The 46,078-nt window shown below is 70.2% G+C and carries 35 protein-coding genes and 3 pseudogenes; 20 read left to right on the plus strand and 18 right to left on the minus strand.

From position 1 onward, the window contains the following. Positions 1-164: 164 nt before the first annotated feature. The 3 genes from ACGF12_RS29880 to ACGF12_RS29890 are packed head-to-tail and all read right to left on the minus strand — an operon-like array spanning position 165 to position 13,483. Positions 165-4,229: an Eco57I restriction-modification methylase domain-containing protein gene (locus tag ACGF12_RS29880; protein ID WP_393036707.1), complete on the minus strand. Its 4,065-nt coding sequence runs from the start codon at positions 4,227-4,229 to the stop codon at positions 165-167. Further along, complete coding sequence (locus ACGF12_RS29885; protein ID WP_393036710.1) at positions 4,229-7,156, minus strand: DEAD/DEAH box helicase; 2,928 nt, start codon at positions 7,154-7,156, stop codon at positions 4,229-4,231. The genes ACGF12_RS29880 and ACGF12_RS29885 overlap by 1 nt, the downstream gene beginning before the upstream one ends. Before the next feature lie 39 nt (positions 7,157-7,195). Then, positions 7,196-13,483, minus strand: a complete 6,288-nt coding sequence (locus tag ACGF12_RS29890) for a protein kinase (RefSeq protein ID WP_393036801.1) — start codon at positions 13,481-13,483, stop codon at positions 7,196-7,198. A 321-nt stretch (positions 13,484-13,804) separates the two neighbouring features. On the opposite strand from ACGF12_RS29890, the gene ACGF12_RS29895 reads away from it, so the two are divergent. From ACGF12_RS29895 to ACGF12_RS29910, 4 genes are read left to right on the plus strand one after another with little or no spacing between them, the layout of a single operon-like run. Beyond that, positions 13,805-15,535, plus strand: a complete 1,731-nt coding sequence (locus tag ACGF12_RS29895; RefSeq protein WP_393036713.1) for a sigma-70 family RNA polymerase sigma factor — start codon at positions 13,805-13,807, stop codon at positions 15,533-15,535. A gap of 50 nt (positions 15,536-15,585) precedes the next feature. Beyond that, entirely contained in the window at positions 15,586-18,702 is a 3,117-nt protein-coding gene (locus ACGF12_RS29900; RefSeq protein WP_393036716.1) for a helicase-related protein, read from the plus strand. Then, positions 18,699-20,537 carry a DrmB family protein gene (gene drmB, locus ACGF12_RS29905; RefSeq protein WP_393036718.1) on the plus strand — a complete coding sequence of 613 codons (1,839 nt, stop codon included), beginning with the start codon at positions 18,699-18,701 and terminating at the stop codon, positions 20,535-20,537. Before ACGF12_RS29900 ends, drmB begins: the two co-directional genes overlap by 4 nt. Before the next feature lie 9 nt (positions 20,538-20,546). Then, positions 20,547-21,635 carry a DNA helicase gene (locus ACGF12_RS29910; RefSeq protein WP_393036721.1) on the plus strand — a complete coding sequence of 363 codons (1,089 nt, stop codon included), beginning with the start codon at positions 20,547-20,549 and terminating at the stop codon, positions 21,633-21,635. A 10-nt stretch (positions 21,636-21,645) separates the two neighbouring features. Here the strand turns inward: ACGF12_RS29910 and ACGF12_RS29915 are convergent, their stop codons facing one another. Next, positions 21,646-22,605 carry a pirin family protein gene (locus ACGF12_RS29915; protein WP_393036724.1) on the minus strand — a complete coding sequence of 320 codons (960 nt, stop codon included), beginning with the start codon at positions 22,603-22,605 and terminating at the stop codon, positions 21,646-21,648. Positions 22,606-22,769: 164 nt separating this feature from the next. Continuing rightward, positions 22,770-23,453: a ribulose-phosphate 3-epimerase gene (gene rpe, locus ACGF12_RS29920; RefSeq protein WP_393036727.1), complete on the minus strand. Its 684-nt coding sequence runs from the start codon at positions 23,451-23,453 to the stop codon at positions 22,770-22,772. A gap of 247 nt (positions 23,454-23,700) precedes the next feature. On the opposite strand from rpe, the gene ACGF12_RS29925 reads away from it, so the two are divergent. Both ACGF12_RS29925 and ACGF12_RS29930 read left to right on the plus strand, forming a co-directional pair. Then, on the plus strand, positions 23,701-24,555 hold the full coding sequence (locus tag ACGF12_RS29925; RefSeq protein WP_393036730.1) for a hypothetical protein: 855 nt from the start codon (positions 23,701-23,703) through the stop codon (positions 24,553-24,555). A 219-nt stretch (positions 24,556-24,774) separates the two neighbouring features. Beyond that, positions 24,775-25,626, plus strand: a complete 852-nt coding sequence (locus ACGF12_RS29930; RefSeq protein WP_393036733.1) for a hypothetical protein — start codon at positions 24,775-24,777, stop codon at positions 25,624-25,626. Here ACGF12_RS29930 and ACGF12_RS29935 read toward each other — a convergent pair. The 5 genes from ACGF12_RS29935 to ACGF12_RS29955 all read right to left on the minus strand — a co-directional run bounded on the left by ACGF12_RS29935 (position 25,596) and on the right by ACGF12_RS29955 (position 29,234). Continuing rightward, positions 25,596-26,282, minus strand: coding sequence for a C39 family peptidase (locus tag ACGF12_RS29935; protein ID WP_393036736.1), 687 nt, complete (start codon positions 26,280-26,282; stop codon positions 25,596-25,598). The genes ACGF12_RS29930 and ACGF12_RS29935 overlap by 31 nt on opposite strands. Positions 26,283-26,317: 35 nt before the next feature. Then, entirely contained in the window at positions 26,318-26,842 is a 525-nt protein-coding gene (locus ACGF12_RS29940) for a DUF4188 domain-containing protein (RefSeq protein WP_393036804.1), read from the minus strand. Between the two features lie 118 nt (positions 26,843-26,960). Continuing rightward, entirely contained in the window at positions 26,961-27,566 is a 606-nt protein-coding gene (locus tag ACGF12_RS29945) for a TetR/AcrR family transcriptional regulator (protein WP_393036739.1), read from the minus strand. A gap of 121 nt (positions 27,567-27,687) precedes the next feature. After that, a complete protein-coding gene (locus ACGF12_RS29950; protein WP_393036742.1) occupies positions 27,688-28,674 on the minus strand; it encodes an aldo/keto reductase in 987 nt (328 codons plus the stop codon). Between the two features lie 59 nt (positions 28,675-28,733). Beyond that, on the minus strand, positions 28,734-29,234 hold the full coding sequence (locus tag ACGF12_RS29955) for an ABC transporter permease (RefSeq protein ID WP_393036744.1): 501 nt from the start codon (positions 29,232-29,234) through the stop codon (positions 28,734-28,736). A gap of 83 nt (positions 29,235-29,317) precedes the next feature. Between ACGF12_RS29955 and ACGF12_RS29960 the strand changes: the two genes are divergently transcribed. Together ACGF12_RS29960 and ACGF12_RS29965 are read left to right on the plus strand one after the other, a co-directional pair. Next, entirely contained in the window at positions 29,318-29,464 is a 147-nt protein-coding gene (locus ACGF12_RS29960) for a hypothetical protein (protein ID WP_393036747.1), read from the plus strand. A 30-nt stretch (positions 29,465-29,494) separates the two neighbouring features. Then, positions 29,495-29,995 (plus strand): annotated as a pseudogene (locus ACGF12_RS29965) (TetR/AcrR family transcriptional regulator C-terminal domain-containing protein); the annotation flags it as partial. A 72-nt stretch (positions 29,996-30,067) separates the two neighbouring features. Here the strand turns inward: ACGF12_RS29965 and ACGF12_RS29970 are convergent. The 3 genes from ACGF12_RS29970 to ACGF12_RS29980 form a co-directional block, all read right to left on the minus strand. Further along, on the minus strand, positions 30,068-31,453 hold the full coding sequence (locus ACGF12_RS29970) for a pyridoxal-phosphate dependent enzyme (RefSeq protein ID WP_393036750.1): 1,386 nt from the start codon (positions 31,451-31,453) through the stop codon (positions 30,068-30,070). A gap of 114 nt (positions 31,454-31,567) precedes the next feature. Beyond that, positions 31,568-32,089: a hypothetical protein gene (locus ACGF12_RS29975; protein ID WP_393036753.1), complete on the minus strand. Its 522-nt coding sequence runs from the start codon at positions 32,087-32,089 to the stop codon at positions 31,568-31,570. Between the two features lie 29 nt (positions 32,090-32,118). Then, positions 32,119-32,691, minus strand: coding sequence for a hypothetical protein (locus tag ACGF12_RS29980; RefSeq protein ID WP_393036756.1), 573 nt, complete (start codon positions 32,689-32,691; stop codon positions 32,119-32,121). Positions 32,692-33,292: 601 nt separating this feature from the next. Between ACGF12_RS29980 and ACGF12_RS29985 the strand changes: the two are divergent. Beyond that, positions 33,293-33,520 (plus strand): annotated as a pseudogene (locus ACGF12_RS29985) (hypothetical protein); the annotation flags it as partial. Positions 33,521-33,530: 10 nt separating this feature from the next. Beyond that, entirely contained in the window at positions 33,531-33,857 is a 327-nt protein-coding gene (locus ACGF12_RS29990) for a hypothetical protein (protein WP_393036758.1), read from the plus strand. A gap of 13 nt (positions 33,858-33,870) precedes the next feature. Here ACGF12_RS29990 and ACGF12_RS29995 read toward each other — a convergent pair whose 3' ends face one another. Then, the gene (locus ACGF12_RS29995) at positions 33,871-34,431 is read right to left on the minus strand and encodes a hypothetical protein (protein ID WP_393036761.1); all 561 of its coding nucleotides are present in this window, start codon (positions 34,429-34,431) and stop codon (positions 33,871-33,873) included. Positions 34,432-34,583: 152 nt separating this feature from the next. On the opposite strand from ACGF12_RS29995, the gene ACGF12_RS30000 reads away from it, so the two are divergent. Beyond that, positions 34,584-35,726 carry a serine hydrolase domain-containing protein gene (locus ACGF12_RS30000; protein WP_393036764.1) on the plus strand — a complete coding sequence of 381 codons (1,143 nt, stop codon included), beginning with the start codon at positions 34,584-34,586 and terminating at the stop codon, positions 35,724-35,726. After that, positions 35,714-36,280 (plus strand): hypothetical protein, encoded by a 567-nt coding sequence (locus ACGF12_RS30005; RefSeq protein WP_393036767.1) that lies wholly within the window; start codon positions 35,714-35,716, stop codon positions 36,278-36,280. Before ACGF12_RS30000 ends, ACGF12_RS30005 begins: the two co-directional genes overlap by 13 nt. 61 nt (positions 36,281-36,341) lie before the next feature. On the opposite strand, the gene ACGF12_RS30010 is transcribed toward ACGF12_RS30005, so the two are convergent. Further along, positions 36,342-37,730 carry an alpha/beta fold hydrolase gene (locus ACGF12_RS30010; RefSeq protein WP_393036770.1) on the minus strand — a complete coding sequence of 463 codons (1,389 nt, stop codon included), beginning with the start codon at positions 37,728-37,730 and terminating at the stop codon, positions 36,342-36,344. 207 nt (positions 37,731-37,937) lie between these two features. On the opposite strand from ACGF12_RS30010, the gene ACGF12_RS30015 reads away from it, so the two are divergent. Next, positions 37,938-38,510, plus strand: coding sequence for a ricin-type beta-trefoil lectin domain protein (locus ACGF12_RS30015; protein WP_393036773.1), 573 nt, complete (start codon positions 37,938-37,940; stop codon positions 38,508-38,510). Positions 38,511-38,679: 169 nt separating this feature from the next. Here ACGF12_RS30015 and ACGF12_RS30020 read toward each other — a convergent pair whose 3' ends face one another. The 3 genes from ACGF12_RS30020 to ACGF12_RS30030 all read right to left on the minus strand — a co-directional run bounded on the left by ACGF12_RS30020 (position 38,680) and on the right by ACGF12_RS30030 (position 40,739). Beyond that, positions 38,680-39,489 carry an alpha/beta fold hydrolase gene (locus tag ACGF12_RS30020; RefSeq protein WP_393036775.1) on the minus strand — a complete coding sequence of 270 codons (810 nt, stop codon included), beginning with the start codon at positions 39,487-39,489 and terminating at the stop codon, positions 38,680-38,682. 61 nt (positions 39,490-39,550) lie between these two features. After that, a complete protein-coding gene (locus tag ACGF12_RS30025; protein ID WP_393036778.1) occupies positions 39,551-40,276 on the minus strand; it encodes a hypothetical protein in 726 nt (241 codons plus the stop codon). A 49-nt stretch (positions 40,277-40,325) separates the two neighbouring features. Then, positions 40,326-40,739, minus strand: a complete 414-nt coding sequence (locus tag ACGF12_RS30030) for an ATP-binding protein (RefSeq protein WP_393036781.1) — start codon at positions 40,737-40,739, stop codon at positions 40,326-40,328. Between the two features lie 186 nt (positions 40,740-40,925). On the opposite strand from ACGF12_RS30030, the gene ACGF12_RS30035 reads away from it, so the two are divergent. From ACGF12_RS30035 to ACGF12_RS30065, 7 genes and pseudogenes are all read left to right on the plus strand, one after another. Beyond that, a complete protein-coding gene (locus ACGF12_RS30035; RefSeq protein ID WP_393036784.1) occupies positions 40,926-41,786 on the plus strand; it encodes a helix-turn-helix domain-containing protein in 861 nt (286 codons plus the stop codon). Then, positions 41,783-42,016, plus strand: a complete 234-nt coding sequence (locus ACGF12_RS30040) for a DUF397 domain-containing protein (RefSeq protein ID WP_393036787.1) — start codon at positions 41,783-41,785, stop codon at positions 42,014-42,016. The genes ACGF12_RS30035 and ACGF12_RS30040 overlap by 4 nt, the downstream gene beginning before the upstream one ends. Before the next feature lie 224 nt (positions 42,017-42,240). Continuing rightward, positions 42,241-42,504, plus strand: coding sequence for a hypothetical protein (locus ACGF12_RS30045; RefSeq protein ID WP_393036790.1), 264 nt, complete (start codon positions 42,241-42,243; stop codon positions 42,502-42,504). After that, positions 42,476-43,000 (plus strand): DUF6879 family protein, encoded by a 525-nt coding sequence (locus ACGF12_RS30050; RefSeq protein ID WP_393036792.1) that lies wholly within the window; start codon positions 42,476-42,478, stop codon positions 42,998-43,000. The genes ACGF12_RS30045 and ACGF12_RS30050 overlap by 29 nt, the downstream gene beginning before the upstream one ends. Before the next feature lie 25 nt (positions 43,001-43,025). After that, entirely contained in the window at positions 43,026-43,874 is an 849-nt protein-coding gene (locus ACGF12_RS30055; RefSeq protein ID WP_393036795.1) for a DUF5753 domain-containing protein, read from the plus strand. 448 nt (positions 43,875-44,322) lie between these two features. After that, on the plus strand, positions 44,323-45,777 hold the full coding sequence (locus ACGF12_RS30060; protein ID WP_393036798.1) for an ASCH domain-containing protein: 1,455 nt from the start codon (positions 44,323-44,325) through the stop codon (positions 45,775-45,777). Further along, positions 45,774-46,078 (plus strand): annotated as a pseudogene (locus ACGF12_RS30065) (hypothetical protein); the annotation flags it as partial. The gene ACGF12_RS30060 and the pseudogene ACGF12_RS30065, both read left to right, overlap by 4 nt.

Genomic DNA, 46,078 nt, shown 5'->3' on the forward strand with positions numbered 1-46,078 from the left:
GCCCGAGCTCTCTCGATCCCAACCCTCCCACTCTTAGTGTGTGTGGGTGGTTTGTTATTTTTATTGGTCTTCGACTCCCCCCCCCCCCCCCCCCCCGCGCCCCCCCGGCGGCCCCCCGCCCCCCCCCCCCCCCCCCCCCCCCCCCCACCGCAGTGGTGCTGTCGTTAGTGCGGCCCCTCATCGGCGGCAGAGGGGTGGCGGGGGCCCTGACCGGGGGGCGGCGTGAGGGCGGATGTGAAGTTCTCGCCGTCGATGAGGGGGCTGGTGAGGCTGATGCCGGCGGCGGCCATGCGGTCGTAAATGGAAAGGATCAGTTCCTTGGTGCGGTAGATGCCGTACTTAGCCTCGTCCTTGCGCTTGACGATGGGGAAGGTATCGAGGATGTAATCGACGTCGCCCCGGGAGATGCCATAGAGATGGAAGAAGAGAGCGTCGAGCTCGGCGCGGATGACCGTACGGCGATCCTCGTCCCAGCAAAAAGGGGCGCCCGTGTCGCCAAAGTCTCGAGCAAATGGTGTCAGGTCATGTGCCGTATAAGTAAGCTCCAGGACCCGTCCTGCGATAGAGGTTGCATGGACGGCCAACTGCCCAGGACCCGGAACTGGAATCTGCTCCGAGGTACTCAGTGGAATACTAGGCTGACTGAAGCTATTACGCAGGAAGTAGTCATAGGCGAATGAATTGTAGACTGCCGCAAGAAGCGTGAGACCTTGCGCATCCGGACCGGCCGAAATAATCCACCCATAGGAGGCCGCCACCCAGGGAATGATGGCAGCAATGCATGTCCTCTCATCGTTGTTACGGGCGACTCGCCGATGACCCAACATTCCCGTCTGGCAATCGAACTGGCGCCTTTCCCGCCGCCTCTGCGTCTCCTCCAAAGAAACCCAATACTGCGGCTCGACGACGAATTCCTCTTGCTTAAGGTCATCAAGCGTTGACTCCCGCGAACCGCTCGAGTCACTGAACCGATGCGAGTACTGATGCCCCATTCGGCCCTCGTAGAGAGGGAGCATCACGGAGCCACCCTTTGAGAAGCTACTCCCCTCAAAGTGCCAGCCATCATCTTGAAGATCGTCACGAGTATGGAAGAGGGCAGTGTCATCCGTCATATTGAAGAGACCTTGCGCAAGCCTCACCCCCCAGGGATTCCCGCGAACTCCGCCAATCTCCACAAGGACGGGGATGCGACTGTAGACATCGATGGAAATCTCAGCGTCGCGGCGACTCCGAAACACAGGGCATGTTCCGGTATTGGGGCTCAGAATAGAAATCTCCCTCGGAGTCATGAAGAAGATCTTATCCGAGTCCTCAAGCTCCACTGGGTCGTTAAGAAAGAACGCAAATCCAGCCGCCTTCTCCCGCTGGGCGCGGCCCACGAGGGAGATGATGCTGAACTTAAATGACCGATGCACCGCAGGAAAAAGGGGGGCTCCGTTCTCAAAGTCATACAGAGCCACAAGCGACTCGCCCTCAACCATGTCCCGGAACAAGAACTGTGCCACCACGTCCGTGGCAATGCCGGTAGGAACAAGAAGCCCCAGTCGGCCGCGAGCAGAAACAACCTCCCTACTCGCCTCCACAAAGAGAGCATCAAGCTTATAACGATTAGCGCCCTTAACCTCGCGCATTCCCCTTGTGTATAGAGGATACAAGCCGGAGTTACTCACAAAATGAGGGATCGACTTGACCATGCGGAGGGCTTCGCGATATTCGGAAAAGGTGTCCGGATCGGATTCTTCAAGCCTTGAAATAAGGCCCTTCCTTCGGGCGCCAATAGCGCTTGAAATCGTCGGCGATCTCACCTCAAAGAATTCTTTTTCATTAAATTCAACATTCCCCCATGGGGGATTCCCAAGGACGCACGAGAAGCCGCCAGACCAACCTGTCGAGTTGCCTGTGTCAGCGCCAGACTCCGATACTGAGAAAACCTCTGGGAACTCCAGGTGCCAATGGAAGAAGCGATACTGGTCGCGAAGGGCGATAATCTCTTCGTGAGTGCTCTGAGAAACTCCGCCCAGCTCCGAGTCCTGAATGTTTCGGAAGACTTCCTCGGTCACGGCTGGCGGGGCATCGTTGTTCTTGCGCCACATGAAAGCCGCGCACCAGGAATCCGCTACATGCAGGGCACGCACATACTCCGCCGACGCCTCCCAGCCCCGGTAAGCGGCCTCCTGGCGGCGCACCTCTGTCAAAGTGTCAGACGAGGCCATGGTGATGCGATGCAGCTCCGTAGCGAACCTTGTGTTCGCGACCCGAGTCTCAGCGGTGAGGCTGAAAAGACCGCGCTGGCCGGTTCGTTCGATCCTATTCTGCTTTTCCAGCGACTTGGCGATCTTCTTGTCGTCGCCCTCGATCGGTTTGAAGGCTTCGTCCGGGATGCCGTTCCGCAGAACTGCGGGCGTCGCCCCGATTAGCGCGTTGCCGTGCTTCACGTGCGCGTCGAGGAAGCTCAGCGCCTTTCCCGGCTCCAGGGCCTCCAGCCACAGCGAAACCTTGGCCAGTTCAACAGCCATCGGGTTGAGGTCCACACCGTAGATGCAACGGGCGACGACCTCGTGAAGGGCGTGGCGGACGGCGCCAAGCGTCGGCTCGGGGTTGCGTTCCCGGACCGCCGCAACGCGCTTGGCGATGCGGCGGGCGGCGGCGACGAGAAAGTGGCCTGAGCCGCAGGCGGGATCGCAGACCGTCAGCGCGAGCAGCTCGGCAACGATGTCATCCGCCGGGTCAGGTCGGCCCGCGGCGGCGACAGCCTGCTCGCCGCGCTTGACGGCGCCGTCGATGACCGGGTCGAGCACCGAGTCGAGGAGACAGTCGATCAGCGAGGACGGGGTGTAGTAAGAGCCCGTGGTCTTGCGGGTATTGCCGGCCAGCTCGACCAGTTTGAAGGTGCGGTCCACCGCGCTGTGCTGCGGTACGAGTTCGAGCAGGGACTCGTAGATGGAGCCCAGTTCCTCCGCGTCCAGGTGACGGTAGTCGACGGCCCGCCAGCGGCTCGATCCTGTGTCCCGTACCTGGGCGAGGTGGCGAACCGCCGTCAGCAGGTACTCGTTCGACAGGGACAGACCGTTCAGCGGGGCGTCCGCATCGCTGTTCGTGAACAGGCCTCCAAGCCCCGGCAGTCCGAGCTCCGGGCGGCCGTTCTCGTCGCCCAGCGCGTCGAGGACGACCCGTAGGGCCTGCCACCGGTCACCGTGCGCCGTACCGCGCCGACGCCGCGCGTGGTCGCGGAGCCGGGCGGAGGAGAAGTACGTGGCGTACCGCTCGCGCTCCTGCTCCCCCACCTCGGGCGCGTGCAGTACGTCGCGATCCTCGGCAACAAAGAGGAACAGCAGTCGGTAGGCCAGGCGCAGCAGCGCGTTGTGCAGGTCCTGGGCCTTGAGGTTCTCGCGCAGAGCAGCGTTGTCGGGGTGGCGGAGGAAGCCGGTACCCAGAGTGGTGATGGCGTCCTGAACTCCCTTGCGGAGCTGGTCCAGGGCTCGTGTCCCAGAGGCGATGGCCTCTGTACGCCACTTCTCCAGCCGACACGCAGAGGCTGCCGCGCCCTCCGCCACCTCGAACCGCGAGACGTGCAGCAGCCGGTAGAGCAGCACGAACTCGCTGAAGAGCTCGCCGTCGAAGATCGCCTCAAGGTCGAACTCCACGTACGAGGCCGTCGCCAACGCGCTGGAGTCACGAAGGAGCCGCAACCGACGGCCGTTTGAGAGCACACCCCATAGGTGCGCCTCAGTGCGGTTGAGGCACTCCTGGAGCATCGACTGCGGCGGGACGGTGCCGTTCCCGCCAGGGCGCTTATCGAGGTCGGCGTTCCAGGGGGTGAGGTGGATCAACGTATGCTGCCAGCGGTGGCTGACGGCGAACAACTTCTCCGCGTCGCTGTCAGCGGGAATGCCAGCGGCCCCCACGGCCGTCAGCCGCCCGAAGCCCAGCTCGGCGAAAAGCGGCTCCAGCCACTGGGCGGTAGCGAGGCCCGTCGGGTCTGCGGCGGGATCCCCCGTGGCGGGATCCTCGGGAAGGCGAGTCCGAAGCTCTCGCCAGACGCCCTTGAGGTAGTCCCAGTGCCGTTCGGCGTCGTCGCGCACAGACCGCGAGCCGATGACGCCGTAGTCGGCGGGCTTGGCGCCGGAGACGTCCTTTCCCTCGGCGATCCGGACCAGTATGTCGGCAGGCAACAGCCCTCCCACCGTGTGGACGGCGGAGAAGACCTGGGTGCGAGTGGTGGCGGACATCAGGCGCCCTCTCCGGTCGAGGTGGTCGCGGGCAGGTAGACATAGGCACCGAGCACATCGGCGGGCTGCTGAGCGCGCACGCGCAGTCCTCGGACGATCTCGCCGGTGGCCTCACGGACACGGCGGTGGGACGCGTCGAGATCAGCGGCGAGCTGTTCGCCGTGCGACTCCAGGTAGCCCTGTACGTCCGGGAGTTGTCCCAGGATCCGGGTCATCGTCCGCTCGCCGAAGTGCACGTCGGTGTTGAGGGTGGCCTGAGCGCCGAGCAGAGCCAGCGCCTCCCCATCGGGCAGCCAGACGGCGTTCTTCGGCGCGCCCTGGAAAGCGAGCAGCCGGGCGTCCTCGGCCACGATCTCCTTGTCCTTCTCGCTCCGCGAGGGCAGCGTCAAGTGGAACCGGTAGCGGACGAGCAACAGTGTCGTCCGGACCGACACCGCGTCCGTCGTCACGACACCACAGCGCCGGGCCGGTCGGCTCCCTTCGGCCAGCGTGTCGAGGGCAGCGTTGAGGACATGGCCGGCCAGGGCACCCACTACCGGGTCGGTACGGACGAGCGCGGCCTCACCCCGGCCGACCGCCGGGTCTGCACGGAACGGGATCGGCCGGCCGGTCTCGACCGCATCACCGCCCACGACCGGGGCCAGGGCGTCGCGCAGGCCAGCGGGGACACCCGAAACCTCTGCGGTGAAATCCCCATCCCCGCTGTCCCGCAGAACTGCCCCGAGAGCGTTGAGCGAGTCCCGCACGAAGGTGCGGATCTCTCCCGCGCTGCCCAGGGCGTCACGGATCGCGGCGACCTCACGCGCCACGTCCTGCGGATGGATGGAGCGCTGGGCGAATCGGGAGCGGGAGGCAGTCTCCCGCTCGGCCGCCGAGTTCCAGTCCTTCTCCAGCTCAGCGGCCTTCGCATCGACCAGGTCGTCGACCGCGAACAGCCCCTCCTGCTGTCCCTCCCGCCCCCGCATCAGCAGCCACTCGACGATTGCGTCCGTGACACCCGCCGAGGTCTCGTCCGGAACGGACACCGAGATGCCCAGGTCCTTACGGATCTGCCGGTACTTCTTGATCAGGACCTCAAGCACCTTGCCGTCGATGCCGTTGTCGGCCCCGTACAGCGTTATGACGCGGACCTCGTCGCGCTTCTGCCCGTACCGGTCGACGCGCCCCTCGCGCTGGTCGTGCCGGGTCGGGTTCCAGGCGAGGTCGTAGTGGACGACCGCATCGAAGTGGTGCTGGAGGTTGACACCCTCCGACAGGCAGTCGGACGCGACCAACACCCGTCGCGCCGCCAGGCTTTCCCCCGCCTCCTCGGCGAGCCGCTCGATGCGTTCGATGCGCTGCTGCGGCGAGAGGGTGCCGGTGACCGCAGCAACCGTGGCCTTGATCCCGCCCTTCCCTTGGAGCGCCTCGGCGACGTACTCCGCCGTCGGGATGTAGCGGCAGAAGACGATCGGGTTGTAGCCATCGGCAAGCAGCGCCTTGAGGTGCTTGATCAGCGCCTTGAGCTTGAGGTCGTGCTCGGTGCCCTCCAGCCCTGCGGCCCGCTCGGCAAGGGCGGCCAGCCGGGCCCCCGCATCATCGGTCTCAGCTCCCGGCGCGACGTCCAGGCCCTCCAGGGTGTCGCTGTCCGCAGAGTCGCTGGTGAGCGGCGCACCGAGCCGGTCCGCCTCCTCCGCACTCGCGGCGACGGCGGTGGCGGACCGGGTGGTCAGCGTCTGGGAGGCGGCACGCGGCGAGGAGACCAGCGAGCGCAGCAGCGCGATCGCGGACCACCAGGCGATGCGGGCCTCGCGCTTGCCCTTCACCCCGGCCGCCTCGACGCGGTCGCTCGCGTAGGCGATGGCGTCGTCGAGGAGTGCGCGGTAGGCCGGGGAGAGCTTGTAGGTCTCGTCCTTGAAGTACCGGTCGGTAGGGAAGGCGGTCTTCTCGGCGAGGCTGTCGTCGCTGAGGCCGTCCTCCTTCGTCAGGTACTGGCGGATGTCGGCGCGCTTGCGCTGGACGAAGTGCTGGGCGAGCAGTTCACGCCCACGCTTGCTGTCCAGGTCGACGGCGGCCAGCTCGGGCTTGACCAGGCCGAGCAGGTTGCGGAACGCGGACTCCTTGCCGCTGTGCGGGGTGGCGGTCACCAGCAGCAGGTGCGTGTCGGCCTTCTCGGCGACCCGGCGCAGCAGTTCGTACCGCAGCTGGTTCTGCGAGGCCCGACCACCAGAACCCGCAGCGTCGTCGGCGGCGACACACGTGTGCGCCTCGTCGACGATGACCAGATCAGGGCAGTGGCGCACGAAGTCGTCGCGGTGGCGCGGGGACTTGATGAAGTCCGTCGACACCACGACGTTCGGGTACCGGTCGAAGATCGACTGGCCGAGGTCCAGTCCGCGCTCAAGACGCGAAACCGTGGAGGAGAGCACGAGTTCGGCATCGATGCCGAACTTCGTGCGCAGCTCGGCCTGCCACTGCTCCGCCAGGGCCGGCGAGCAGAGCACGGCCAAGCCCTTCGCCTCGCCCTGGGCGAGCAGTTCACTGGCAATCAGGCCCGCCTCGACGGTCTTGCCGATGCCCACGTCGTCGGAGATCAGCAGCCGGACGGTCTTCTGGCGTAGCGCCATCAGCAGCGGCACCAGCTGATACGCGCGCGGTTCGACGGCGATCCCGGCCAGCGCGCGGAACGGGCCGGCGCCGGAGCGGAAGCCGATCCGCAGGGCGGAGCGGAGCAGGCCGGCGGCGCGCTGGTCACCGAGGTCGTCGGGCGTGGGGGCGGCGAACTGGGCGCACTTGACGTCCTCGAAGGTGGGGAAGACGGCGGCGATGTCGTCGTCGGAGCCGCCGAGGGGGCGCAGCACGAGCATGTCGGATTCGCTCTCGGGCAGCACGACCCATTCGCGGCCGCGGGCGGTGACCAGGGAACCGGCGGAGTAGGCGGGTGTCATCAGGTGGGTCCTCGTCGAGTGGTTCGTCGGTTCCGTCGGTCAGCTGATCGGGTGGGCGGTGCCGAAGTAGCGGGGGCTCTCGGCCACGATCGCCTCCCAGTCTCCGTCGAGCGGGAAGCGGATCACGTCCCAGGTGGCGTCGAGAAGGCGTTCCTTGGCGTCTTCGTCGCGCAGCGCGGTGTGCTCGACCTCGGGGTCGTCCACGAAGATGGCCAGCTTCACCCCGGGCATCCGGTAGACGAAGTCCGCCATCGCGTTGGCCTCGGTGATCAGGGTCTGGGTCTCGTCGGGAAGACGCAGGCCGCGCTCCTTCAGCCACGTCACGAAGTCGCGCTCCACCGGGGTCTGAACGTCCACGAGCTCACCGAGCTCAGGCGCCTCGCCCGGCTGGGCACCCGGCTCCGGGCTCTGTTCGGCGAGCAGCCGGCGGAACTGCTCGCTGCGGGACTCGCCGCGCTGGTCGCGCTTGGCAACGCCAGCGGCGAACCGGAGCAGCAGGGCCCTGATCGTGCGGCGGTCGATGAGCGCGTGGTTGAGCTGGTTGCCGTAGGTCAGCAGGCACTCGTAGCAGCCGCGCTCGCACTTGCGGTCCGGGTGGGGACCGCCCTGGTCGACCCCGGTCTCGTCGAAGTGGCAGATCGCGAGCGCCTGGCGGGCGGCCTTGGCGAGCGCGTCCGACTCGGACTGGAGGCGGCGCAGCACGCCGGCCCCGCCCTCGGCGGCCTCCGTGAAGAGGAAGCGGTTGCGCGGGCCGTCGTTCGGCGGGAGGAGTTCGCTGTTGAGTTCGGAGTCCTCCAGTTCGAAGGCGGCCTCGATGCCGCGTTCCAGGGCGTACATGAGGGAGAGCGCGATCGGCTCGGGGAGCGGCTCGTCGAGGGTGAGGACGAGGATGTTGCGGCGGTCCTCGACGTAGGGGATGACGCGCTTCTTGCGGCGCTTCTCGTTGCCGTCGGCGTCGACGACCGGCAGCTCGGTGGAGTCGCCGGAGGCGTCGGCCGCGTCGCGGTCGTTCATCCAGCGGCCGTCGGCGGCGTCGAGCCAGTAGCCGGCCGGGTCGTCCTTCTTGGCGCGCAGCCGGCCGACGTTGGTGATCCGGACGGTCGCGGAGTCGCCGTAGGCCAGCGCCGCGAGCGGACGGGAGTCGTCGGTGACCCGGGCGTCCTGGCGGCCCTTGCGGGTGCCGCGGTTCTGGAAGGCGTAGGAGGTCTCCAGCTTGTAGCCGGCGCGGCGCCGTTCCTCCTCGTCGGAGGAGATGCGCTCACGGCGCTGGGTGTAGACGGTGTGCAGCTGGAGGAGGCCGTAGGTGGCCGCGCCGAGCGGCTCGTCGCACATCTGGCAGCGGTCGTCGCGCTCGCGCGGGTCGTGGTGGTAGCCGCAGTGGTCGCAGCGGCGGGCCTCGCTGGTGGTGATGTCTCCGGAGGCGTCCGGCGGGAGCTGGATGCGGGTGACCTGGTAGCGGGCGCCCTCGTGGTAGATCAGCGCCCCGGGGCCGAACTCGCGGATGGCGAGGAAGCGGGGGCGCTGGAGGTAGTCTCCGTCGCCATGGCGGCGGCCCGTGGTCGGGATGTACGCGGCGAGCGGCAGGCGGGGGAAGGAGTACCCCGGCAGGAAGCCCTCGGAGGCGAGGTAGCGGTAGGGGTTGAAGTCGGAGAGCACGGACTTGTTCTCCGCGCTCTCGTTCTTGAGGAGGTTGAGCTGGATCTCGGCCTCCCGGCGCCGGCCGACCGCGCGCCGGCGGTCGCCCTCGGTGAGGCTGTGGTCGAGGACGCGCTTGTTCTGGACGTACTGGTCGTCCAGCGCGGCCCGGTACAGGTCACGCCAGCGGTCGAAGGCATCGTCGAACCGCTCGGGGACGGTACGCACCCGGTCCTCGATCCACCGCTCGTCCCACCACGTGGTCCGGGCGAATTCGGGCACCAACGGGCCGAGCACCTGGTAGGCGGCGGCGATCGTACGGGTCTGGGCGGCGGCGTCCCGCGACGCGGCGTGGAGGTCGGGGTGCAGGTCGAGGGCCGGGTTGGGGCGGTCTCCGGTCTCGGGGTGGGAGATGTCGAGGACTTCGGTGATCGCGCGGCCGAGCTTGAGGCCGGCCTCGGCCAGCCAGATGCTCTGAACGTGGGAGAGGACGAGGTCCTCGTTGGCGAGGTCGAGGCGCGGCGGGGCGACGGCTCCGGCAACCATTCGCTCCGAGCGCCGGAAGTAGTACTGGTCGTGGCTGTTGCCGGTGGAGCAGTACGTGGTGACCAGGGCGGGCTGGCCGCTACGGCCCGCACGCCCCGAGCGCTGCGCGTAGTTGGCGGGCGTCGGCGGGACGTTGCGCATCATGACGGCGTTGAGCGAGGAGATGTCGACGCCCAGCTCCATCGTCGGCGAGCAGTAGAGAAGCTTCAACTCCGCTTCCCGGAAGGCCCTTTCGCGATTCTCGCGCTCGGTCGGGTCGACCTGGGCGGTGTGCTCGCGGGCGAACAGTCCGGCCAGCTCCGTAGCCGCGTTGCGATAGAGGTCGCGGAAGAAGGTGTTGACCCGGGGGCCGTCACCGCTGGCGTAGGTGCGGGTGAGCGGGTCGTGGGCGCCCCGCTCACCCTTGCCCGCGCGCCAGACCAGGGTCTGGGCGGCGACCCGGTAACCGGTGATGGCCGGCCCGGAGGGGCGGTGGAAGCGGCCGGCGCGCTGCGGGGTCTGCGAGATCTCCCGGACCAGGCCGGCCTTCGCCAGCACCTTCAGCAGCTGCTCGATGACAAGCTGGACGTCGGCCTTGTCAAGCTCGCGGAACGCACGGTCGGTCCGGCGAAGGTACTTGCCGAACTTGCCCGCGGCCGACAGGAACAGGCCGGAGCGGTCCAGCCCGGGGCGGGAGGGCTGGGGATAGGCGGTGCCGACCTTGGGGCTGTCCGACTTGGTCAGCACCCACGGGTCGATGAGGCGTTCCTCGCTGGCCCGCTGGAGGGAGTCGAAGTCGTCGCGGAAGTACTGGACGTCGATGGCGAGGGCGCGGCGCATCTCGTCGAGGAGCGCCTTGGTGATCTCGGCACGCAGGGCCGGGTCGGCGTCGCGCAGCGCCTGGTGGGTGCCTTCCCAGCGCTCCTGGTGCTCGGCGACCCACTGGAGGTCCTGGTAGTCGATCTCCAGCAGGCCGGTCTGTTCCAGGTTGGGCATGGTGATGCGCCAGCCGCGTTCGAGGTCCAGGTAGAGCCGGAAGGCGATGACGTCACGCAGGGTCTTCGCCGCGCTGCGGGCGAGGGCGGGCGGCAGGTCCGCCGCGTCGCCGGCGTAGTCGGCCGGGTTGAGCGCGAGGGCGTTGGCGACCGCGGAGGCCAGCTCCTCGTGGTGGATGCCGTCCTCTCCGGCCTCGACGACGGCCCGGTAGAGTGCGCCGCGCACCTGGGTGATCTGCACGAAGTCGTTGAAGTGGCCGGCTTGCAGGGAGGCGTCCTGCCGGTTGTCGACGAAGGTGAGGAGCTTGCGCGCCCGCTTGTCGAGGGCTTCCGCCGGCACCGACTTCAGCGAGCGGACCACGGACGCGGAGATCAGCGAGGTCGCCGAGGAGCGCCCTTCCTGGCCGAGGGTGGCGAGTTTGGCGAAGTCCCGGCCGCGGGTCTGCTCGTAGGAGACGCCGCAGTGCAGGCAGAACAGGAACGGGGACGGGATGAACGCGGCCGTCAACTCGCCGTATCCCTCGGTGCCGTACGGGTCCACGATGACGGTCCGCGGCACCCGGTCGCGGTGCGACTTCCGGATGACTTCCTGACCGCGGTCGTCGATCTCCAGCCAGGACTCGGGGAGTCGGCGGTCCGCGATCGCGGCCTCCGTGTCGCGGGGCCACGGGCGGTCGTGGTCGACGTAGAGGTATCCGTCGCCCTGACGACCGCCGGTCGCCGAGGTGTCGCGCCGCGCCTCGTACCGGACCTCGCCGTCCTTCTCCGTGCGCCACACCGTGAGGTACTCCTGACCGCACTCGCGGCAGAAGGCGAGCGGCATCAGCAGCTTGCCGCCGGATTCGGGCTGTTCGAGCTGGTAGCCGCGGGTGAGGTGACGGGAGAGCTTGTCCTCCAGGGTGGTGTAGACGGTGTCGCCCTTGGAGAGGAACTGGTGCAGGCGGAAGGCGAAGAGGGACCGCTCGGAAACCGGGTGCCGGGCCTGCGAGCCGGCTTCCAGGGTGGCCCTGATCGCGGCGGCGCACTGCTCCGCGGGCACGCCGCTCTGCTCCGCCAGCTCCGCCGCGGCCTCCTCGATCTTGGCGGGCCTCCGACGGACGAGACGGCCCTCGGCGGGGTCAGTGGCGAGCCCGAAGCGGGTCTCGATCCAACGGGCGAGCGGGTCCCGGACGAGGTCGGCGTAGGCCCGCGGCGCCGCCGGGGACTTGAGACGCTCGGGCGAGACGGTCGGCGGGGCGTCGTCGGTGGCCCGCACCAGGGTCTCGCCGATGACGTTCCCGGGCTCGACCTTCACTCCGAAGAGGGTCGAGGCAACGTTCGCAACGACCTTCCGCTGCTCCTCGGCCGTGCCCTCGGTCGACATGGTCGCTGAGGTTCCGACGCACTGGAGCCGGCCGGCCTGGCACGTCTCACGGACCCGTCGGATCAACAGGGCGACATCGGCGCCTTGGCGGCCACGGTAGGTGTGCAGTTCGTCGAAGACCAGGAACTCCAGACCCCTGGCCATCTTCATGAGGCTCTTGCGGTCATCGGGCCGCGTGAGCATCAGCTCCAACATCACGTAGTTGGTGAGCAGGATGTCCGGCGGGTTGTCGCGGATCTCCTTGCGGGCCGCGTCGTCCTCCTGGCCGGTGTACCGGCCGAAGGTGACGGGCTCCCGGCCCTTGCCGTAGCCGTCGCGAAGGTACTTCTCCAGCTCCTTGAGCTGGCTGTTGGCAAGGGCGTTCATCGGGTAGACGATGATCGCGCGGACCCTCCCCCGGCCTCCGGCCGGGGGGACCCCCACGGCAGCCGAGGGGCCTTCGGCCTTGCGGTCCTTCAGGACCTTGTCGACGATCGGCACGATGTATCCGAGTGACTTGCCGGAGCCGGTCCCGGTGGTCAGCACGTACGAGGCACCCGACTGCGCCGCTGCGAGTGCCTCGCGCTGGTGCTGGTGCAGGGTCAGCGGACGGCCGTCACAGACCGTGCCGCCCTCGGTCTTGTTCGCCTGGAAGATCCGCGCACACTCTTCGTCCAGCACATCCTGGCCTGCGAGCTCCAGGACGGTGCCACCGCCGGCGAAGAACGGGTTCAACGACAGCCAGGGGTCGGGCCACTGGGACTTGGCGTCCAGGTCGTCCTCGACGAATGCGGCGATCCGATCGTCGCGAATGACCGTCCCGCCCTCGGTGAAGGCGCGATAATCGTCGATCAGCTGGCGGTGGACGCCGAAGACGTCCATGCCCTTGGTGGCCGCGGTAGTTGCGGGCGCTTCGGCAGCGGACACCACCGGCTGTGCGGTCGGTGCGGGCCGCGTGGCAGGCAGGACCGGGACAGGGTCGAACGCGCCCCAGGCGGGGAGCTGCTGGGCACCGCCGTCCCGGTCGACGAGCGGGAGGAGGGCGTCGCGGACGGCAACGGCGTCGGCAGGGCGGTCAACGGGCTGCTTCGCAAGGAGGCGATCGACCAGGCGGGCCAGCTCCGCAGGCACGTCCTGCCGGATCAGGCGCACCGGGGTCGGGCTGTCCTCGATGTGCTTACGCGCCAGCTCGTAGGCCGCCTCGCCGACGAACGGCGCGACGCCGGTGAGCATTTCGAAGAGCAGACAGCCGAGGGCATAGAGGTCGGCGGCCTGGGTCACCGACTCGGCCTTGAACTGCTCGGGTGCCATGTACCGGGCGGTGCCGACCGCGACGCCGGTGCTGGTGAGCTTGGCCTCCTCGGGATCGTCGACGATCCGGCCCATGCCGAAGTCGAGGACCTTGACGACGCCGCCCCTGGTCAGCATCACGTTGGCGGGCTTGAGGTCGCGGTGCACGATGCCAGCCGCGTGCGCGGCGGAGAGTCCGTCGGCGATCTGGGCGCCGATCGCGGCGACCCAGGCGACGGGAAGCCGCCCCTCTTCCTCGATCAGGTCGCGCAGGACCTCTCCGTCGAGGTATTCCATCGCGAGGTAGGGCAGGCCGCCGCGGTCGTCATCCACGCCGCCGTCGATGAGGCGGCTGAGGTGAGGATGGTCCAGCCGGCGCATGATGCGCACCTCGCGGGCGAAGCGTTCGACCGCCTTGGTGTCCCCGTAGGTGTCGACGGCCGCACCGGAACGGCGGCGAAGGATCGTCTTGACGGCGACCACACGGTCCGGCCCGTCCGCGGACGACCTCAGGTCCTCGGCCTTGTGGACCTCCCCCATGTTGCCGGCACCGATCGCCCCCAGCAGCCGGAACCGGCCGCCGATCAGCTCAAGGCCCACTGTCACTCCTCCACACCCCTGATTCCGGACGCACACCACGCCGCGTGCCGCTCCCACATACCGACGACCGCCGCGGGGCGACGAGGCAGGGCGGCTACATGAGGAACCGTACACGATTCCCGGGGCAACGTACACTGAACAATTAATACGTTGACGGCGCTAACAGGCGATCGCTAGTCTACGTGTGTACATTGGGTTCGCAGCCCGCAGCGTACGCACTTCCGAGGCAGTCGTGCCTCGCCTCCGTGTGAAGGGGTGGGAATGTTGGACCACCAGGTCCCGAGCCTGAAGGCCGCCCTCGGCAGGCTGTACGCCGACCTTCAGACGAAACAGGTGCGCGGAGTCGTGCCCTACCAGGTCTTCCGCAGTGAGACCGAATCGCTGGGACTGAGTGAGAAGGCGCGCGGTCGGCTGGCCGATGCCCTCACCGCGCTGAAGCTCCGGATCGCCGACCCGCCCCGTCAGGAGGCCGAGCGGGAGCGAGTCAGATCCCCTCGCACGGACATGGCACGCCGACTGCTGGACCGCTTCGCCGACGACGCCGGGATGGTCGACGCGCGGGCCGTGGAGGGGGTCGCACGGCTGACCGGCCTCTCCCTCTCCGAGGCCGATGAGCTCCGATCGGGCGCCCGGATCGCTCCCCCGCCGGGTGCGTCCGTTCCCACACCGGCTCACTGCGGCGCTCCCCCGGAGGCCCCAGTGACGATCCCGGCGCAGGCGGCCCCGGTCACGTCGGGCCACCTGGAACGAGCCGTGACTGCGGCCCGCAACGTGCTGAGCGCAGACCGCTTCAACCTCCACCCGGCCAAGCGCATCCTCACCGCGGACGAGGAGATCGGCCTGGCCGTACTCCTGAGGGACGGGGTGGCGCAGGCGGGCATCGAACCGACCGACGAGGAACTGTCCGGCCTCCCGCCTGCGAACGAGCGGCGACGGGCACGGGACTGCCTGGTCGTCCACAACCTGGGGCTTGTCCACTCCCTCGCGCGGCAGTTCACCGACCAGGGACTGGAGTACGAGGACCTCGCGCAGAGCGGGATGCTGGGCCTGATGCGGGCTGCGCGGAAGTTCGACCCGCTCATGGGCAACAAGTTCTCCACCTACGCCACCACCTGGGTCCGCCAGATGATCGGCCGGACCCTCGCGGACGAGGGCAGCGCCATCCGCATCCCGGTGCACATGCACGAGGTCATGCAGAAGGTGGCCCGCGCCGAACGATCCCTGCTCTCCCAGGGCCTCCCGATCCGGGCCGCCGACGTAGCGGTGGCCTGCGACCTCCCGGTGGCCACGGTGGAGAAGGTCCGACGGCTCAGCCGCCGAACCGACTCGCTGGACCGGATCATCAATGACGGCGTCCATCTCGGCGACCTCATCGAAGCCCGTACCGCGATCCCGGGGGTGGAGGGCACAGTCATCGACGCCCTGACCGAAGCGGAGCTGCACGCGGCCATCGCCGCGCTGCCCGACCGGTACGCCCATATCGTCACCAGGCGGTACGGGCTGGACGGGCAGGACCCGGCCACCTTGGACGAGCTCGGGAAGGACCTCGGGATCACCCGGGAACGGGTCCGCCAGTTGGAGGTGAAGGTCCGGCCCGTCCTGGAACTCGCCTTCACGGACCCCGCCGGTGCGCCGTACCTCGCGCTGCGCCGGATATTGACCGACAAGCGGGTCACCGCCGCGTCGTCCAACGCGGTGCAAGCGATCACGAAGGACCGTGCCAAGCGGGACTGGTCAGCCGGCGTGAACGCCCTGCGAGCCTTCCGCGAGCGCGAAGGGGACCGACTTCCCGAGCCGGACCAATGGGAGGGGGACTTCCCACTGGGCCAGTGGGTCGACGAGCAGTACGAGATCGCAGGCTTCCACGGGACCGAGTTGCCCACTCATCGTCGGATCGTTCTGGAATCCCTGGGCATGTGGTGGCAGCCGCCACCCCGGCCCACCCGGAAACGGCCGGTGGCCCGTCCGGCGCCACCGGCCCCAGCACCGTGACCCGACCACCCCACAGCACGGCACAGCCGAACCCGAGAACGGACGACAGTGTGGAACCCAGGGACGAACTCATCGCCTACCTCCGGCGCCAGCTCGTCGGCCCCGCCCACGGGTTGGAGGAGATCATCGACACTCCACCTGACCGCCAGTACCTGATGGGGACGCTCTACGCGCAGGACGCCGACCTCCAGCAGCGGCTGACGGTCTCCGCCGAGGAGCTGGAAGGCCCCGGTACGGAATCGACCGCAAATGACACGAACCCCTCCTCCGACCCCGTCCCCGAATCCAACTCGTGGCTGCCGTCCTCCCTCGGGTTCAGCTTCTACACCGACGCCGCGACCATCGAGGTCCGGTGTTCCGGGGCCCGCTACGCCACGTTGCAGGGCGAACACGGTCGGCGGTGGAAGCGGATTCCCCTGCCGGAGGAATCCCACCTCATCGGACCGGAGCGGGAGCAGATCACCGTCCTCGACGGGCGCGCCGAGATCCGGGTGCGGCGGCGTGGCTTCGGCCCCGGACAGCTGATCACCATCGCCCTGGTCAACACGGCGCGCACCGGCCAGGCCGTCGGCCGCGTCGCGCAGTGGGACCGCATGCTGTTCCAGGTGGGGCTGACCGCACGACCGGTGGACGGCTCAGTCCTCCAGTACCCGAGCGTGCGACTCGCCAGCCGGGACCCGGAGGAGCAGGAACTCCGTCTCCAGTACCGGCACGTCCGCACGCACGCCGTCGGCCACGGCTGCGCGGTCGAGGAGGAGTCGGACGGGAGCGGGCGGATCGCCGCGCTGCGGGCGGCCGTGATGCCGGAGGCCGAAGTGCCGGCCACCCGCGCGGCAGGACTGGTCAACGCGCCGGTGCTGAACCTCCTGCACCTCGCGGACCCCGACGTGGCCGTGGACGAGCTCCGCTCCGAGCTCGCACTGTTCACCGCTGACTACCGTTCGTGGTACGAGGAGCAATGCCGGACGGAAATTCCCAGCTGGGGCCGAGAGGCCGCGGAACGCATCCTGGAACGCATCGGCTCGGCCGTCCGCCGGATGGAGTCCGGCGTCCGGACGCTCTGCGATCCGTCCCGCCCAGAGCTGCTCCAGGCGTTCCGCGCCGCCAACCACACCATGGCGCTCCAGATGCGGCACATCCGCGCCGACCAGGCCGGCGAGCGCCGCAGCCGCCACGAACCCGTGCTGCTCGACCCCGAGCCGGACGCCGGTTCGAGCTGGCGCCCCTTCCAGCTCGCCTTCTTCCTGCTCGCACTCGACGGAACGGCCGACCCCGGCCACCCCGACCGGGACGTGGTGGACCTGATCTGGTTCCCCACGGGTGGCGGCAAGACCGAGGCCTACCTCCTCCTCGCCTCCTTCGCGATGCTGCTGCGCCGCAGCGCGCCGAACGGCGGCGGAACCGCCGTGCTGAGCCGCTACACGCTCAGCCTCCTCACCACCCAGCAGTTCCAGCGTGCCGCCACCACCCTGTGCGCCCTGGAGACCCTGCGGCGCGCGAACCCGGGCGCCCTCGGAGCAGAACCGTTCTCGATCGGGCTCTGGGTGGGTGAGGCCACCTCGCCGAACTCCTACACCGCGGCCCGCGACCTCTTCGAGGAGGTCCGAGCCGCTGCCCGCCCCGAGGACGTGTTCATCCTCGACCGGTGCCCGTGGTGCGGCACCCGTATCCTCCCGTCCCACAAGTCACCCGACATCGGCGACTACGGGGTGCGCGCCACGGCGGACTCCTTCGCCTTCTTCTGTCCGCGCGAGGAATGCGCCTTCCACGACGAACTGCCGGTCGCCGTGGTGGACCAGCAGCTGTACGACCGGCCACCGACCTTCGTCCTCGGCACCGTCGACAAGTTCGCCCGGCTTGCCTGGGAACCGTGTGCCGGCAGGCTCTTCGGGTCCGGCACCGGCAACCTCCAGCCGTCACTCGTCATCCAGGACGAGTTGCACCTGCTGACCGGACCACTCGGCACGACGGTCGGCCTCTACGAAGCGGCAGTGCTCGGTCTGTGCACCACCGCCGACGGAACCGGCCCCAAGGTGGTGGCCTCCACCGCCACCATCCGCCGCTCCGGCCCGCAGGTCCGCGCCCTGTACGGGGGCGACGTGCAGCTCTTCCCGCCAGCAGGCCTGGACGCCCGCCACTCGTACTTCGCCGAACCCGACACATCGCGGCCCGGCCGCCGCTACGTCGGTGTGATGGCCCAGGGCCACACTGCCGGCCGTGCGGCCGTGGCCACGGCCGCCGGCATGCTCCAGGGCGCGTGGGAGCTTCCGGAGGAGCACCGGGACGACTACTGGACGCTCGTCGCCTACCACCACAGCCTGCGCGAACTGGGCCGCACCGTCACCGCGGCAGCCGACGACATCCCGGCGCAGCTCGCCGGGCTCGACGAAGGTCGTGGCATCCGCGAGTTGACCGATCGCCAAGTCCAGGAGCTGACCAGCAACCTGCCGCGCGCCGAGCAACCCGTCCTGCTCGACCGGTTGGAGCGGTCCTGGGACGACCCACAGGCGGTTTCCTTCCTGCCGTGCACGAACATGCTGTCCGTCGGTGTGGACGTGAAGCGGCTCGCGCTGATGCTCATGCAAGGCCAGCCGAAGACGACCGCCGAGTACATCCAGGCCACCAGCCGGGTGGGCCGCCACACCGTGCCCGGCCTCGTCGTCGCGTTCTTCAATGCGACGCGGCCCCGCGACCGCTCGCACTACGAGACCTTCGGCACGTACCACCGTTCGCTGTACCGGCACGTCGAGCCGACCAGCGTGACTCCGTGGTCGATGCCCTCACGGCGCCGCGCCCTGCACGCCGCACTGGTCATCCTGGTCCGCCATCGCCTCGGCCTGTCCGAGGAGAACCAGGCCGGCCGTCTCCCCGACGTGCTGCCGGCCGCCGAGTCCCTCGCCGAGGAGCTGGTGGCCCGGGCCGCCGCAAGCGATCCACGCGCCGCCGACGGCATCCGGACGGAACTCGCCCAGCTGCTCACCGACTGGGACCACGCCGCGCGCGAGGCCGCGACGGGCGGCAAGGATCTCCACTACCGCAGTCAGGGCAAGGGCCAGTTGAACCTGTTGAAGGGCTTCGAGCAGTACGGCGGTCTCTGGGAGACCCCGAACTCGATGCGCAATGTCGACCGGGAGTGCCAGGTGACGGTGAAGGGAAGCGACCAGTGAGCCGACGACTGAGGGTCCGCCAGGCACAGACGGTGCTTCCGTTCGGGGTCGGCGCCGTCCTGGACATCCAGGGCGAGTCGTTCGTCGCCACCGGCATCGGGGACTGGCCGCGACACCGCCAACCCGTCGAGTCCCCGCGGCTCGCCGCCAAACTCGGCGTGACCGGCTTCTACGCGGCCCCGGCCGCGACGGACGACCGTTACGACCGGCAGGACGCGGCGGGTGCGCCCTACATCCGCTTCCCGGCCTGGCTGTTCTGCGGCTCGTGCCGGCGCATGGTGCGCTGGCGCATCGCCGACGAGAAGCACGGCGTCCCGCCGCGCTGCCCCTCGTGTTCGCCGGTACGGCAGCTCACGCCGATGCGTTTCGTGCAGATCTGCGTCGCGGGCCACCTCGGCGACGTCGACTGGTGGTTCTGGGCACACTCACGGCTCGACCCCGCCAAGCGCCAGTCCTGCACCTCCCGCGAGCAACTGCGGTTCCGGGTCTCCGAGCGGGCGACCGGCCTGGAGGCGCTCTCGGTCGAGTGCCGGGTGAAGGGCTGCGGCGCTTCCCGGGACCTCCTTGACGTCCTGGGCACCCATGGCCTGCGCTGTTCCGGGCGCAACCCGTGGCAGCGGATCGGAGAGGCCGCCTCGTGCGTGAAGCCCGTACAGATCGTGCAGCGCACGGCGGGCAACCTCTACTACCCGGTCACGCACTCGGCCCTCGACATCCCGGAGGGCGGCACCTCGGCCGTGACCGACCAGGACCTCACCGCCAAGGTGCTGGCGAACGATCTGTGGATCCCGCTGTGCCGGGCCTCCGAGGGATCGAAGGCCGGAGTCTTCCGCGAGATGATCAAGGAGGACACCGGCGCCGACGACGCGCTCCTGGACGCGCTCCTGGCGGAGGAGACGGGAGCCGCCCCGCCGCCCTCCGGGGAGGGCGCCACCGCCGTGGCCCGGCCGGACCTCAGCCGCGAGGAGTGGGCCGCGTTCACCGCACCGGCCCGCCCGGCCACCCGAGACTTCGCGATCCGCGACACCACGCTCGGACTCGCCCACGAGTCCGGCGGGCCCTGGGCCGAACTCCAGCGCAGGATCGGGCGGGTCGTCCTCGCCGACCGGTTGCGCGAGGTCCGCGCCCTCTCCGGGTTCAGCAGGGTGTCACCGGACGCGGCCTTCGTACCCGCCGACACCACGCGTCGGCTCAAATGGCTGCCCGCCGTCGAGGTCTTCGGCGAGGGCGTCTTCCTCACCCTCGACAAGGCCTGCCTCACCGAGTGGGAACAGAATGAGGCGGTCCGCCGACGGATCGCCGGAATGCGCGCAGACCTGGACGGATCCTTCCGCAAGGACCAGTTGGCCGGTCTGACCGGAGCCGAGCTGTCGCCCCGCTTCGTACTCCTGCACACGCTCGCCCATGTCCTCATCCGCCAGCTCGCCTTCGAGTCCGGATACACGACAGCGAGCCTGCGCGAACGCGTATACGCACGGCCCGAGCACGACCAGCACGGAATCCTCGTCTACACCGGAGCCGGCGACGCCGAGGGCACCCTCGGCGGGCTCGTCCAGCAGGGAGAGGCGCCCCACCTCGCCGAGACCCTCCTGAGGATGATCGAGGCCGCCGCCTGGTGCTCCGCGGACCCACTCTGCGCCGAACACACCGGCCAGGGCTTCGACAACCTCAACCGAGCCGCCTGCCACGCCTGTTCCCTGCTCCCGGAGACCAGCTGCGAGAGCGGCAACACCCTCCTGGACCGGGCACTCCTCGTCGGGGGCGAGCAGGTTCCCGGCTACTTCGAATCCGTCGTCTCCGCAGCACGCGCCACCGCGGCCGCCGCACTGGAGTAGGCCTCTGCCATGACGATCACCTACCTGGACCTCAGTCCTGCCCAGCGCGCTTCGCTGGACACCCTGCCGTTCGAGGGCAACCACGTGGTCAACGGCCCACCCGGCAGCGGGAAGAGCCTGCTCGCAGCCCAGCGCGCCCTCATGCTCTCGCTCACGGGTACGCCGACCGTGCTCCTCACACGTTCCAACCTGCTGCGCCAGACCCTCTGGCCGGTCGTCTCCGCTCTCGGGACCGAGGACCACGGGGTGCGCGTCGCCACGGTCCACGCCTGGCTGGCGCAGTGGTTCGGCGGTGACGCACCGCGGACCGACGACGGCTGGTTCGACTGGGCCGCCTTCTACGAGCGGGCCGCCGTCGCCGACCACGGACCCGCGCCAGCCCTCGTGGTCGACGAGGGACAGGACCTCCCGGTCGGGTTCTACCGGCTCTGCCGCATCCTCGGCAGCCGTACCACGGTGTACGCCGACGAGTGCCAGCGCCTCACCGATACCAATTCCACACTGACCGAGATCTCCCGCGCCCTGGGCAACTGCACTCACCACACCCTTGAGGGAAACCACCGCAACACCCGTCAGATCGCCGAGTTCGCAGCCCACTTCCACACCGGCCCCACCGCCCCGCCGCTCCCCGACCGAGAAGGCCCGACACCCCGCCTGCACCATCTCGACCGTCCCGGTGCACTCACCGATCTGCTCATCACCCTCACCGAACGCCACCCCCGGCGCAGCATCGGCGTCATTCTCAGCTCCGTCCACTCCCAGTTCGACCTGCTGACCCGTTTGGAACGCAAAGCTCCCCGCCTGCGGCCCCAGCTCTACACCGCCCGGGCCACACAAGGCCGTTACCGCACGATCGACTTCACTCGCCCCGGCATCGTCATCGTCAACCGCGCCAGCGCCAAGGGCCTCGGCTTCGACACGATCGTCGTCCCAGACACCCACACCGACGGCGCCACCGACCCCAGCTCGGCAGCGCTGCGCATGACGTACTACGTATTGGCAACCCGAGCAAGGCAGGAACTGCATTTCGGCTACGAAGGGGACGCCGAGCCGCCGATGTTCTCGCCCTTGCGTGCAGCACTGCTGCTCCACGGCTGAGCGTTCACCCTCAGCGCTCGCGTCCCCGGGCCTTCAGCGGGACGGCGGGCAGCTCCGGCGCCCGCAGTCGGGCACCGGCGTAGCCGTGGACCTCGCCGAAGCGGGTGCCGGTCATCCAGTCGGTGCGGGCCTGGGCGATGTCCTCACCGGACCGCCCGATGAAGTTCCACCACATGACGATCCGCTCCTCGAAGGGCTCGCCCCCGAGGAGCAGCGCCGAGGCGTCGGAGCGGGCGAGGAGGGGGAGTTCGGGGCGGCCGCAGCCGAGGTAGAGCATCGAGCCGGGTTCGACCGGGACGCCGTCGACGTCGATGCGGCCCGCCATGGCGAGGACGGCGTACTCGAACTCGGGGACCAGCGGGAGGTTGAGGTCCGCGCCCTCGGCGAGGGCCAGGTCGGCGCCGACCAGCGGGCTGAAGGTGGTGCCGGGCGAGGTGGCGGTGTCCAGGGTGCCGAGGATGACGGTCGCGCGCAGGCCCGGGGCGGTGACCACGGGCAGGTCGGGGTGGTGCTCGAAGGTGGGGGCGGCGTGCCGGTGCGCGTCCGGCAGGGCGACCCAGAGCTGGGCGCCGTGCAGGTAGCGGGCGTGCGGGCGCGGGGACTCCTCGGAGTGGGAGATCGCCCGGCCCGAGGTCATCAGGCCCAGTTCGTACGGGCGGACGGTCTGCAGGCTGCCCAGGCTGTCGCGGTGCAGCACCTCGCCCTGGTGCAGCCAGCTGACCGTCTGCAGGCCCATGTGCGGGTGCGGCGGGACCTGCATGCCGGGCTCGTCGGCGATGTCGTCGGGGCCGTAGTGGTCCACGAAGCACCAGGCGCCGACCATCCGGCGGCCCAGGTTGGGGAGCAGTCGGCGCACCACCGTGCTCTCGCCGAGCGGGACTTGACGGCCCGTCAGCAGATCCTTCGCCGGGCCGTGGCTGGCCTCGCGGCCGCAGCTGGTCGGAGTGGGCTTGAGGTCGAGGTTGCTCATCGCGGTTCCACCACCGTACGAGGAGGGCCGGGCGGAGAGGGGTGCGTCGTCACCGATCATCCATCACGGTGCGACGTTCCTCCACCCGCGCCCGGCCGTCCGGCGGTGCGGCGCCCGGCCATCCGGCGGTGCCACAGTCAGCGGTGTCGCAAAGAAGCGGGACCTCAGTGCGCGCAGGCCCACCAGGCGTCCGCGCTCGCCTTGGCGGCCAGCTCGCGCAGGTTGCGGACGGCCTCGGCCGGGTCCTCGGCCCCGTACACCGCCGAACCGGCCACGAACACGTCGGCGCCGGCCTCGGCGCAGCGCTCGATGGTGGACGCGGACACACCGCCGTCGACCTGCAGCCACAGCTCCAGGTCGTGCTTGGCGATCAGCTCCCGGGTGCGGCGGATCTTCGGCAGCATGATGTCCAGGAACGCCTGGCCGCCGAAGCCAGGCTCGACCGTCATGATCAGCAGCATGTCGAGCTCGGGCAGCAGGTCCTCGTACGGCTCGATCGGGGTGCCCGGCTTGAGCGCCATCGAGGCGCGGGCGCCCTTGGCGCGGATCTCCCGGGCCAGCCGGACGGGCGCGGCGGCGGCCTCGACGTGGAAGGTGATCGAGCCGGCCCCGGCCTCCACGAACTGCGGGGCCCAGCGGTCCGGGTCCTCGATCATCAGGTGGCAGTCGAGCGGGATGTCGGTGGCCCGGGCGAGCGACTCGACCACCGGGACGCCCAGGGTCAGGTTGGGCACGAAGTGGTTGTCCATGACGTCCACGTGCAGCCAGTCGGAGCCCCGGACGGCCTCGGCCTCGTCGGCGAGCCGAGCGAAGTCGGCGGAGAGGATGCTGGGGCTGATCTGGGGCATGGCCGACTACCTTCGTGCGAGGGGCTTGCGAGGGCGGGGCGCCCGGTCCGCGGGCACCTCGTCCCATCATCTCGCGCCGCACTGCCGGCGACCGCACCCCGCGGCCCCCGCGTGACCGTCATCACACGTCGCCCGTGGTTACCGGGACCACCGCCGTGGCCATCAGCACCTGAGCGGCCCCCAGTGCGCCCCGTGCCCACCGGGCCGCCCCGTCCAGCCGGCAAGCTCCCCCGAGGAAGGCCTCCCGATGTCCGATCCCGTCCACTCCGCCCGCACGCTGTGGTGGCTCTTCGAGCCGGTGTACGCCGTCACCTTCCTCCAGCCCGAGAGCCGGGCGGCCTTCGAGGCGGCCGGGCTGGACGGCGGCTGGCGCGGCTACTTCGCCGGCCGCTCGGCCCCACTGGGCGCGGTGGACGCACCGCCGGTGATCGCCGCGTTCTTCAGCTTCGCCCCGGCGACGGTGGAGCGGGCCCTGCCCGAGGTGTGGACGCACGCGAGCCCCGAGCAGGCGCTGACCGCCCGGACCGAGGGCTCGGCGGCGGCGCTGGCCCGGCTGCTGGCGCCGGTGGAGCCCGAGCAGGTCGAGTCCGCGGCGACCGCGCTGGAGGAGGCGGTGGCCCGGCTGGACTGCGCCGGCCGGGTGCTGGCCGCCGCCAACGCCGCGCTCCCCCGGCCGGCGGACGTGTACGAGCGGCTCTGGCAGGCCGCCACCGTGCTGCGCGAGCACCGCGGCGACGGCCACGTCGCCGCGCTGGTCGCCGCCGGACTGGACGGCTGCGAGGCGCCGGTGCTCCATTGCGCGCTGGACGCCAGCCGCGAGGTGCTCCAGCCGCTGCGCGGATGGACGGACGAGGAGTGGGCGGCCGCCGCGGCGCGGCTGGTCGAGCGGGGCTGGCTGACGGCGGAGGGGGCGGTCACCGAGCTCGGCCGGGTCCGGCACCGGTCCGTCGAGGCCGCCACCGACCTGGCCGCCGGCCGGGTGTGGGAGGGCCTGCCGCACGACGAACTCGACCGCCTGACTGCCGCCTTGAAGCCGATCGCGGCGCTCTGTCGCGAGCAGATGCCGATCAACCCGCTCGCGATGCCGCCGGTGAACCGGTAGCCGGCCGGATGCGGGGGCCGAGATCGACCCCCGCCCCGTGTGAGCGCCATCACACGCCGTGCGGGGTTACCGGGCCCGCCACCGTGGTCATCAGCACTTGAGCGGCCCGCGCGTCCGCCCGAGCGGCACCGGCACCGCGCCGCCCGGGCGTCCGCCGGACCGTCCCGACCAGTCGAGCTCCCCGCGCCCGCCCGGAGCTCTGTCCGAGGAAGGCTTCCGATGGCCGATCTCGTCCACCCCGCCCGCGCGCTCTGGTGGCTCTTCGAGCCGGTGCACGCCGTCACCTACTTCCAGCCCGAGGCTCAGGAGACCTTCGAGGGGGCCGGGCTGCGCGGCTTCTGGCGCGGCTACTTCGCCGGCCGCTCGGCCCCGCTGGGCGCGGTGGACGCACCGCCGGTGATCGCCGCGTTCTTCAACTTCGCCCCGGCGATGGTGGAGCGGGCGCTGCCCGCGGTGTGGTCGCTGGCGAGCCCGGAGGAGACGCTGACCGCCCGGCTGAAGGGCTCGGGGGCGGCGCTGGCCCGGCTGCTGGAGCACGTGAACCGGGAACAGGTCGAACGGGCGGTCGAGACGCTGGAGCAGGCCGCGGCCCGGCTGGACTGCGCCGGCCGGGTGCTGGCCGCCGCCAACGCCGCGCTCCCCCGGCCGACCGGGCTGTACGAGCGGCTCTGGCAGGCCGCCACCGTGATGCGCGAGCACCGCGGCGACGGCCACGTGGCCGCACTGGTGGCCTCCGGGCTGGACGGCTGCGAGGCGCTGGTGATCCGCTGTGCGATGGACATGCGGCGCGAGCAGCTCCAGCCGGTGCGCGGCTGGACGGACGCCGAGTGGGAGGCGGCCGCCGAGCGCCTGGTCGAGCGCGGCTGGCTGACCGCGGCCGGCACGGTGACCGAGCTCGGCCGGATCCGCCACCAGGCCCTGGAAGCCGCCACCGACCTGGCCGCCGCCCGGGTCTGGGAGGACTACCCCCGCGCCGAACTGGACGAGCTGGCCGCCGCGTTGAAGCCGATCTCGGCGCTCTGTCGGAGCAACGCACCGTTCTACCCGGTCGGGCTGCCGGACAACACCTGACGCTCCCCCGCGCCGGGCGGGCCGAGCACGATCCCCCGCCCGGCGTAGAACAACCCGAACGAGCGCCACGGCACCCGCGCGAAGGCCTGCGACTCCTCCGGGAAGCCGGAGGGGTTGTGGATCAGCAGCGCGGTGTCCGTGGCGCCCACCGCCAGCACCAGGTGGCCGCCGCGCCGGACCGGCTCCGGCCCGTGCGGCTCCCGGATCGTCGGGTGCACCGAGAGCATCACCAGCCGCCCGTCGGCCACCTCGACCGCCACCTCCCCGGGCGTCAACTCCCGTGCGTACGCGACCAGTCCCCAGCGCCGCCGGACGTAGTCGGCGAACGGCGCGTGGACCAGCCCGCGCAGGCTCTCGCCGTCCTTCACGTACGCGCCCGCCGCCACGCACTCGGCGGCCAGCGCCATCGTCGTCGGGGTCACCCCCCACCAGTGCTCCAGCGCCATCCGCAGACAGGCCACCCCGCACAGCCGCCAGGACCACCAGGCGTACTCCTCCGGGCTGGCCGCCCCGGACTGCCCCCACCGCGGGTCCCGCGCCGCGTCCAGCTGCCCGTCCACGATCGCCCGCGCCAGCTCCGCGGACTCCCACTGCGCCCGGTACGGCACCTCGTGCACCACCCGCGCCGGCCGCGCGGCGCCGCCCTGATCGACCATCCCCCGACGCTCTCACGCCAGGGTGGTCGGACGACTCACGACACTCCCTGAGGGCCCTCGCCCTCCCCCGACCGGTAGGCCAGGCGCTGGGCGGCGTGCCGGCCGCGGTCCTCCACCGGCAGCGCGCCGGTGGCGCCGGCCAGGCCGAACGGCGGCATGTCGAAGTAGATCGACTCGTAGCCGCCCTCGGGGGCGATGTACGTCTCGTGCCAGAGCCCGACGTGCTGACGGGTCCTGCCCTCGCGCACCTTGCGGTTGGCGATGCCCCACACGGTGTGGTGGAGGCCGTCCGGCGCGCTCGCGTAGCCGTACAGCTTCTCCTTCGACTCCCAGTACTGGACGACGTAGTAGGTGCGCGGCGAGGCGGTGAGCAGGATCCGGCCGCGCAGCCCGCGCTCGGGGCTGCGGCGCAGCTCGCGCAGCATCCGGAGCATCGCGAACATCACCGGGCCCCAGTGGTGCACGGCCCAGAAGCGGTTGATCCGCATGCCGATCAGCAGCACCACGGTGTCGCCGGTGGCACCGGCGGTGGTGTAGCCGGGCAGCGGCCTGGCGAACATCGAGCGGACGAACGTGGTTCCCCTGGACATCCCGACCTCCCGGACCCGCACCCCATGTAATCGGCGATTACATCAAGGCCCGGGAGACCGGTCAAGGCTCACCACAGCCACAATTGCCTTAATGCGCTGGCCTGTTGGCGATCCCCTGGCGGAAGGTGTCCAGCACCTGGACGGCCAGCTCCTCCGCCTTCTCGGCCGGCAGGTAGCCGTCCACGATCATCTGCGCCAGCCCGTACACCAGCGCCTGCCCGGACAGCAGCACCAGATCCGGATCACCGGGCCCCAGCCGTCCCGCCTGCTGGTCCGCCAGGATCAGTCCGGTGAACGCCCGGTCCATCCCGTCCAGCCGCTCGCGCAGCTCCGGATCCGGCGAGGCCGCGAACACCCGCGAGCGCACCAGCTCGAACCGCCGCGGATGACGCAGCGCGTACCGGACGAATCCCAGCCCGAGCGCCCGCATCCCCGACCCGCCGGCCGCCTCCGCGGCCGCCACCTGCGCCTCCTGCCAGTGCTCGAAGTCCGCCAGCACCCGGTCCGCCAGCGCGGTCAGCAGGGCCTGCCGGTCGGCGAAGTGCCGGAACGGCGCGCCCGCCGACACCCCCGCCCGGCGCGCCACCTCCCGCACGCTCACCTTCTCCTGACCCTGCTCGTCCAGCACCTCGAAGGCCGCCGTCACCAGCGCCTCCGGCAACGCCCCGTGGTGGTACGCCTCCCGCTCGCTCATGGCTGCCTTGCTACCACAATCCGGGCCGTCGACGGACGGGCGAACGGCTGTTCACCGGGGGCCGACCCCCGGGGCCGGGCCCCGGGGGTCGGCGCCGCGGGTCGGCGCCGTAGGCCCAGGCCTACCAGGCGTAGTCCTCCGGGGCGGGCCGGTGCCCGGGGAAGAGGTCGTCGAGGTGGTCGAGGGTCTTCTGGTCGAGCTTCAGGTCGAGGGCCGCGAGGGCGGCGTCGAGGTGGGCCGGGGTGCGGGGGCCGATGATGGGGGCCGTGACGGCCGGGCGGGAGAGCAGCCAGGCGAGGGCGAGGTCGGCGGGGTCGGTGCCGAGTTCGTCGGCGAAGTCCTCGTAGGCCTGGATCCGCTCGCGGTACTTCTCAAGGAGCTCGCTCGCGTAGCCCAGCGCGCTGCGGCCGCGGGTGCCCTCGCGCTCCTTGCGCAGGACGCCGCCGAGCAGGCCACTGCGCAGCGGGGACCAGGGGATCAGTCCGAGGCCGTAGTGCTGGAGGGCGGGGATGACCTCGAGTTCGACGGTGCGGTCGAGCAGGTTGTAGAGCGACTGCTCGCTGACCAGGCCGAGGAAGTGCCGGGAGCGGGCGGCCTCCTGGGCCTGGGCGATGTGCCAGCCGGCGAAGTTGCTGGAGCCGACGTAGATGATCTTGCCCTGGGCGACCAGGACCTCCATCGCCTGCCAGATCTCCTCCCAGGGCGTGTCCCGGTCGATGTGGTGCATCTGGTAGAGGTCGATGTGGTCGGTCTGCAGCCTGCGCAGGCTGGCCTCGACGGCCTTGCGGATGGCGAGCGCGGAGAGTCGGCCCTCGTTGGGCCAGTCGCTCATCTCGGCGTAGGCCTTGGTGGCGAGCACGGTGCGCTCGCGACGCCCGCCGCCCTCGGCGAACCAGCGGCCGATGATCTCCTCGGTGCGGCCCTTGAGGTTGCCCTCGCTGTCGCGGCCGTAGGCGTTGGCGGTGTCGAAGAAGTTGATGCCGCGCTCGTGGGCGGTGTCCATGAGGCGGTGGGCCTCGGCTTCCTCGGTGTGGGGGCCGAAGTTCATGGTGCCGAGGCAGAGACGGGAGACGGTCAGGCCGGTGCGGCCGAGGTGGGTGTACTCCATGGCGCCCCACCCAAGACCACACCGGCACGAGTGTCCAGCACATTTCAGGACCCGGTGGGTCACCGTCCGTGCGTGGCGAACTTCCGTACGGCCAGCGGCCCGCAGAGCGCGAGCAGCAACGCGCTCCAGAGCAGCGAGGCGAGCACCGCGTGCTGCATCGGCCAGGCGCCGCCGGGCGCGGACGGGTTGTCGAAGAGTTCGCGGCAGGCCTGGACGACGGAGCTGATCGGGTTCCAGTCCGCGACCACCCGCAGCCAGCCGGGCATCCCGCCGGTGGGCACGTAGGCGTTGGTGATCATCGCCAACGGGAAGACGACGACGGATAGTTGGCCGGCCGCCTCCTCCTTGCCGACGGCCCGGCCGAGCAGCGTTCCGACCCAGGTCATCACGAACCGGAAGAGCAGCAGCAGCGCGAACGCCCCCAGCGCGTCGGCCGTCCCGTGCCGGGCGCGCCACCCGGCGGCCAGCCCGACCAGCGCGAGCAGCGCCAGCACGACCACGCTGACCAGCAGGTCGGCGAGGGTCTGCCCGAGCAGCAGGCCGGTACGGGAGACCGGCATCGAGCGCAGCCGGTCGGTGACCCCGCGCCCGACGTCGCGGGCGGCGCCGAACCATGGTGGGCATGATGCCGTTGGTGGCGACCATGGCGAACAGTCCGGGCATCAGGAACTCCCGGCAGTCCCCGCCGCCCGGCACCTGCATGGCGCTGCCGAGGACATATCCGAAGACCACCACCATGACCACGGGAACGCCCAGCGAGGCGGCCAACAGGCCCGGCGAGTGGCGGTAGTTGAGCAGGACGCGGAGCATCGAGGTCCAGGTGTCGGAGGCCAGTCGGCCGCCGAGCGAGGGGCGCGAGGCGGCCGGCCCCGAAGCGAACGGCACGGCGGCCATCAGGCGGCCCTCCCCAGGTCGGCGGAACCGGACTCCCGGAACTCCCCTGACTCCCCGGACTCCCCTGGCGCACGAGCAGCTCGCCATCTTCCGCCGCCACCCCTGGCTGCCCGCCCTGGTGCCGGCGCGCCCGAGCATCGGCCCCAACGCCCTGCGCTACACCGACCACTTCCTGGCCGTCACCGCCCCCACCGGCCTGGCGGGCGGGCGGCTGATGGAGGTGATGGCGCTGTTCAACGGGTTCATCTGCCAGTTCGCCCAGTACGAGCAGACGGCCGCCGCGGGCGCCAAGTGGCAGACCGAGATGGTCGGTTACCTCACCCAGGCGGCGATGAGCGGCGCATACCCGCACCTCGCCCAGGCGTTCGCCACCGCGGGCCCGCCGGCCGACCCGGACCAGGCCTTCGACCGCACCCTGGACCGGGTCATCCACGCCATCCTGGCGCCCGCGGCGGGACAGGGCCGGTCCGACCGGATCCGCCGGACGGGCCCCTGCCGGCTACCGGATGAGCGCGGCCCGGGTCAGCACCCCGGCCGCCTTCCCGTCCACCAGCACCACCACCCCCGGCTGCCCGCCCGCCAGCAGCGCGGCCCGCGCGTCGGCGGCCGGCTGCCCGACCCCGAACGTCGGCAGGGCCGGACCGAGCAGCGGGCGCACCGGGTCGTCACCCTTGGCGTCGCCGTTCGCGAGCGCCACCTCCAGCACCTCCCGGGACACCGAGCCGAGCACCTCCGCGTCGGCCACCCCGTACGGCCGCGCCGCCCGCGGCAGTACGGCCGGGGCGACCCCGCCGGGCGCGGTCCGCAACGCCTCCAGCGCCTCGCCGACGGTCGCGTCCGCGCCGACCGTCACCAGCGGGCCGGCCGCCGCCAGCGCGGCGCGCAGCTCCGTCTCCCCCGGCTCCTCCAGGAAGCCCCAGCGCCGCATCCACCCGTCGCTGTGCACCTTGGACAGGTAGGAGCGGCCCGAGTCCGGCAGCAGCACCACGACCAGGTCCTCCGGCCCCAGCCCGCGCGCCACCCGCAGGGCCGCCGCCACCGCCGTACCGGACGACGGACCGGCCAGGATGCCCTCCTCGCGGGCGAGCCGACGGGCCGTCAGCAGCGATTCACGGTCCGGGATCCGCTCGAAGGAGTCGATCACCTCCGAGCGGTAGGCCTGCGGCCAGCGGTCCTCGACCGTCTCGGGGTGCAGGAAGTGCCCGATGCTCTCGACAAACCACGGGCTGCCGTCCCCGCCGCCGTACGAGGAGGACTCCGGGTCCGCGCCGATGACGGTCACCGCGCCACCGGACACCTGCTTGAGGTGGCCGCCGGTGCCGGTGACGGTGCCGCCGGTGCCGACGCCCGCCACGAAGTGGGTCACCCGGCCGCCGGTCTGCTCCCAGATCTCGGGACCGGTGGTGCGGACATGGGCGTCCGGATTGGCCAGGTTGTCGTACTGGTTGGCGAGCCAGGCACCGGGGATCTCCTCGGTGAGCCGCCGGACCACGTTGAACAGGTGCCGGGGATCCTCCTGCGCCGCCGTGGTCGTCGCGAGCACCACCTCGGCGCCGTACGCCCGCAGGATGTCCGACTTCTCCGGCGACGACTTGTCCGACACCCCGGCGATCACCCGGTACCCGCGCTGACGGCCCACGATGGCCAGCCCGATGCCGGTGTTGCCGGAGGTCGCCTCGATGATCGTCCCACCGGGCTTCAGCAGACCGTCCCGCTCGGCGGCCAGGATCATCGACAGTGCGGCGCGGTCCTTGACGCTGCCGCCGATGTTGAGGAACTCGGCCTTGGCATAGATCGGCGCGGCGATCCCGGCACCCAGCCGGGCGAGGCGGAACAGCGGCGTCCCGCCGATCGCGTCGAGGACGGATTCGTGCACTGCGGTCATCATGCGCTCCTTCATCCGGTGCAACGTGTGCATACGTGTCCGAGCGAGCCTGCCCACACCCGCGCCCGGCTAGCCGTCCCGGTACACGCCTCCCCCGTCCGAGGGAGCCGGCCCCTACCGGCGCAGGACGCCCTCCAGGGCCGGGCTCCGGAACAGTGGGATCACCGACGACGAGGAGTGCACACCATGACCCGACACCATCAGCGCCTGGTCGCCCTGGCCGGCAGCCTTGCCCTGCCCTACATCGCGCTGAAGTCCTACTGGGCAGCCGGCGGCCGGGCCGGGGTGGCCGACGGCTTCGAGATGGCGGACGAGTTCCGGCGCAACGGTGCGCCCGCCGCCCTGGTCTGGCTGGAGCGGCAGGGCGTCGACTTCACCGCTGTCCTGGCGCTCACGGGCGTGGCCCTCGCACTGCTGCTCGCCCATCGCCCGCCGGTCCGCCCGCTTCCCCGGCGCGTGTTGCTCGCCCCCGCCTGGGCGGGCACCCTGCTGATCCCGTACGGCCTGCTCACCGGTCTGTTCGGTGCGCTCGGCAGCGGCTCCGGCGACGACCCGCTGACCGGCTGGGTGGGCCCGGCCGGCGCGGCGGCCTTCGTCGGCATCGGCACCGCGCTCGTGCTCAGCGCCTGGCCGCACCGGCCTTTCCGCCGGACCGCGACCGCTCGCTAGCCTGGCGAGGTGCTGTTCCTGATCGCTTGCAGGGCGGCCTCCGGGGAGTCCACGGAGATGTAGATCGTCGAGGCCTCGACCGTTCCGTGCTTGCCCAGTTCGACGCTCAGCGGCTCCGCCAGCTCGATGCAGAAATTGACCGAGCTTCCGACCGAGCAGGCGAGGGAGCGAGACTCCCCCGGCACCTGACGCACCCCCCGGCCCTCGACGGTCCGCATCGTACGGGACGCCGAACGCACCGCGTGTCTCGGCAGGGTGATCCCGCCCAGCACCCCCGTGCGCAGGACCATCCGTGATGGAGAGACCAGGTGCGGATGGCGCACCATCGCAGCCACCAGGCCGAAGGACGCGAGGATCAGCAGCGCCTCAAGCGTCAGATGGGCCGGCCGGAGAGCAGGCGGGAACATCCTGTCTACGAGGACCGCAAGGAAGACCTCCATCCCGGCGAGGATCATGACCAGTTGGCGCACATCTGACGAATGGGAGAGCCGCGCCGCCTCCCGATCCTCCTCCGGGAGGGGACGCCGTGCGATCCACTTGGCCAGCGATCCTGCCAGGATCCGCGCCACACGCGGTCCTGAAGGCCTGAACGTCACCTGTTCCTGGGAATTATCTGGCAAAACAAGAAATTCCTTCCGGCGGCCCGAAGTCGACCATTCGGCGACGGCACCCCGGGGAGCGCAGCCAGCCTGGCAATACCGCGGCGACGAACACCGGTTCAGCCGCAGCCTGGGCATCAGAGTGGAAAGTGAAACCCGGCGAACGACAGTCAGCCGGTGAAGAATCCGAGAACAACGCGCAACAGCGCCCGGATCGACCTGGAACGCCGACGCGGATCTACCGGCGGCCGGATCTACTGATGGCGCTGCGAACCGATCCGACTGTGCGTGAACCCTGCATCTTCATTCGCTCCCCCTCTCGATGGCACCGAAAGGTGGTCCGGTGCGTCACTTGTGCGAATGACCCGCAGCAGTCGGAACGGGTCGACCGGCGAGAACGGAGTCCAGCGGCCGCACCAACGCCCCCGAGTGTTCGGCCACCCCTCGCCAGGCCCGCCGGACCGGTCTCACGGCGGCCCGTGCTTCTCTGTCGAACTCCCAATATGTTTGCACCCGACTGATCATTGGGTCAAGCAAGGTTTGATTCACCTCAAGTGGCCGTTGTCGTACCGGTCTTGATCGGGGGCAGCCCGCCGACCCAGCCGTGCCACTCGATCGGGGCGAGCTGATCGCCCACGGGTCGCTGCAGTCTGACGACGGCGCCACCTGGCTGGGCACGGCGGTGCTGGTTCGGGCGCCGGCCCCGGAGACGGCACGCGCCGCCCTGACCCCGGACCGGTACGCCGACATTGAGGTGCACGACTGGCAATGCGGTCACAGCACCGGAGTCCCCGGCTAGAGTCCCCGGCATGACGCGCTTGAAGATCGAGATATCCGTCCCGGAGAGCCACGTCGAGCAGGTCGTCGACGCCCTCCACGCCGCCGGCGCGGGCCGGGCCGGGGAGTACGCCCGCTGCACCAGCGTCTGGCGGATCACCGGCAGTTGGCTGCCCTTGCCCACCGCGCAGCCCTACCAGGGCACGCCGGGCGAGGTGCAGCGGGCGGAGGAGTGCCGGGTGGAGTCCTTCTGCGAGCGGGAGCAGGCCGCCGCCGTCCTGAAGGCCGTCCGCGCGGTCCGCCCGTACGAGGAGGCGGTGGTGCACTTCCTGCCGCTGTACGACCCGGCCGTCGACTGAGCGCGACGGGCCCTCAGAGCCCCAGCGGGTGCGCGGACAACCAGTCGGCGTGCCGCTCACGCAGCCGGTCCCGCTCCTGCGTGGAGGCGAGGAACACATCCGCGCCGCCGTCGTACGGGTGGTGCAGCCGCCGCAGGTCGGTGTCCGCGATGATCACCCCGGCCACCTCGTCGTCCGCGACCCGGCGCAGCAGCCCGTCGAGGCAGCCGCGCCGCCACTCCAGCTGCTCGACGAAGACGTGCCAGTGGGTACGGAACTCCGGGTCGGGGTCGTCGTTCTGCAGCCAGCTCCGCCAGTGCCGGGCGCCCGGGCGCGCCGCCGGGGCACCCGGCTCGGTGGTCCACTCCGGCGTGAGCACGTACACCTGCACGCCCGCGAACAGCTCGTCCAGCACGGTGTTGTAGCGCTCCAGCACGATCGCATACTCGTGCTCGTCGTCCGGGTAGCGCTTGGATCCGGGCAGGCTGTGGAAGCGCACCCAGACGTCCCGCCCCGCCGTGTCGATCTCATGTCCGACCGGCAGGCTGCCCGGCCACCGCCGCTCCCACAGCCCGGTCAACTCAGTCAGCTCCACCCCGGTCCCCCTCCCGTGGCGAGCGCGTCCGTCACATTCGCCCCATCCGCCCCAGCTCGGCCAAAACCGCTCGTCAGGGCCCTCTCGACCCCGTACCGTGGTCCGGTCGATGATCTTGGCACACGCCACCCGAGCAGAACGGGGCAGCACGGATGCAGCAGTACCAGGGGTGGGCGGACGAGCGCTACGGCGCCGTCGCGGACGTCTTCGCCGCCAACTTCGAGGAGTTCCCCGAGCTCGGCGCCGCGGTCACGGTGTACGTCGGCGGCCGCAAGGTGGCCGAGCTGTGGGGCGGCACCGCCGACGAGCGCACCGGCCGGGCCTGGACGCGGGACACCCTGGTGCCGGTGTTCTCCTGCGCCAAGGGCGCGGTCGCCATCAGCGCCCTGCTCCTCGCCCAGCGGGGCCGGCTCGACCTGGACGCCCCGATCGCCCGCTACTGGCCCGAGTTCGCGCGCCACGGCAAGCGGGACATCACCACCCGGATGATCCTCGGCCACCGGGCCGGCCTCCCGGCGCTGGACACGGTGCTCTCCTTCGAGGAGATCGCCGCCTGGGAGCCGGTGGTCCACGCGATCGAGGAGCAGGAGCCGCTCTGGGAGCCGGGGACGACCTACGAGTACCACGGCCATGTGCTCGGCTTCGCGGTCGGCGAGGTGATCCGCCGGATCACCGGCCTGGCCCCGGGCGCGTTCCTGCGCGAGGAGCTCACCGAGCCGCTCGGCCTGCCGCTCTGGATCGGCCTGCCGGAGAGCGAACTCCCGCACGTGGCACGGCTGGTGGAGGCCGAAGGCCGCCGCCCGATGCCCGGCCCGGAGCACCTGCTCACCCGGATCGTGACCATGAACGGCGCCCTGGTCTTCCCCGGGCTGGACGTGCCGCACGGCTGGAACGACCCGGCCCTGCACGCGATCGAGCTGCCCGGCGCGGGCGCCGTCGGCTCCGCCACCGGCCTGGCCGGCCTGTACGCGGCAGCGGTCACCGGCCTGGACGGCGGCGAGCGGCTGCTCTCGTCCGACACGGTGACCGACGCGGTGCGCGAACTCTCTGCCGGAGAGGGCTTCCTGGGCTTCGACATGGGCGCCCGCTGGGGCTCCGGCGTGCTGCTCGACTCCCCCGCCTTCCGCCGGCTGCTCGGCCCGCGCAGTTTCGGCAACGACGGCGCCGGCGGCCAGTTCGCCTTCGGGGACGACGAGTTCGGCGTCGGCTTCGCGTACGTCGCCAACCGGATGATCGGCCACGGCGACGCCCGCGCCAACCGGCTGATCGAGGCGGTGCGCGGGTGCCTGTCGTGATGGACTTCCCGCGCCAGCTCGCCGCACTCGCCGTCACCGGCGGGTTCGGCGATCTGCGCTACGACGCCTCGCTGTCCGAACTCACCGCCCGGTACGGCGATCCATGGGACGCCGGGCGCGTCCACAAGGACTCGCGCTGGCCCCACGCCTTCGGCTGGGGCGACGCCTGGACGGTGTTCTGCCGCTGCCGCCGACTCCGCTCGTTCTCCCTGCCCGCCTGGCACGGGGAACTGGAACTCCCGCAGCCCTACGGCGAGCTGGACACCATCGACACCCGGGTGACCGAATCCGAGCTGACCGCCGCGCTGACCGAGGCCGGCTGCTCCTGGGAGACGGTGACGTACGAGAACATCCCCGGCCAGCGCACCCTGGAGGTGGCACCGGCCGCCGACCTGCGGGTGGCCTTCGTCCTGGTCGACCGGCTCGATAGCGATCACCCCCCTTTGGCGGACTGGCTGTTGCACAAGGTCGGCCTCTGGGGCTACGACCACCCCGACTGCCCCGAGCCGGACCGCACCCGGCCCGACGACGGCTGGGGCGCGGCCGAACGCTGAAGCGGCGACGGGCCTTTCCGACCCCCGTGCGGAACGGTCCGTCGCCGCTCGCGACTTCCGGCTACTCCAGCAGGAAGTCGTAGACCGCCTGGCGCCCGAGCGGGTTCGCCGCCCGGGTCTGCACCGAGTGCGAGGCCCCGGGGACGATCACGATCTCCGGATCGTGGGTCGACTCGGCCTGCTGGTACAGCCACTCGTACGGGGTGGAGAGGTCACGGTCGCCGCCGAGCAGCAGCACCGGCACGTTCGGCAGCTTGCGGTGTGCCGGCGGGGTCGGCGGCACCTCCTCGCGCGGCCAGTCCTGGCAGACCTGCAGGCTGCCCAGCCCGGTCGCGGTCGCCGCGTCGTACGGCCAGGTCTGTTCGGGGGTCAGGTCCTGCCGGGTCTGCGCCAGCGCGGCCGCCCGGCCCTCGACCGGGGTGTCCGACGTGCCCCACGGGTAGTGCCCATCGGCGCACAGGGTGGCGGCGTGCAGTCCCTGACTGAGCGCCTCGGCCGGTGCGGCGTCGTTCTTGTGCACCTCGTCGATGAAGGCCTGGAGCTTCTCCGGCTGCCCGCCGGCGGCCGCGTGCAGGAGCTCCGGCACCACGGCGTAGTTGGGGTCGGCGAACTCGTAGCTGGTGAGCGCGTCCAGGATCTGCGGCCCGTTGCCGTACTTCCGCACGGTGGTGGCGAGGTCGGCGGCCGGATCGGTGGTGCAGCCGGTGGCCTGGCAGGCGGCGCGCAGCACCCGGGCGGTGGCGGGCAGCGCGACCAGGTCCAGCGGGTCGTAACCCCCTTGCGGGACCACCGAGTCGAGCACCAGCCGCGCCACGTGCGCCGGGTGGGCGAGCGCGTACCGCTCGGCGACGAAGGTGCCGTAGGAGACGCCGTCGATGGTGAGGCGGTGGTCACCGAGGGCCTGGCGCAGCAGGTCCATGTCGCCGACGGTGTCCGCGGTGCTGTAGAAGCGGGCGTTCGGGCCGAGGGCGGCGGCGCAGTCGGCGATGGACTGCTTGCGGGGCGGGGTGAGGTCGGAGGAGCCCATGTCCTCCTGCAGCCCGGGGCACTGCAGCGCCCGCTGGCCGGTGCCGCGCTGGTCGTACATGACCAGGCGGTAGTCCTTGAGCACGGGCGCCATCTTGCTCGCGATCCGCCGCATCAGCGGCACGCCGGGCTGGCCGGGGCCGCCGGTGAGGAACAGCAGGTCGCCCTTGGGGGCGTCGGCGTTGCCGGCCATCGCCACGTCGAGCTGGAGGGTGCCGGGGACGGCGCCGCTGTGGTCGAGTGGCACGGTGATGGTCCCGCAGGTGAATTCGGGCGCGCTCTGGCAGGGTGCCTGCCCGGTGATCCCGCCCCCGTGCCGGTCCGGCCCCGCCGGCGCCGCGACGGCGGGGCCGGCCAGGGTGGTGCCGGCGACCACCGCGACGGCGCCCAGCAGGGCGGCGATGCGGCCGAGCTTGCTCGTCATGTTCGTCCTTCCGCTCGCACCGCGTCCGTGCTGACGCGGTCAAGGAAGTAGCTTGTGCCCGGGGCGACTTCGAAGGCGAGCATTCGGGTCAGGATTCGACCAGGGTCGAAACGTTGAACCCCCGAAGGCGGACGATTCGGAATCGCACCCCCTACTTGTTGCATGGCCATGGACAAGCCGCGAGTCGGGCCGAAAGGATTTCGGTTCATGATTGGTGAACTGGCCGCCAGGGCCGCACGGGCAACCCGAGGACGCAAGGCCAAGGCGATGGTGGTGGCAGCGCTCGCCGCAGCCGGCCTCGTCGGCGCGACAGGTAGCGCCCAGGCGTACACCGCCTGGCCAGACGTCCTGTTGATCCCTCACAACAACACACGTCAGTGCCTGACGCACATGGAATCCAACACCAGCTTCCCGACGCTGGAGACCTTCTACTGCCACCAGGGCGCGAATTACCCGTTCTACGAGTGGCGGGTCGTGTCGGGTGCTCCGGACACCGGGTACTCCAACGTCCAGATCCAGAACAAGTTCTCCAAGCGATGCCTGGTGGCACTCCAGTCCGGCTGGAACCACGGCTGGCAGGCCGAGCTGAAGCCGTGCAACCACAACGACCCGGGGCAGATCTGGGCGCTCACCCACACCGGGCAGGGGGGTGGCGGCTGGCAGTTCTTCAACTTCGCCTCACGGCGCTGCCTCGATGCCGGGGCGTCGAACCTCCTGTTCCGCCGGGAGGGCTGCGACCCGAACAACCCGTACCAGACCTGGAACGCGCCCATTCAGTAGTCGGTCTCCCCGGCCCTCTCGCTGCGGCCGAGGCCCCGACCCGACCGCCCCAGGCTGACGATCCCACTGCGCCGGGCCGGGGCAGCGAAGTGACGGCGCACTGAGGAGCGCATCGCGGCAGGCGTGTGGGCGGGCGCGGGCGGCTGATTTCGCGCCCCTCGGCCCCGGTTCACACCAACGCGCGCGGCAGCACCACCCGCACCCACTCCTCCGGCTGGGACAGATGCGGAGCGTGACCGGCGCCCTCATAGAGGTGCCGTTCCGCCTTCGGCAGGGCGAGGTCGATGAGATCCAGCACCTCGCCGAACATCGGCGCACTGCCATCGCTCTGCGTGAGCAGCGCCGGGTCGGTGAACCGGGCCAGGCCGGCGAGGTCGAGGTCGAGCGCGTCCGGGTCGCGCAGCTCGTCCAGGTAGGTCGGCGCATTGCGGATGTACGTGTGCCGGATCGGCGCGGGCAGCTGCTCCCACGCGCCCGGGCCGAAGGCCAGGCTGTCCACGTACAGTTCGGCGGCCGCCGTGGACTCCGCCTGCTCCAGCAGCTCCTGGACGGCGGCGATCCGGTCGGCGAAGGCGGTACCGATCGGGCGCAGGTCCGGATCGGCCAGCAGGATGCCGGTCCCGGGCGGCTCGTGCACGGCGATGCCGCGCATCAGATCGGGCCGGGCGGCGGCGAGACGGAGCGTGACCAGGGCGCCGTACGAGTCCCCGTAGACGAAGGCCGGCGCAAGGCCGAGCCCCTGGATCAGCCCGGCCAGGTCGGCCGCGTCCTCGTAGACCGAACCCTGGGTGAGCAGGTCCTCACTGCGGCTGTGGCCCCGGCGGTCGTAGGCGACGACGGCGGTGAACTCGGCCAGCCCCGGCATCACCCGCGCCCAGGAGTCGCTGTCGCTCCACGAACCGTGCACCAGGACAACGCCGGGACCCTCGCCACGGGCCTCGTAGTGCAGTGAGACCCCGTTCACCCTGATCTCGGCCATCATGAGCCTCCCGAAGCTCGGCGGTGCTCCCCCACCAGCCTGACACAGCCGCTGGAAACGCTCAGATCAGCGGGTCGAAGAGGTACGGCTCCCAGTGGCCGAGCCAGGAGGAGGTGGCGGAGGGCCGGTCCAGGCCCTCGGTGGACTCGTCGTACGGGAGGAAGGAGGTGGGCGCGAGCCAGCCCTCGCCGGGGTCGATGCGCAGGCGCAGGAGGCGGAGCGGGCGGTGGAGGGCGAGGTACGTGCGCAGGTCGCCGGTGGACGGGTAGTGGTCCTCGCAGCGGTCCCGGACACAGCGGCAGATGGAGAGGATGTCGGTGTCGGCGACGAGGAGATAGCGGCTGCCCGGGCCGAGGTTCACGCAGAGTCGCCGCCGGGCCTTCCTGCGCTCGCCGTAGGGGAGGTTCTGGTGGTTGTCGATGTGGAGACCGGGGCGCTTGCCGGACTCGGGGAGGACGTGGGTGGTGGGATCGCCGGGCGGGTCGTCACTGTCACCGAGGGTGACGGGGTGCGGGTCGCCGAGGGTGCCGACCATGGCGGCGAGGGTGTCGCGGTCGGTGACAGAGGAGGGGAGCTTGAAGAGCTCGACCAGGCCGGTGCCGGGGGTGAAGTAGCCCGGGGCGAAGCGCTCGGCGTAGCCGGCGGGGAGGGGCTCCCAGGAGGCGGCGTCGGGGACGACGGCGCAGGTCTCGTAGTCGGGCTCGAAGTAGAGGCGGCGGACGCGGCCGTAGTCGCAGCGGGCGTGGAGGGCGGCGGGGTTGCGGAAGGCGATCGCGGCGGGGTACATGGGGCGGATGGCTCCCTTCGTCGGTTGCTGAATTTGCGTTCTGTGGCGCTCAGTTGAGCAGGATGCGGACCCACACGCGCTTGCCCGAGCCCCGGCGGGTGATGACGCCGAAGTCGAGCGCGAGCTCGCGGACGAGTTCGACGCCCCGGCCGCCCTCCCGGAAGTGACGGGGTTCGCGGTCCTGGAGGAGGAGGTCGAAGCGCGGGTCCCACACTTCGAGGCGGCAGTCACCGCCGAACTCCTGCAGGTAGAGCCGGACTTCGTCGTGGCCCTCGCAGGCGTGGACGACGGCGTTGGTCACGAGCTCGGAGGCGATGAGGACGAGGTCGTCGGTCTTGTCACCAGTGAAGCCCCAGGCCGACAGCCGGTCCCGGACGTGCCGGCGGGCGGTACGGACCGAGGCGGCGTGGTCGGTGAGGGAGAGCTCGGAGGTGTGGAGAACAGGTGCGCTCAACGCGGACATGGGTGGCCCCTTCGCTTCGACACGGCGTCAGGTGCGTGTCCGTGCGGTCACGTTGAGTGTGGAGGAGTGGAAATCGAAAACGCAACAGCAATGCCAGAAGAAATTAATTGATCTTGATCTGGACTTGAGTCGAGGCCTGCGGTCTGGCGAGACTGGTCGTCCAACACCCGGAGGGAGGGGCACCACTTGAGCAAGGACCTGTCCGCGATCAGGCAGATCCGTCTTGGGGAGGAGCTGCGCGCCTGGCGACTGGAGAACAACAGGACGCTCAGCGGGATGACAGCCGGCCTGAAAGGGTGGAGTGCCGGTCGCCTCAGCCGGATCGAACGAGGCCTACAGCCGATCACCGCCGCCGATCTGACCACGCTGCTCGAACACGCCGGGATCGCGGGTCCCGAGCGGGAGGACTTCGAGTCTCTTCTTGCGACTGGCCCACCACAGCAGTGGTGGCGAGACCTGGACTACGCCGAAGCAATCACGCCGGCGTTCGCGGAGTACTTGGCTCTCGAAGCCGATGCCTCGGAGATACGGAACTACTTCCCGTCCGCGTTCCCCGGCTTGGTTCAGACTGAGGCCTACGCAAAGGAGATGATCGCAGCGGGCCTCGACTCGCCGAATGAGGAACGCGTCGAGGCGGGCGCCGAAGTCCGCGTCCTCCGACAGCGGCGGCTGACCCAGGAGCCACGACTCACATTCGAGGCTTACTTCGGCGAGGTCGCACTACTCGTGGCAGGCGACCAAGGAGTACTGGCTGGGCAACTCCAGCATGCTATAGAGGTCGCCCAGTACCCCAACGTGACCTTGCGAATGGTGCCGTTGAGTGCCGGTCGGCCTGGCATCCTGTCATCCGGAGTCACACTGATGCGGTTCCCCGATGACCCAGAAAACGGCTTCGCCTTCATCGAAGCTGTCGGCGGTATGCTCCCGCGTAGAACCGGCCGAGACGTACGGCGGACCGAGCGGGCCATAGCCCGCGTCCAGCGGTGCTCGCTGAGTCCGGAGGACACCATCGCCGCCCTCGAACGTAGGTTGGAAGAGCTGACGTGAGCCAGAAGCACGACCCGTACGACCACAATCCCGCAGACGCCGAGTGGTTCAAGTCGCCCTTCTCCGGGGACGGTAACGGCGACTGCGTGATCATCGCCCGCTTCGACAACGGCGATGTGTGGCTCGGCGACGACAAGAACCCCGACCGCCCCCACCTCGCCTTCAACCAGGCCGAGTGGACCGCCTTCATCCAGGCCATCGAAGCCCGGGACCCCCGCTTCACCGCCTAAACAGCCCTCCGGCCCTGCCCGCCCTTCGCGGGCAGGGCCGCTCCCTGTGGCCGCAGCCGTCTCCGCACGGGTCCCACCAGCAAGATCACATCTACGGCTGGAGTATTGAGCTAGCGGTTCGTCAGAACGAAACGCCTGACAAAGCGGCCTCGGACGCTGGATGCTGGTGTTCACGTCAGCTCGGGGCGCAAGAATGCGCAAGCTACGTGACAGGAGGGGCACCAATGACAGTACGGTTCATCGGGATCGACCCCAACACCGGCGGTGGCGGCTCGCCTTCGGTCTTCTTGGACGAGGAAGAGCAGGAACTGCTGATCCAGGGGTGGAACCCGACCCCGGAGAAGCGAGCCCTGCTCAACACCACGGAGTGGGTGCAGGGCCACGCCGTCGGCATCCCCGAGGGCGAGAACGTGGTCCGCATCCCGTTGCGGATGATCCCGATCTTGAGGAAGGCTTGTGATGACGCAGAGCGCGCCGGACTTTGCTGAGCTGCTGAGGGGCGCCACGCGTTCCGCCGTGCACCTTGAGATGCGCGACAGCTACTCTGTCGGCGACGAGATCGAGCCCTTCGAGCACTTCAAGAAGACCGGCGAGGTGGACAACGACCCGAACGCATCGTTCTGGCCGACGTGGGTTCCGCTGGTGAAGGACGCGATCTCCCGGGGCGTCGTCATGCGCCGCGCCCGGATCGTCTCGGAGCCGGTGACGGACTACATCAGGTATGAGCACGCCATCACGCCGGTCAACCTCCAGGCCGGCGAGCAGGTTCGGTGGCTTCCCCGAAGCAAGGCATCGGCCATCGCTCTTCCGGGCAACGACTTCTGGCTGATTGACCAGCGGTTGGTGCTCTTCCACTGGTTCACGGGCGATGGTGACTGGGCCGGACACGCCTTCACGGAGGACGAGGCCGCGGTGGCGCTCTGCTCCTCGGCGTTCGAGGCCGTTTGGGCGGTGGGCATGCCTCACGAGAAGTTCGCCGTCTGATCTGCTAGCACCGGACAGCCAGCCCATGCCTTCGTCGCCATCTTCCAGCGCCCACGCCGCACGTGTTGCCCTCGCGGCGCGCTTGTCCCATCTCCTCAAGGATGCCGGAATCACCGGGCGTGAGCTGTCCGCCCGGTGCAGATGGCACGCGGCCAAGACGTCCCGAATCCTGAGCGTCAAGGCCGCGCCGTCCGACTCGGATATCCGCGCATGGTGCTCAGCGTGCGGGGCGCACGACCAAGCAGAGGATCTGATTGCCACCGCCCGCGCTGTGGAGTCCATGTACCTGGAGTGGCGCAGGCTCCACAAGACCGGTATGCGCAAGGTCCAGGAGGACTTCTACAAGCTCCATGGGGAGACCGCCGTCTGTCGGGTCTATGTCTCGAACGTGGTCCCTGGGTTCTTCCAGACGCCGGCTTATGCCACCGCCCTCATGCGCTCCATCACTGATTTCCAGGGCACCCCTGATGACGTCACCGAGGCCGTTGCCGCGCGAGTGGCGCGGAGCCGCTTCCTCTACGAGGGAAACCACCGATTCGTGGTGTTGATGGAGGAGTGGGTCCTTCGATCCGGGGTCGGCTACACCAACACCATGGTCGGCCAGCTCTCCCACCTTCTCGACGTCATGCGACTTCCGTCGGTCTCCCTGGGGATCATCCCGCTGGGTGCCGCACGCACCATCTGGCCGCTGGAAGCGTTCTACCTCTACGACGAACGCCAAGCGCTCGTAGAAACGCTCACTGCCGAGGTCAACATCACGCAGCCCCGTGAACTTGCCGACTATGCGCGAGCCTTCGGGGGACTGGCTTCCAGTGCTGTGTACGGGCCTTCCGCACAATCGCTGATCATTGACGCGCGCAACGCGCTCGGGTGAATCTGCGCAACTATTCGCAACTTCGTGGCACTGTCCGTGACCCACTCCCTACGGTCTATCACGCACCCTCACCGCCTCGGCGAAGGAGAACAGACCGATGGCGAGACGCAACCCCAACCGCGCGTACCGCGAAACGTGGGCTTTCGCCAAGACCATGAGGGCCGCCACCAACGCCGACGACGCCAACGTTCCCGGCGACGGTCGCGAGCTGGCCTTTGAGGAGAAGGTCCGGCGGGCCGAGCTGCTGCGACACCGTCGGCCCCGCAGGCCCGCCACCGGACGTGGACTCCTACGCCACCAGCGCCTCGGGCTCGCGGGATTCTTCAACAGCATCCTCGCTGCCCGAGCCGAGGTTCTGACTCCCGTCGCTGCCCCGCCTGGATCAGGCCGGCCGGCGTTCTCTCTCCATCTCACCCGCCGCACCATCCCGACCCAAGGGAGGCGCACCATGACCCGTTCGACGTTGAGGTCCCCGAACACGGTGCTCGCCAACGCCGTTGAAGACGCCGTCGATGTCCTGCGGCCCCGCATCCTGGCCTCGGACATCGAGAGCATCGCCTTCTCGGTGGGCACCCAGATCAACGGACACCCCCACCTCGGCACCCACCTCGTCCAAAGCCTCGCCTTCCTGCTGGCGGAGCACGCCCGCGACGAGTTCGGTATCGACACCAGCGTGGACTTCTGCGCTCTGGACAACTCCCCGGCGGAGACTGTCAGGGCTGACGGACGACGCTACCAGCGGGCGTACGTCCACCACTTGAGTACCGAGGGGATCACGGCGCTCATATCCCGGCACTATCTGCCCCTGTTCGATGCCTGCCAGGCCAGGACGAACGTGCCGTACACGGTCAGCACCTACACCCAGCAGCAGGACACCCCGGCCTTCCGCGCCGAATTCCTGCGAACGTTGGAGCTCCTGGACGAAATCGGTTCCTGGCTGTCCCCCAACAGCGGGAGCGCCCACATCCGGCTGCCCTGCCCCGCCTGCGGGTGGGCGGAGAAGTACGCCGACCGCACGCGACTGCTGGAGCTGGATGACGCCGGGGCCCTGTTCGAGGCCGTCTGCTTCGAACACGGCCGCTACGAGGCCGACATCACGCCCTTGGGCGGCGGCTACCTCGACCTCGCCACGCTCTACCGGAACGTCGTCAAGGAACGCGCCTACCACCCCAACGACCGGACGCTCCACGTCATGGTCAAGGGCGGGGACTGGGCGTTCGGGTGCCAGCTCGTCGACGGCGCGCACACGGCCCTCGGGCTGCCGGCCGGACCATTGCCGGTCCGTATCTTCACTCCCCAGATCCTCGGCAGCGACGGCGGCAAGCTCTCGAAGAGCCTGCTCCGTGAAGCCGCCGAAGCCGGACTCGCCGAGGCCGACTCCACCCCCGCGTGGCTGTTCGACCCCTCGGCCTGGCCCGGCACCCAAGAGGACTACGTCGAAGCCCTGACCGGACTCGGCGAACTGGTGCTGAGCGACCCCAGGCACTTCTTCCGGTCCTACACCACAACCGCATTGGAAGCCCTGATGAGCACCCGCCAGCCTGCAGCGCACAACTCCCAGGCGAAGCGCCCCCGCAACATGCCGATCTACCGGCAGTACTTCGACCTGATCGCCAGCGGCGAGAAGACGGTTGAGGTTCGCGTCGCGTACGAGTCGATGAAGCGGATCAAGCCCGGAGACCTGATCAACTTCACCTGCCGGGAGCTGAGCTGTTTGACCAAGGTCAAGCGAGTCGGCAAGTACCGCACCTTCAAGGAGATGTTCGGCACCGAGCGCGTGGAGGCCGTCAACCCCCGCGCCACCGAGGCCGAACAGCTCGAAGCCATCCACGCGATCTTCCCGCCCCACAAGGAGGCGCTGGGCGTGCTCACCTTCGAGATCGAGAGGGTGGACACCGCGTGACCCCGGCCCACCGCCGCAAAGTCCTGGTGATCTGCAAGGGGAACCACTGCCGTTCCCCGATCGCCGCCCTGATCATCGCCGAGCGCTCCGCGGGGGCACTCGACGTGCGTTCGGCCGGCACCCGGAACTGGCACGTCAACAAGCCCGCGCACCCGCTGATGATCGAGGCCGCAGCCGCCTTCGGCTACGACCTGACCAGCCACAGTCCCGGGTTCGACGTAATTCGAGGGTTCTGGAGGGCCTGGTGGACTGAAAGCGCAGGTCATCGGGCTGCAGGCGGAGCGAACGGCCGAAAGTGCCT

This window comes from Kitasatospora sp. NPDC048296 (genome assembly GCF_043201815.1).
GTDB lineage: Bacteria > Actinomycetota > Actinomycetes > Streptomycetales > Streptomycetaceae > Kitasatospora.

Excerpts from the sequence above, each read along its gene's own strand:
- ACGF12_RS30055 (WP_393036795.1), top strand. The coding sequence starts at position 43,026 with ATGCCTTCGTCGCCATCTTCCAGCGCCCACGCCGCACGTGTTGCCCTC.
- ACGF12_RS29960 (WP_393036747.1), top strand. The coding sequence starts at position 29,318 with ATGGCGAACAGTCCGGGCATCAGGAACTCCCGGCAGTCCCCGCCGCCC.
- ACGF12_RS30000 (WP_393036764.1), top strand. The coding sequence starts at position 34,584 with ATGCAGCAGTACCAGGGGTGGGCGGACGAGCGCTACGGCGCCGTCGCG.
- ACGF12_RS29990 (WP_393036758.1), top strand. The coding sequence starts at position 33,531 with ATGACGCGCTTGAAGATCGAGATATCCGTCCCGGAGAGCCACGTCGAG.
- ACGF12_RS29945 (WP_393036739.1), bottom strand. The coding sequence starts at position 27,566 with ATGAGCGAGCGGGAGGCGTACCACCACGGGGCGTTGCCGGAGGCGCTG.
- ACGF12_RS29950 (WP_393036742.1), bottom strand. The coding sequence starts at position 28,674 with ATGGAGTACACCCACCTCGGCCGCACCGGCCTGACCGTCTCCCGTCTC.
- ACGF12_RS29930 (WP_393036733.1), top strand. The coding sequence starts at position 24,775 with ATGGCCGATCTCGTCCACCCCGCCCGCGCGCTCTGGTGGCTCTTCGAG.
- ACGF12_RS30015 (WP_393036773.1), top strand. The coding sequence starts at position 37,938 with ATGATTGGTGAACTGGCCGCCAGGGCCGCACGGGCAACCCGAGGACGC.
- ACGF12_RS30010 (WP_393036770.1), bottom strand. The coding sequence starts at position 37,730 with ATGACGAGCAAGCTCGGCCGCATCGCCGCCCTGCTGGGCGCCGTCGCG.
- ACGF12_RS29885 (WP_393036710.1), bottom strand. The coding sequence starts at position 7,156 with ATGACACCCGCCTACTCCGCCGGTTCCCTGGTCACCGCCCGCGGCCGC.
- ACGF12_RS29895 (WP_393036713.1), top strand. The coding sequence starts at position 13,805 with ATGTTGGACCACCAGGTCCCGAGCCTGAAGGCCGCCCTCGGCAGGCTG.
- ACGF12_RS29940 (WP_393036804.1), bottom strand. The coding sequence starts at position 26,842 with ATGTTCGCCAGGCCGCTGCCCGGCTACACCACCGCCGGTGCCACCGGC.
- ACGF12_RS29880 (WP_393036707.1), bottom strand. The coding sequence starts at position 4,229 with ATGTCCGCCACCACTCGCACCCAGGTCTTCTCCGCCGTCCACACGGTG.
- ACGF12_RS30030 (WP_393036781.1), bottom strand. The coding sequence starts at position 40,739 with ATGTCCGCGTTGAGCGCACCTGTTCTCCACACCTCCGAGCTCTCCCTC.
- rpe (WP_393036727.1), bottom strand. The coding sequence starts at position 23,453 with ATGCCCCAGATCAGCCCCAGCATCCTCTCCGCCGACTTCGCTCGGCTC.
- ACGF12_RS29970 (WP_393036750.1), bottom strand. The coding sequence starts at position 31,453 with ATGACCGCAGTGCACGAATCCGTCCTCGACGCGATCGGCGGGACGCCG.
- ACGF12_RS29910 (WP_393036721.1), top strand. The coding sequence starts at position 20,547 with ATGACGATCACCTACCTGGACCTCAGTCCTGCCCAGCGCGCTTCGCTG.
- ACGF12_RS29890 (WP_393036801.1), bottom strand. The coding sequence starts at position 13,483 with ATGGGGGAGGTCCACAAGGCCGAGGACCTGAGGTCGTCCGCGGACGGG.
- ACGF12_RS29915 (WP_393036724.1), bottom strand. The coding sequence starts at position 22,605 with ATGAGCAACCTCGACCTCAAGCCCACTCCGACCAGCTGCGGCCGCGAG.
- ACGF12_RS29955 (WP_393036744.1), bottom strand. The coding sequence starts at position 29,234 with ATGCCGGTCTCCCGTACCGGCCTGCTGCTCGGGCAGACCCTCGCCGAC.
- ACGF12_RS29935 (WP_393036736.1), bottom strand. The coding sequence starts at position 26,282 with ATGGTCGATCAGGGCGGCGCCGCGCGGCCGGCGCGGGTGGTGCACGAG.
- ACGF12_RS30045 (WP_393036790.1), top strand. The coding sequence starts at position 42,241 with ATGACAGTACGGTTCATCGGGATCGACCCCAACACCGGCGGTGGCGGC.
- ACGF12_RS30050 (WP_393036792.1), top strand. The coding sequence starts at position 42,476 with ATGACGCAGAGCGCGCCGGACTTTGCTGAGCTGCTGAGGGGCGCCACG.
- ACGF12_RS30020 (WP_393036775.1), bottom strand. The coding sequence starts at position 39,489 with ATGGCCGAGATCAGGGTGAACGGGGTCTCACTGCACTACGAGGCCCGT.
- ACGF12_RS29925 (WP_393036730.1), top strand. The coding sequence starts at position 23,701 with ATGTCCGATCCCGTCCACTCCGCCCGCACGCTGTGGTGGCTCTTCGAG.
- ACGF12_RS30025 (WP_393036778.1), bottom strand. The coding sequence starts at position 40,276 with ATGTACCCCGCCGCGATCGCCTTCCGCAACCCCGCCGCCCTCCACGCC.
- ACGF12_RS30060 (WP_393036798.1), top strand. The coding sequence starts at position 44,323 with ATGACCCGTTCGACGTTGAGGTCCCCGAACACGGTGCTCGCCAACGCC.